The organism is Nitrospirota bacterium, from assembly GCA_040754395.1.
GTDB lineage: Bacteria > Nitrospirota > Thermodesulfovibrionia > Thermodesulfovibrionales > SM23-35 > JBFMCL01.
Window position 1 is genome coordinate 1 of sequence record JBFMCL010000022.1, and the last position, 57,535, is coordinate 57,535.

Here is a 57,535-nt window from a genome sequence, read left to right on the forward strand (position 1 = left end):
GAGAATATCGTGTATACTCTGTTCATGGTCTGTTCCTCCTTGCTGGTATAGGGTTTGGTCACCACTATTTTCCAACAAGTATAAAGAACAGACCGATATTTATAAATATTTACCGGACACTAATGACTGAATACCTCTTCAGAGGCTGGCTGTATGGTATTTTCCTCAGGTATAATAGGGAACTTTGTTTTTGGAGGAAGAACATGACGATAACGGAAAAGATTCTCGCCGCGCACTCCGGAAGGAAGAAAGTTTCACCCGGAGAACTGATCAATGCAAAGGTAGATCTTATCCTTGCCAATGATATAACTGCACCCATCTCAATCTCAGAATTCAGAAAAATAGGTGCTGAACAGGTATTCGACAAGGACAGGATTGCGCTCATTCCCGATCACTTTGCTCCGCAGAAGGATATCAAGGCAGCCGAGCAGTGCAGGATGCTCAGGGAGTTTTCAAAAGAACATAATCTCAGCCTCTACTTTGAAGTGGGAAGAATGGGAATCGAGCATGCCCTTCTTCCTGAGGAGGGACTTGTTGTACCCGGGGATCTCGTCATCGGAGCTGACAGCCATACATGCACATATGGCGCACTTGGCGCATTTTCAACCGGTGTGGGTTCAACCGATGTTGCCGCTGCAATGGCGACAGGGGAATGCTGGTTCAGGGTACCGGAATCCATGAAATTCATTTACTACGGAAACCCCGCCAGATGGGTTGGCGGCAAGGACCTGATTCTGCATACCATCGGAGAGATCGGAGTTGACGGATCCCTTTACATGTCGATGGAATTTGCAGGGGAGGCAATCCGAAATCTCCCGATGCACGGAAGGCTCACCATGTGCAACATGGCGATAGAAGCCGGCGGGAAAAACGGCATTATCGTACCCGACAGGATTACAAAGACATACGAAAAAAACAGGGCAAAAAGGACTCCCGTTTTCTATAAATCAGACAAAAATGCCGTGTATGCCGAAGTCCGTGAATATGACTGTGCAAAAATACCCCTCACAGTAGCATGCCCCCATCTTCCTTCGAACACCCGGCCCGCTGCCGAACTATTCGAGGTGTATATTGATCAGGTAGTAATCGGTTCCTGTACCAACGGAAGGCTTGAGGATCTGAGAGAAGCCGCCGCGATCCTTAAGGGAAGAAAGGTCAATCCGAATGTCAGGATGATCGTGATACCTGCAACGCAGAGGATATACAAGCAGGCGATGAAGGAGAAGCTGCTCGACGTATTTATCGATGCCGAGGCAGTCGTTTCTACCCCGACCTGCGGGCCGTGTCTTGGCGGACATATGGGGATACTCGCAAAGGGTGAAACAGCCTTAGCGACCACGAACAGGAATTTTGTCGGCAGGATGGGTCATCCGGAGAGTGAGGTCTATCTTTCCAACCCGGCCGTTGCAGCCGCATCAGCGGTGCTGGGAAGGATAGGAACGCCGGAGGAATTGGGATTATAAACTTCAGATCATCTGTTTTTGCGGTACCGAATGAGAGTCACACGAAAGGCGAACACCTATGTCACCTGAGGAAAAGCTGAGGGAATTGGGGATAGTGCTCCCCGAAACACCTGCACCGCTCGGTTCATATGTTCCGGTTGTACAAGCAGGGAGTCTTATATTTCTCAGCGGTATTCTTCCCTTAAGAAACGGAAGGCTCACGAGAACAGGGAGAGTGGGTGAATCTGTCTCAAAGGACGATGCAGGCGACGACGCAAAAACAGCAGTCGTGAATGCGCTTTCGGTCCTGAAGGCAAATCTTGGAACGCTCAGCAGAGTCAAGAGATGCGTGAAGCTCACCGGCTACGTTGCATCATCACCCGATTTCACCGAACAGCCGATGGTGCTGAATGCCGCGTCAGAACTCCTGTACGAAATCTTTGGTGAAGCCGGAAGGCATGCACGCGCAGCTGTAGGCGTGAATGTACTTCCTCTCAATTCTCCGGTAGAGATAGAATTTATCTTCGAAGTAGGCCAGGAATCTTCATAGCAGACTTATCGGGCTGCTGCCTGAAAGGACCTCAGCGTTCTCCTTCGACAATACACTCAGAAACGCTTCGACTACATCGGCGTCAAACTGCGTATTCATGCATCTCTTTAACTCGGATATCGCATATTCAGGTGTGCCACCGGCCCTGTACGGCCGGTCGGATACCATGGAGTCAAATGCATCGGCAACGCAGAGTATCCTCGCAAGTACAGGAATTTCATCTGCCTTCAGCCCGTCAGGATATCCCTCCCCGTCTACTCTTTCATGGTGATGCCGTATGACCGGCAGAAGATGCTGCAACTGCTTTATCGGCGCCAGTATCTCTTCACCCTTGATCGGATGGAGATTAATCAGTCTTGATTCTTCATCAGAGAGCACATTGGGGTTATCGAGGATAATATCATAGGTGCCTATTTTCCCTATGTCATGAAAAAGCCCGGCTACCCTGAGCATCTCAATGTCCTCCTTTTCGAGAGACATTTCTTCCGCAATGGCAACTGCATACTTCGTAACACGCTCGGAATGGCCTTTTGTCCAGGGACTTTTTGCGTCGATTGCATTCACGAATGAATGGATAAGACCTTCATAGAGCCCTTTCAGTTCACGGTAGGAAAAATCAACCTCCTTGAGCATATTGAAAAACGCATCACGGCTTTCGGTGAGTTTTTTCTGTTTATCTCTAATCTCCGAGATGTCCACAATTGCAAGTACAAATGACCTTGTCAGGCCTTCGTCGTCAGGAAGAGGAGTGAGGTAAAGAAGGAAATGCTTATTCAACCTCTCTTCGCAATATTCAAAGGCATCCAGTGTGAAGCTTTTCTCCTGCCGGATATTATCGAAGATGTCCTTTAACTGTTCGCTTTTTATTATTTCATAAGATTTGCCGCTTTTTATTTCTTCGGGCAGAATATTGAAGTGAAGGAAAAAGTATTTATTCGCCCTTCTGATACCGAACGCATCATCAAGCAACAGCACACCATAAGGCATGGAATCAAACGTTACCCTCCATTCATTCAGTGCCTGTTCGAGCATCTTTCTGTATTTTACACGGGCACTGATGTCCCGTATGATGCTTCTGCTTTGCATGAAATTCCCTTTCTTGTCACAGACAGCGGTCGCGCTTTGAAGCACAGGAATATACGACCCGTCTTTCTTCCTTAGATCCAGTTCCAGGTTTTCGATAGTGCCCTTCTCCAGAAATTCCGAATACCTGTCACTGAATCTTCTCCATCCCTCCTCACTGAGAATGTCGCGCAAATTCATCTTTTTTTCCACTTCAGACCTGCTGTAACCGAGCATGTTCAGCCAGGTGTCATTCACCTCAATAATCAGTCCGCCTGAATCGGTAAAATAATAGCCAGCAGGCGCTTTCTGATAGAAGTCGAGATATTTTCTCTCGCTGTCCTCAAGCTTCTGTTCAGCATCCTTTCTTTGGGTGACGTCTTGCAGATTGCAATGGATATAGACCGGTTTGCCATTGATGAATTTGCAGCGGGAACTGACCTCAACAACGATTTTCTTCGCACTTCTGGTTACAAGCTCGGTCTCGAACTTGGGAAGTTTTTTGCCGGACAGAAGCTGTCCGAAAATATCCCTGCAATGCACGAGACTGTCAGGATGAATGATATCACGCATCGAAAGGTGATTGATTTCTCTCCGCTGATACCCAAGCGCGTAAAGCCATGCTTTGTTCACATAGAGAAACCTGCCGTCAGGCGTCAGCACATGTATGAGGTCATTTGCATTTTCCACAAGGTCCCTGAACATTTCCCTGGTGCTTTTTTTGACGTTCTCCTTCTGGTTTCGCAATGATTCCCTCGTAGCAAATTCGGTGTTGCTGAGGCGCAGTTCCAGTATTTCCTGTATGAGCTGTTGTTTTGTCTTGCGTTCGTCCTTCACGAGTATCTCTGCATCGCATTCAGTATCAATCTGTAACTGATGCGAACGATTATAAGGTTTTTTATCATTTTATCAAATTAACTGTAAAAAATAACAGAAACGTTTTCTTCAATTACATTATTGCCTGTATTTTTCAAGCTCCTGCATCAGTTTTTCCATCTCCTTCTTCAGCTGTATCATCCGGGATTCCCTTCCGACCGCAATATTATAGAACTCCTCGAGCTCTTTCAGCCGCTTCTTCAGTTCCTGGTCGCTTTTTTTCAAAAGCTCCTCATAGTGTTTCCGATCTGTAATATCAAGCGCGGTAAAGGTAACACCGCGCGACAGATCTGCAGGATCAATCGGAGATGAACTGAGGAGTACATCAATAACTGTTCCGTCTTTCCGCTTCCACCGCGTTTCGACCGTTCCCGTACCTCGCTCCCTGATCTGTGCATATTTTGTCTTTCCCACATATTCGTAATCTTCTTCGGTCGGATAAAGAATTCGGGCATTCTGCCCTATAAGCTCGTCGCTCGAAAATCCCGTTATTTCACAGAGGCGGTCATTTACCTGCAGTAACCTGCGGTCAGCAGATACCAGGCCAATACCGATGGGTGCTGCCCTGAAAATGCTCCTCAGTCTTGCTTCGCTTTCCTGAAGGGACTCCTCTTTCTGCCTGCTTTCTGCACAGGCCTTTTCAAGTTCCCGCACTTTCTCTTCAAGCTTTGTCGCAACTATCCGCGCGTACTGCCTGAGAAATTCCTCATCCTTTTCTATCAGCTTCGCGGTAATGATCTTTGTCTGCCCGATCTCATCGATAATAATCCTCAGCTCTTCAATGAATTCCTTCGGCTCCTTCGGCTTGATAATAAATGCTTCTGCGCCGAGAGATGTGGCAAGCTCTGCCTCCCGGTAGCCGGTATACAGTGCTGAATAGAAGACAAATGGGATCCCTCGTAATTTCTCATCATGCTTTATACTTCTCAGGAACTGAAATCCGTCCATCCTGGGCATGTTTGCATCAGAAATAATCAGGTCCGGCTTCTGATGTGATGCCATTTTGAGCCCCTCGATTCCGTCAGATGCCTCTGCTGTCTCAAACCCGCTCTGCTCGAGAAGATATTTCAACAACAGTCTGTCAGTCGCATTATCATCAACAATCAATATTTTCATATATATCCCTCTTTTACATCCGTCTTTATCCTAGATTTTATCGGTATCCTTATGTTTTTTCCACAAATAATTGTCCTGCATCAGATATACTATCTGCTAAATCACTGAGAAGATATTTTATCATCATGAATCATGATTCTGTCATTCCAAGAGTCACCCACAGGGACCCGGACGGTTATGACTTCACAAGAAATGCTCTGAAAAATATTTTCCGGAATCAAATGCATCAATTTCAAAAGGTCATCGGTCTTGCACACCAAATCAGGAACGGCCTCGACGGCATAAGCCCTTTCATACAGCAGGCTACACAGGCCGTATGTCCCCGCTGCAGTGATGTCTGCTGTATCGCAAAACACGGTTATCACAACCACGAGGATCACGTATATCTCTATGCACTCGGCCTGAGTCCTCCACTTCATGAGTTTTGGAGGGATGACCTCGAACCGTGCCAATATCTTTCGGAAAACGGCTGTTCGATGGATCGTTCTGTCCGGCCTTCAGGGTGCAACTGGTATTTCTGTGAACCCCTCTTTGACTATATGGAACTTCAGCCTGATTACCGGAAATTCGATGATTCATTCCATGAAATAGCAGGTCTCTGGCTGGCGATGACAGAGGAATTTTCTCTTGTTGCTTCCCGAATGCCAGAATAATTTTCATTCCCGCCATATGCACTGCATTCGCCAGATTCGGCATCATCACGTTACTGACTCCTGTCCGGAAATTAGATTTGGGAGATTCAATAGTGTAAAATTACAATTATGGCAAAACCTGTAGTAGTGATAGTCGGCAGACCGAATGTCGGCAAATCGACCCTGTTCAACAGGATGACAGGGTCGCATTCCGCGATTGTCGAGGATATTTCCGGAGTCACCAGGGACAGGAACTGTCTGGATGCGGAATGGGAAGGGAAACGATTTGCAGTTGTGGATACCGGCGGATTTTACCCGGATACCGATGATGATATCTTCCTCCAGATCAGGGAACAGGCACTGTTCGCCATCGATGAAGGAGATGTGATTGTCCATCTCCTTGACGGCAAAGACGGGCTTACCCCGTCTGATATGGAACTTGCCCGCGTTCTCAGGTCATCGGGCAAGCAGGTTATCTGGGCAGTAAACAAGATTGACGGTCCTACCCGTGAAGACAGACTGTACGATTTTTACAGAATAGGCGCAGAAGATATATCCCCGGTTTCTGCCGAAACAGGGTTTGCTTTTGATGATTTCATGGACAAACTGGCAGGGTTTTTGCCTGTGCATACTGAGGAAAGGATTGATTATCCGAGAATTGCGGTAGTCGGCAGACCGAATGTCGGCAAGTCGACCTTCATAAATACCCTTCTGGGCAAGAGAAGGATGATTGTAAGCCCTGTTCCGGGTACTACCAGGGATTCGGTCGACAGCGTATGTACATATTACGGCAGGAAATATCTCCTGATAGATACCGCCGGGATGAAAAAAAGTGACAGGTCAGGATACTCGCTGGACAGGTTTGCCATGGTGAGGGCGATCAGAAGCATCGAGAGATGCGATGTGTCCCTAATCGTCATTGATGCAAGCAAAGGTATTGTGGAGCAGGACCAGAGAATAGCGGGGATCGTGGAAGAATACGGGAAAGGAGCGGTGTTTCTCCTGAATAAATGGGACATCATCGCTGACACTGATGCCACCTTCAAGAAACTGGGAAAGGAATTACACAGGCGGATGTGGTTCATGCAGTATGCACCTCTCCTGACGGTATCAGCCCTCGAGAAAAAGCGTGTGACAAAGGTCTTCCCGATCATTGACCGCATACTACGGGAAAGGAAAAAAAGGATACCAACTTCGGATATCAACAGGTCATTCAGGGATATCGCGTCAGGCATTCCTTTACCCACCTATAAGGGAAAGCAGGTTAAATTATTTTACATAACACAGGTGAAGACAGAGCCACCTTCTTTCACACTTTTTACCAATTATCCTTCTGCCATTAAAGAAACCTATGTGCGCCATATAGAAAAAATCCTGCGGAGAAGTTACTCCTTTGAGGGAACCCCAATCAGAATATATGTCAGGGGGCGCGAAAAAACCAGGGAAAGATGAACTATCTGAAAATCATCACAAGGAGTTTTTCGGATTTCTTCAGGGACGACGGAATAACTCTTGCTGCAGCGCTGTCGTATTTTTCGATCATGGCCTCAGTGCCGCTCTGCCTCTTTCTTATCGCAGTATTCGGCCACATCCTCGGTCAGTACCCGGAATTCTATCAATTTTTTTCCGCGCGGCTGATCAATTTTTTCCCTGCCATCACAGAGGGTATTACCAACGAACTGGGAAAGCTGATAACCTTCAGGGGAATCGGCACGCTCAGTATTTTACTCTACGGTTTCTTTTCCCTTCAGGTCTTCACTTCTATCGATAACGCCCTGAATATCATATTCAAGGTCAAGAAGAAGAGGGCCTTTTTTCTGTCAGTCCTGATGTCAGCGAGCATTGTTACATTTCTGATAATAATGCTCCTCGTTTCCTTTGCGGCGACTTCACTCATCCCGCTTCTGCAAACAATGAAGCATTTTTTCCCTGAATTGCGCATCGGACTGCTGACAGCCGTGCTGATACGGTACGTCATTCCTTTTTTTATGGTTTTTTTCTCGATCGCGGTCATGTATGTCCTTTTTCCGAAAACAAAGGTCAGGATGTCGCATGCATTCACCGGCGCTCTTTTTGCAACGGTGTTCCTTGAAATTGCAAAACATGTCTTCACCTGGTATGTCGGCACTGTTGCCGAGTTCGGAACCATTTACGGACCTCTGACCGCTTTCGTGGTCTTCCTGCTCTGGGCCTTTTATTCCGCATGCATTTTCCTGATCGGAGCCGAGATGGTGCACATACTGGGGCTGGAAAAGGAAAAGATATAGGCATTCCCTCTCCTCCCTCTCATATGACCCGCTTTTGCGCTGCTGCCTCTGTTTCCCATTGTTTCGGATAATACCCAAAACGTGTATAATATGACCTATGAAGCTCGGGGAAGCCTTAGTCAAGGAAGCGCTGATTACGAGACAGCAGCTTGATCAGGCACTGAAACGTCAGGTTCAATTCGGGGGGAGAATCGGTTCAAACCTTGTTGAACTGCGGTTCATCGAAGAAGACGAGCTTTCCGGATTCCTGAGCAGATTTTTCAAAATCCCCGCGGTCTCCCCTGAAATGCTTGCCTCAATTCCCGAAGAAGTCCAGAACTCGCTCGACAGGGAAACCATCGATAAGTACAAGATACTGCCGTTCAGGAAGGAACGGAACAGACTGCACACCGCCATGCTGAACCCGAAGGATATAAAAGAGATTGATGAACTCCGCTTTGTCACCGGCTTTGATATCATCCCGTATGTCATCACCGAACTCAGGCTCGTCTATGCACTCGAAAAATTCTACGGAATCAAGCGTGACGTCAGGTACATCAGCCTGAAGGACCGTTTCGACCCCGAAGCAAAAGTTGAGGACAGTTCCGTCAATAAGATAAAGGCGGCCTTTCTGGAGGTAAAGGAAACTGAAGACATTGCCGGGGTGCTCATCAACGAGACTTACAAGATAGCAACGAGAGTGGCACTTTTTACGGTGAAGGGAGGGAATATCTCTGGCTGGAAAGCACGCGGACTTTCAGTAGAGGGGTTTGAAATATCCGTGAAAGACTCGCCCCTCTTTTCAGAAGTGCTCAGAAGCAAAAGCAACTACCGCGGGCCTGTGCTGAATATAAAGGGAAATGAATCATTCACAAAAATGCTTTTGGGAACTCCCCAGGATGTACTGATCTTGCCTATCACTATCAGAGAAAGGACTGTTGCCCTCCTGTATGCCGACAACGGCAATGCATCCGTATTGAATGCAAATGTCGGGTTCCTCTCGATGCTCGCCTCAATGGCCGCGATCGCATTTGAGATCCTTATCCTGAAAAAGAGGATTCTGGACCTGAATTTCCCGATATGAACGTGTATCATGCGGAAACGCAGATCACAGTGCGCTCTCTCCTCTTTCTTCAGTCCTGATCCTTACCACATCAACAAGATCATAGATGAAGATTTTCCCGTCACCGATCTCTCCGGTATGGGCTGCTTTCTGTATGATGGCAACTATCTCTTCCAGCCTTTCATCAGCAACGGCAACCTCGACCTTCAGCTTCGGGATAAACCTGACCTCATAACTGGTCCCCCGGTAAATCTCCACATGTCCTTTTTGCCTGCCAAAGCCCTTCACTTCGGTTATCGTCATACCCTGAATCCCGGCATGTGACAGGGCGTCCTTCACGTGATCAAGCTTAAAATGCTTGATTACGGCTGCGACCATTTTCATTGTCCAACCTCCGAAATATCCTCTGTGTCTTCGGTCAATAACATTCGCTCATGCTGTTAAGGCATGCAATGCACGCTGCCTGTAGACTGCGGCTGAAGCGGATGTCCCGAATGCAGCACTCTTTCTTCTGCTGATTGTTACGTTATAATATCAGATTATCCGATGAATATATACAGCCTGATTAAAGATGCATCCCTTGCGACTCCTGATCCGGAGAGATCGGAAAAGAATCTTTTCAGGATCCTTCGGGAATTTCCGGAACTGATCGCAGCGCATGAAGCAGAAATCGGCCGCATTGCGGTATTGTGTGCCTACAGCCAGTTTCTTGCCGATTACTGCGTAAAAAACCCGGCATCGCTCTCACATGCGCTGACATATTCCGGAGGGCCGAGAAAAAAGGAGGAAATCCTGGAGGAAGCCCGCAGTCAATATGCGTCGTTTGCACATGAAGAAAACCCTGCGCTCTATAAACAGCGCGCAATCGCGCTCCTCCGTAATGTGAAAAAGGAAAACCTCCTCCTTATCACATTGCGGGATGTATCGGGCATTACACACCTGAATGAATATATGGCAGGACTTACCAGCCTTGCTGATGCGATTATTGAGCTTGCGCTTGATATTGCATTCACAATGATGAGGAGAAGATCCGGCCTGCTTCGGGACAATGCCTTTTCCCTTATCGGTATGGGGAAACTCGGCGCCGGTGAACTGAATTACAGTTCTGATATCGATATCATTACCGTTTTCCGTTCAGACAGCGGCAGTTCCACCGGGACGCTGAATCCTTTCGGAATACGGCAAAACACTATCTCTTCTCATGAATACTATTGTACGCTCATCGAAATACTCACAACCCTTCTTCAGCTGCCGACCGAAGACGGTATAGCCTACCGGGTGGACCTCAGGCTGAGGCCGAACGGCCAGAAAGGTTCTTTATCCCTTTCGCTGAATACATACCGTGCCTATTATGAAGCATGGGGCAAGACATGGGAGAGAATGGCCCTTATCCGCGCCAGACACGTAGCAGGAGATCATTCATTGAGCGGGGAATTCCTGTCTGCAATCGAGCCGTTTGTCTGGAAAAAATCGACTGATTACAGTGATATCGAAGAGGTGAAGGAACTCAAGAAAAGGATTGATGCCGCATATGGCATGAGCGATATAAAACGGGGCTACGGTGGCATAAGGGAAATAGAATTCTTTGTCCAGACATTCCAGCTCCTGTACGGAGGAGAAAAGCGCAGTTTACGGGCAAGGCTGCTGACAGATGCGCTTGAGGTACTGAAGACCGAGGAGTTTCTGACCGCAGGCGAGACAGCATTTCTTTCTGATAGCTATTATTTCCTGCGGAGGATAGAACATATCCTCCAGATGAGAGATGATATGCAGACATATTCGCTTCCCTCGGATTCCGGAGAACTCGCAATACTTGCAAGAAAGATGCATTTTGAGGGGGAATCCGAATTTTCAGCAGCTCTTCGCCTGAAAAGACTGAAGATAAGGGATATGTACAACTCTCTCCTTGGCGGTCCGGGAACCGCGCAGGATGACATGGTAACACTCACCGAACAGCTGCCCGAGGATTCAATGCTCGACTATATTGCCTTCAAAGGTTTCAGGAAACCTGATGCTGCCCTGAAGAATCTCAGAAATCTTCTCGAACAGATATCCATCGGCAAGACCCTCAGAGAAAGAAACCTCCTGAGAAAAACACTGCCTCCTTTTCTCGAACTGACAGTAAAATCCGTACACAAAGACAGGGCTCTGGGTATGCTCGTCTCCTTCATTCAGAAGATCGGCAACCATGAATCCTATATCGACCTCCTGCTGCAGCGAGCCGATACAAGAGAGATACTGATCACCACATTCTCGGCCAGCACATTGCTGACACGAATGCTGTTAAGCCTTGATAACCTTGAAGGTATCTTTGAATATCCGGATTTCCGCGCTGACCATTCTGCACTTCTTGACCGTCTCACAGGCGCTCTCGAACGGAGCGATAACCCCTTGGGTGTGATAAGACAATTCAAATACATGGAAGAATTGAAAACGTGCATGCTGTTCCTTAAGGGCTCTCTTGACGCACACGGACTTTCACATTTGCTGACCGCTCTCGCGGATACGATAATAAAATCGTTGACCCGCCATCTGGACATCCATGAAGGTTTCGCGGTCATAGGCCTTGGAGCGTTGGGCGCTCATGAACTGAACGTCGGCTCTGATCTCGATCTCATGTTCATTCATGCCAGGGAAGGAACAGTATCCTCTGAAAAGAACCCAGCGGCAGACATAATAAGGTTTCTTTCTGAATACACATCCGGAGGCTTTGCCTACAAAGTCGACATGCGCCTGAGACCTGATGGCGCAAAGGGAATACTCGTCAATGATCTTGAAGGTTATGAAAGCTATTATGCCAGAAATGCGCAGCCATGGGAGATCCAGTCACTGTTAAGGGCACGTCCTCTGGCAGGCGATACGAGACTGTCAGAAGCGTTCGACCATATGAAAAAACGGATAATATCCAGCAGGGGACCAGCGATCAAGGGCTCCGATATGCGTAGCATGAGGACGAGAATCATAAATCAGATATCAAAGGAGTCTGCCGGCGCAGATCTGAAAAACGGTCCCGGCGGCATCAAGGAAATTGAATTCCTCATCCAGTATCTCCAGATCAAGCATGCTGCGGAGTGCCCCTCCCTCATCACGCAGAACACCTCCGCTGCGGCCGAGCAGCTGAAAATCAACGGATTTCTTGACGAGAAGACAGCAGGCATGCTGTTATCAGCCCATGGCCTTCTGAAAACCCTGGACACGATACTTCGCCTCAATGAAGAGAACGTCCTCAAGAATAATTCTGAGATTGTTGATATAATACTCTCGTTCCTCGGTCTCCCTTCAGGAGATGTGCTTTTTCAACAGGTCAAAGATACCCGTGAGAAGGTGCTCAGGATATCAAAAAAAATTTATGCATGACGGAAATAAACTAAAATGGCGGTACTGATACTCAAAAACATCCCCACGGAAGGCCCGGGGTCAATAGAGGATTATCTCCTGCAGGCACATACCGCTTACAGTATCGTCGAACTCGGCGCTGGAGAAACTCCTCCGTCGCTCGAAAAATTCACTTCACTGGTAATCCTCGGCGGTCCCATGAGTGTGTATGAGATGGAGAACTATCCCCATCTTCTTACCGGATCGCGTATTATCAGGGAAGCGCTGAACAGGGAAATGAGTATCCTTGGCATATGCCTCGGAGCGCAGATGATCGCTCATTGCCTTGGAGCAGACGTGTATGCCGGGTCAGAAAAAGAAATCGGCTGGCATCATATCGAACTGACAGGGGAAGGCCTGAAAGATCCCCTTATGAGAAAGCTTGCCATCCACCCGCAGGTCGGAGATTTCTGGAGAAAATTCAAGGTATTCCACTGGCATGGTGACACATTCGACCTTCCTCCCGGGGCAATGCTCCTTGCAAGCTCAAAACTGTTCAGGCATCAGGCATTCAGGTTCGGTTCCAGGGCTTATGCGTTCCAGTTCCATATTGAAGTGACCGCTGAGATGATACATGAGTGGTTTCAGGAATCGCCGGAACTGGGCCGAATGACACAGGAAACTGAAAGGATATACAGTGAATATGCCGGAAGGGCAAGAAATTTCTATAAAAATTTTTTCCGTAAAGGGTAAAAACCGCAACAGGAGGGAATAACATGCCGACAGCAAAGATCAAGAAGATTGGTCCGAAACCGAGAGATAAAAAGGATGTCATGGAGCTGGCAAAAAAACATAATGTGAAATTTATCAGGCTCTGGTTTACAGATATCCACGGTCAGCTGAAGAGTTTCGCCGTACCTATAGATGAGCTCGAATTCGCCTTCAATGAAGGAATGGGATTTGACGGTTCGTCTATAAAGGGATTTGCCAGGATCGATGAGAGCGACATGATTGCGAGGCCTGATCCGTCGACATTCGTTATCCTTCCATGGAGGCCGAAGGAAAAAGCTGTCGCAAGGGTTTTCTGTGATATTTATGAACCCGACGGTTCACCATATAAGGGGGATCCAAGATATATCCTGAAGATAAATCTCGAAAAGGCAAAAAAGAAAGGGTTTACCATGTATGTGGGACCGGAACTCGAGTATTTTTATTTCAAAAACGATAAAGGGACAGAGACACTCGATGAAGGCGGGTATTTCGACTATCCCCTTGATGCGGCCGAAGATCTCAGGCGCGACACCATACTCGCCCTCGAGACAATGGGGATTAAAGTCGAGTATTCCCATCACGAGGTTGCGCATTCTCAGCATGAGATTGATCTCAGATATGAAGATGCCCTCACCATGGCCGATATCGTGATCACTCACAGGATCATCGTAAAGGAGATCGCCAAGCAATACAATGTCTATGCCACATTCATGCCAAAACCGATCTACGGACAGAATGGCAGCGGCATGCACACACATCAGTCCCTTTTCAGGGGAAACCAGAATGCGTTTTTTGATCCTAAGGATCAATACTTCCTGTCGGATATCGCAAAGAAATATATTGCCGGACTCCTGATGCATGTAAAAGAAATTACTCTCGTGCTGAACCAGTGGGTGAATTCCTATAAAAGACTCGTTCCCGGCTTTGAGGCGCCTGTCTATATCTGCTGGGCCAGAAGGAACAGATCAACGCTTGTGAGGGTTCCGCTCTATAAACCGGGCAAAGAGAAGGCTACCCGTATCGAACTCCGTTCGCCCGATCCTGCCTGCAATCCCTATCTTGCCTTTTCCTGTATGCTGAACGCGGGTCTTAAAGGTATCGAGAAAGGCTACAAGCTTCCCGAGCCAATGGAAATGGATGTGTACCACCTGACAGAAGAAGAGCGGCGGAAATACAATATCGATACCCTTCCCGGCAGCCTTAACAGGGCTCTTGAGGTCGCGGCAGAGAGCGATCTCCTGAGAGAAGCGCTCGGAGACCATATTTTCGAACAGCTGATCATGAGCAAATCAGTCGAATGGGATGAGTACAGGATCAGGATTCACCCATATGAACTGCAGCGATATCTCCCGATTCTGTAGCGCGTTCCCTGTGCTTTACTGAGAGGAACTCAGACGGGGCAACTCTCGTGAGTCGTGATGGTGCTCTATGTCCGGGTGCGGGAATTTATTCAACACAGAATCCAATTCCTTTTTGTAGCGTTTAAATAAAAATTTCTCTCAGATTCCGTTCTTCAATACATGCAAATGCAGTAATAAAACAACATACTATATCCTGTTTACAAATGCCTGAATGTTTTCTTTCTCGCTGATTTCAACAGATAACTTTTCAGCCGGTTCTCTTTCCATGAATTCACCTATGAGCACAATATGCAGCATTTTATCCTTACCTGTTTCCGAGAGTTTTATATATGCGTTGTATCCTCTGTCTTCAAGCTGCTTTCTGAGCGCCTGTGCCTCGGCCATGTGTCTGAAGCAGCCTGCCTGCACCACGAACTTCTCCTTCGGAGGATTTAATGCGACGAATACCTCAAGACCGGTTTTCTGTTGAATCTCTCCGGACATGTTCTCCGCATGCTTTCTGTCGGTAAATCTCCCGACAAGTACCCGGTGAACGGGTATATTGCCACGGTTTTCTGAAATGCGTATATACGCCGGGTATCCCTTTTCTTCGATCTTTTGTCTGAGTGCCTGTGCATATGCAAATTGCTGGAAGGCTCCTGCCTGTACGACAAAAACGCCTTCAGATAATTTCCGGCATTCCGGAACGTCACCCTTTGCCTGTTCACTTCCTTTCGGTCCACTCAAGACCGTCTCTGTATGTTTATCTTTCTGCGCAATCTGATAGGATGCGCAGGACACGGTGAACAGCAGAAGCAGCACTGAACAGCAATTCAGCAATAAAAGGATTCTGCTTTTTCCTTCATTATGGAAAAAACCGTCATCAGGCATAATTTCATCCTCCTTCAGTGTTTCAGTGTATCGGGTTCTACATGCACCACAATATCCAGCACAGAGGGAAATTCTGTTTTTATCCGTTCTTCTATCACGTCTGCAACTTTGTGGGCTTTTTCCGTTGACATTTTCCCATCGACAGAGACATGGAGGTCAAGATACACGGCATTTGCAGACCCCCTTGTCCTTATGTCATGACATCCCCTTACCCCTTCGATGCTGTTGACCACATACTCAATCGCAGAAGTGTTCATGCAGACGGTGTCCACGAGCACGTCCGATGCTCTCTTAAGTATATCGTATCCGATCTTTGCGATAAAAACTGCGATGATCAGCCCGACAATGCTGTCCACATGGGGATACCCCTTTTTTGTAAAAAACAGGCTTACGATGACGGTAAAGGATACGAGGATATCGCTCTTGGTATGCATGGCGTCTGCTACAAGGAATTCGCTGCCGAGCTGCCTGCCTTTTTTCTTCTCATAGAGCATGACAAAGACATTCATTCCCATGGTAACAAGCATAATCAGGAAACTGGTCTCTGTAACAACCGTCTTATGATCTTCAGAAAATGATGTGTAGACCTTTTGGAGTATCTGGAAACAGGTAACAAAGAGCATGACCGCAATAATAATGGTAAAAAGCGTTTCATATTTCTTGTGCCCGTAGGGATGCTCTTCATCCGGGGGATGAGAGGCAATCCAGATGCCGACGAGACCGATAATATTTGATGTGCCGTCAAAAATGGAGTGAAACCCGTCGGACATCATGGCGATTGAATTGGTGATATATCCGTAAATGACTTTTGCGAAGGCAACTGCCGAGTTGAGGATCAGGGTAAAGATAAGGACTTTCCTTACCTCTGACGAATAGTTCTCTATGTGTAAATGTCTTTCCACCGTGCCCTGAATTCGCTGAACTTTCCCTCTATGATAGATTTTCTCATATCCCTGAAGAAATTCAAATAGAAATACAGGTTGTGGATCGTATTCAGCCTCATGGAAAGTATTTCCCTTGACAGGAAAATATGACGCAGATACCCGAGGGAATAATTCCTGCAGGTCGTGCATCCGCAGTCAGGATCGAGAGGTCCCCTGTCTGCCTTGAACTCTTCCCTCTTGATACTTATCTTTCCCCTGCTGGTAAAGAGCGTCCCGTTCCTTGCGTTTCTGGTGGGCATAACACAGTCGAACATGTCGAACCCGGCCTCTACCGCTTTTATCGCGTCCCCGAGTTCACCAATTCCCATAAGATATCGGGGCTTTTCGGCAGGGAGCAACGGTGCGACAAAGTATATCATCCGGTGCATGTCTTCCTTCGGCTCACCCACACTCAGACCTCCCGCCGCATATCCGTCGAACCCGATATCAACGAGTTCCTCGATGCTCTTCTTCCGCAGATCCTCAAAAAGACTTCCCTGCACGATGCCGAACAGCGCCTGCCCTTCCTTCTGCATTTCCCTGCATCTTTCCGCCCATTTGATCGTCCTGAAGAGTGAGCTCATTGCATATGCATGCGTCGAAGGATAAGGCGTACAGTCGTCGAGCACCATGGCGATATCAGATGCGAGGGAGGACTGTATCTCCATCGCCTCTTTCGGCCCGATGAAGTGCATCGAACCGTCCAGATGGGATTTGAAATGCACGCCGTCCTCTTCTATCTTCCTGAGTGCAGAGAGACTGAATACCTGGAATCCGCCGCTGTCAGTGAGGACCGGCCGTTCCCAGTTCATGAATTCATGCACCCCGCCGAGCATTTCAACAATCTTGTGGCCCGGACGAAGATAGAGATGATAGGTATTGCACAGTATTATCTCCGCGCCGATCTCTTTCAGTTCCTCAGGTGACATCGCCTTTACAGTCCCCACTGTCCCTACAGGCATGAACGCAGGTGTATGGATCGTTCCCCTCTCTGTCTTAAGGATGCCGGCACGCGCATTCCCGTCAGTATGCATCACGGAGAATTTCATTTTATTCTCTTTCCTCAACGTTATGAATGAATCTGAAAGTATACCATGGGGAAGACAGCCTCAGGGAAATCACGGAACAGGCGGTTTGATAGAGTTTTATTCCATCTGCGACATAAAACATTTTCCATGGTTTTGCGGGAGGTAAGGGGAAAAAGGCATTCCGTTACCTCCCGCTCCCGTACATGGAAAATTCAGAATCTCATCCTCACCCTGTAGGAAACCTTCACCTCTTTGTCTTTTGGCACCGGCACGTTGAACTCGGCAGTAAACGCCTCCGTCTTTTCATGCTTGTGTGATGCGCTGAGCATCGTCCAGTCACCGGGGATCGGCTCGACCACCCTTACCGTCACATCTTCCTTCTTGTGGTTTCTGAGTGAAATCTCAAAGCCCGCTTCGTACGTATCTGAGGCAATCTTTTTCCAGTCTGTCTGTTTGCGGCTCCCAACGACATCGAACGCATCCCCGAGTTTCACCCTGACCTTCTCGTCTTTCGGCGTATGGTCTATCGAATCCTCGCCGACAAACTGCAGGCTTTTTTCACTGTCATACTTGTATACACGCACCGTGCCCTTTGGCAGCGGAATACCAAGATTATGCGTTTTCTTGTTTTCAATTTCGATAAATACGCCGACCTTCTGGTGCGATATGACCTCTCCGTACTGGCTGTAATAATAATATGTGGCTCCGCGGTAGAGCAGTTCCTTCCTGACCGGAATGTCGCTGCTGTGAACAAGGCTTATCTGCTTTATCTGATTTTCCTTGACTGTAGCGGGTCTCTCAAGGGTATAGATATGGTATTCGAAAAATTCCTCCTCCTTGAACTGCGGCGCTGCAGGTTTTGCCGCAACTTCAGCCATCCGCAGCATCTTGTCCCGGTATTCATTTTCATCCCTGACCCTGTTCACGTCTCCCGCCACAAGTTTCAGCTTTGCGTTCCTGTATGCGGTTCCGCTTTTGTTGTCGATCGTGACCCAGCCGGAAAGGTCTGCCTTGTCATCTCTTTCATTCAGGGTGACGACGTAATCCGATCGCCAGTTGATGCCGTTTGTGAGATATGATGCCTCAATCCTCTGTGCCGAGGACAGCTGGTTCTCGACAAGCCATACTAGGGTGGGTTTTGAGATAAGGTTCTCGGGAACACCGGGGAAAATGATCCTGCCGGGATGTCCGAATGTAATCTCGTCGCCGATTTTGAAGATCGGTCCCCCGTTATTCGACAGCAGGGTCGCCGTTACAATCTCCTCTCTTTCAGAATAGGGATTTTTGTAATAGAGCTTCACTTCTCTCCCCACATACTTGTCGAGGAGTTTCTGCGGATTGAGAAGGTCATACTCATAGTTCTGTTCGAGAATCTGCAGGCTGCCCGGATCAGCCAGTGATTTGATATGCACGCTCGTCGGGATGATCTGTGAAGCGACATCCATAAACCTCAATTCCCCAGTTCCCCGAAAAAGCGGTATCTCCCGCTGGTCTTTCACCAGACCGAGGTTGACATTATATATGGTTACCGCCACTCCCGTCTGTTCATCCAGTCCTGTCGAATGGGCATCCGAAGTTTCTCCTGACTTCCCGGCACCCGCAACCGCCCCATAGCCAAAGCTGAGCGCGATCAGCAGAACCATCACAAAAAGCGCCTTCTTTCTCGTCATCACAATCCTCCTGTAAAAATGTAGTTACTGTGATATTAGACAGCCCATTTCCTGAAAAAGTTCCCTTTCATGAAAATCAGCATTTCAGTCCGTATGGTATACTTATCTTTCAGTTTAGAATGTATTACAGTACCCTGAATGAAAGGATATTCACAAGATGAGTAATGAGCCGAACAAGGTTATCTATTCCATGATAGGGGTAAGCAAATACTACGACAAGAAGCCAGTTCTGAAAGACATCTACCTCTCATATTTCTATGGTGCAAAGATCGGTGTCCTCGGGCTGAACGGTTCAGGAAAAAGCTCCCTCCTCCGTATTCTCGCCGGAAAAGACAGGGATTTCATCGGCGAGACAGTCCTCTCGCCGGGATATACCGTCGGGCTGCTTGAGCAGGAGCCGGAACTGGACAACAGCAGGACCGTGAAAGAGATCGTGGAAGAGGGGGTTCAGGAGATCGTACAGACCCTCAACGAGTACAACCGCATCAATGAAAAATTTGCGGAACCGATGTCAGATGAGGAAATGAACAGGCTTATTGAACGGCAGGGAAAGGTGCAGGAGAAACTGGATGCCATGGACGCATGGGATCTTGATGCGCGGCTGGATATGGCGATGGACGCGCTGCGCTGTCCCACCGGCGATACCCCGGTCAATATCCTCTCCGGGGGGGAAAGACGCCGCGCGGCCCTCTGCAGGCTTCTCCTCCGGAAACCTGATATCCTTCTTCTGGACGAACCGACAAACCACCTCGATGCCGAGACCGTAGCCTGGCTGGAACACCATCTCCAGCGGTATGCAGGCACTGTCATCGCGGTAACGCACGACCGTTATTTCCTCGATAACGTCGCCGGCTGGATTCTCGAACTCGACAGGGGGCACGGAATACCCTGGAAGGGGAATTATTCCTCATGGCTGGAGCAGAAAAAGATTCGCCTGAGTCAGGAGGAAAAGTCCGAGAGTGAACGACAGAAGACCCTCCAGCGCGAGCTCGAGTGGATACGGATGTCCCCGAAGGGACGACATGCAAAATCAAAGGCCCGCATCAATTCCTACGAGGCGTTGCTAAGTCAGGATATTGAGCAGAAATCCGGAGACCTTGAGATATTTATTCCCCCCGGACCACGGCTTGGTGATGTTGTGATAGAAGCGGAGAACGTGACCAAGGCTTACGGAAACAATATTCTGATGGAGGGTATGACCTTTTCACTGCCACCGGGCGGCATAATTGGCGTAATCGGTCCGAACGGTGCAGGAAAGACCACCCTTTTTCGTATGATCACCCGCAAGGAAAACCCCGTTTCCGGGAATTTCAGATTAGGGGAAACAGTAAAACTTGCCTATGTGGACCAGAGCAGGGATGTCCTTGAACCCGATAAAACCGTCTGGGAGGTCATCTCAGGGGGTGAGGACGTAATCAGGCTGGGGAAGAGAGAAATCAACTCGCGGTCGTATGTTGCGCGTTTCAACTTCTCCGGTGCCGACCAGCAGAAAAAAGTCTCCATGCTGTCCGGAGGAGAGCGGAATCGCGTCCATCTGGCGCGCATGCTGAAGGAGGGAGGTAATGTCCTGCTGCTTGATGAGCCGACGAACGACCTTGACGTGAATACCATGCGGGCGCTTGAAGAGGCGCTGGAGAATTTCGCGGGATGTGTAGTGGTCATCAGCCATGACAGGTGGTTCCTCGACCGTATTGTTACCCATATCCTCGCCTTTGAAGGTGACAGCACTGTGGTCTGGTTTGACGGCAATTATTCAGAATACGAGGCCGACAGGAAGGCGCGCCTCGGTGCTGCCGCAGACCATCCCCATCGCATCAAATACCGTCACCTTACCAGGCAATAAGACTCCGCAGCAGCTTTCGCATACTTCTGAACTTATCCCTGCTGCGTGCTGCTTTCGTATATTGCCGGTCAGACGATCCTGATTATGAATACTGCTGCCCCTGTATCTCCTGCCTGTATTCAGCATTCTGAATCCTCATGCGTATTACGGAGAAAAAATGTTCTCATCCATATTATTCATAAAATTGGTTATAGAAAATTGGTTATAGCGGCTGAGGATAGCGTATTTGCGCGGATTCTTTTGCTGATAGTCAAATGCAATATATAAAAACAAAGAGGCAAAAGTCTCGCAGGGAGGAACGACTGAGAATAAGCAAAAATACTCTGTCCTCAGGATAAGCAGAAAAATGTATGAATAATATGTTCTAAAATAGTATGAATGAGCATCATATTCTGCATTCATTAAGGAGAACCCATGGCAAAGTATACCGCACCTCTTGACGAAGCTACACGCCAGAGGATTCTTGCATTGCCGAAGGGAGTGAAGTTTTCCGCTTTCATGAAAAAGGCAATCTGCATATTTGTGGAAGAGCTCGAGAAAAACCCTGATCTTACTCCGGAAAATTTCGTCATTACGGTTTCTGCAAGAAAAGATCACACAGACAGGAAAAAACCATAGGTCAATGGAGAAAAACAGGATTCTGATCACCTGTGCGAAGGGAATAACACCATACTTAAAGAGTGAGGTCATTCAGCTTGGCTTTCCGGTGCTCTCTGAAACCGTCGCAGGGATAGCGACCGAGGGAACCATGGAAGATACCTATCATCTGAATCTGCGTCTCCGTACCGGACACCGGGTCCTTTTCCTTGTCAGGGAGTTTCCTGCACGCGATGCCGATGCGCTCTATGACTCCCTATCCAAAATTCCATGGGAGGAATACATCGCCGCAGACGGATACCTCTGTGTTACATCCAGCGTAGATAATCCGTTCATCCGGGATACCCGATACGCGAATGTCAAATGCAAAGATGCCATTGTCGACAGGATAAGAAACAAGCGCGGCCAGCGGCCTGATTCGGGTTCTGATCAAAACAGGACTGTGGTAAACCTCTACTGGAAGGACGATGCCTGTTCGGTATATTTTGATACATCCGGTGAACCCCTCTGCAGACGCGGCTACAGAAAAATCCCGATGTCGGCACCCATGCAGGAGACCCTCGCGGCTGCCGTAATTCAGGCGACAGGATGGTCCGGAAAAGGTCAATTCATCAATCCCATGTGCGGCAGCGGAACCCTTGCAATTGAGGCTGCCTTAATCGCCCTCAACAGGGCGCCGGGACTCCTGAGGGATAATTTCGGGTTCATGCACCTCAGGGGGTTCAACAACGCCCTCTGGAATGACATTCGCGCACAGGCAAAAAAAGAGGTTAGAAAAACCACCTCCTTCAGGATTATTGCCACTGACATTAACCGCAGGGCGACTGACTCGGCAAAAAAAAACGCAGAAGTTGCCGGGGTAGGACACGTCATCGAATTCGGCACATGTGCGTATTCCTCGACAGCCGTTCCCGGGGACGGCGGCATAATAATCCTGAATCCCGAATATGGAGAGAGAATGGGGAAACTCAGAGAGCTTGAGTCAGTCTACCGGGGGATTGGGGATTTCTTCAAGCAGAAATGCAGCGGGTACAAAGGATATCTCTTTACGGGAAACCCTGACCTCGCAAAAAAGGTGGGGCTGAGGACTAAGCGCAGACTTTTGTTTTATAACAGCGGGATAGAATGCAGGCTCCTTGAGTATGAACTCTACGAAGGGAGCAGGAAGGGGAAACACAGGAATGTGTGAATTCTGCACAAAACACGGGGACGGAAAGATATGGTACAAGAATGCGGCAAATTATGCTCATGATCTGTTATCGGACCTCAATCGGCGCACATATATCCGGGATTTTCTGTCTTCTGCCTTCAGCGAAGGGTTTAACACTCTCGGAAGGCTTGAAGTCATCTTCAGGAAAAAAGGCCGTCTCCCGCGCGCGGTGAAAGCCGCCATGGTGCAGAAGGCAAAGGAAGAGCATTTCGGACAGGTGCTGCCGATTGAAGAGATCACTGAGCTGGTGAGACATGCAAACACAGTGGTGCGAATGCCCTGTGCATGTCGCTGGAAAACAGACAAACAGGAAGTGCGGTGCTGTTATGCCATCAGTTATGGACCGGAGGCATGGTACAAAGACATCGATATGAGTTACTTCGGCACCGCGGCGGATGAAGGTCTCGAATCAGTCTCCCCTCACATCGCCATCAGGCAGATCGAAAAGCTTGATGAAAAGGGCATGGTGCATACCATATGGACCATGATGACACCGTTCATCGGGGCTATCTGCAACTGCTCCCTGAACGAGTGCCTTGCGATGAGAACTCTTTCCCGGATCGAAGTCGAAACCATGGCAAGGGCTGAACATGTGGCAAAAGTCGATGAGACATTATGCATTGGGTGCGGACTCTGTGACGTGCAGTGCCTCTTCAGGGCTGTCAGCAGCATCACCGCACACGGTACTTCGATCGCCCGCATCGACCCCCAGAAATGCTTCGGCTGCGGACTCTGCAGAAGGGTATGCAGCACGGAGGCCATTTCATTGGTTTTGCGATAGAAAAACTGTCTCTGCCTGTGCACAGCCACGGCAGTTGTCGTATAATATCTGCGTGTGGCGTGTTATTGTTTTGCAAACTGCCGGCTGAACTCAGTCATGGGAAAAAAAGAGCGCAAAAAGATCACAAATGAATTCAGGGAATGTCAAAACCGTCAGTTCCTTGCCATAGGAGTGACATTGCTGCTTCTTGTCTTTCTTGTCCTGGTTTACAAACGCCCGGCATTTTTCGGCGAGTTCTCAAAAAATACCATTTTCCTTCTTCAGAGCCTGCTTATCGCAGGATTTATCAGCTTCAGCGCATACAACTGGAGATGTCCCTCCTGCAAAAAGTATCTTGGCCACAATATCTATAAAACCTTCTGCAGCAAATGCGGAACCAGGTTCCGGTAGGGAGAACGACACGTGGGCAAAAGACCGCGAAAGATCAGAAAACCTCCTCCAAGAATGTCCTCAGAAAACAAAAGCGCTGAGGAAATAGTCAGGGAATTGAAAGAGAGGGGTTCCGACGCCCCCTCATACAGGGAAAACTCCCTGAGAATCCACGGGCTGTTCTGTGTGAAATGCGGGAGGGAATTCGATTTCAAAACCCAACATCTCCTGACTGTGCATCACAAAGACGGCAATCCCCGCAATAATCCTGCGGACGGCTCCAACTGGGAGAATCTCTGCATCTATTGTCATGACGATGAACACAGCAGGGGGATTCTTGGAGATTATCTTAAGGGCAAAGACAGGTAGGATGGTTCACTTCATACCCGTAATTCCACTCAGAATCTTTCATCTATTCGGCAATTGACACACTTTTGCGCGGTTGATATAGTAAACCATAATCCTGTGCAGTGCCTGTACGCTCGCGCATGCAGGGAAGGAGAAATCCGTGAGAGAAGAGAAGGACAAACACATTGAACACCTTGTCAGCGCCCTCGTTCTTTTCATTATCATAATAGGGTGTTTCTTTGTCCTCCGGCCCTTCATATCAGCTCTTCTGTGGGCTATTATCCTCTCCTTCTCGACATGGCCTGTATACAAATGGTGGGAACAGCTGTTCAAAGGAAGAAAGACGCTTGCAGCGTCGTTCATGACAATACTGCTTATCGGTGCATTTGTTCTTCCTATTGTCGTGATCAGTGTGAGCTTTGCTGATGAAGCTGCAGCACTTGTCGAAAAAATACGCGAGATTTCCGCAAAAGGACCCCCTAAGCTTCCGGCATGGATCAGTAACATTCCCCTCATAGGGGCTGAGATCCAGAGATACTGGCTGGAATGGACTCTTGACCATGATAAGCTGGCTGACTTTCTGACGCCTTATATAAAACCGCTCAGGGGACAGATTCTCGCAAAGGGTGCGTTGATGGGACAGGCAATTTTCCAGGTATTACTGAGCATTACCGTATGCTTCTTCTTTTATCGTGACGGAGAGGAGACAGCACAAAGCCTGGCTAATTTTCTGAGAAAAATCGCGGGTTCGCGTGCAGACAGGCTTATAAAGGTAGCCGCTGATACCACAAAGGGGGTCGTATACGGCATACTGGGAACCGCCGCTGTTCAGGGTACAGCCGCAGGAATCGGTTTTGTTATCGCAGGGGTTCCCGGAGCGCTCCTTCTGGGATTCATTACGTTCTTTCTTGCACTCATTCCCATGGGGCCGCCATTCCTTTGGGTACCTGTGACCATATGGCTCTTTTATTATAAAAGCGCGGTATCTGGGATATTCATGGCACTATGGGGCACGTTTGTGATCAGCGGCATCGACAATGTGGTCAAACCCCTGCTAATCAGCCGTGGAGTAAATCTGCCGTTTATCCTTATCCTTCTTGGGGTGCTTGGGGGCGTTATCGCCTTTGGGTTTATCGGGATCTTTCTTGGCCCTGCGCTTCTCGCACTCGGTTATTCACTTATCTCGGAATGGACATCAGGGAAAGATTCCGCTGAACCTGATACGGACTGAAAAGTGCCGGTACACCGCAGATGCCTCATAAAGGCAGCTTCTGAATAATGATGGCTTTCAGCGACAGAAATACAATTATCCCTCACAACAAACCGGGAGTTCCTCCGCTCTCATCCGAAGAACGGGAGAAAATTCTTGCACACGCGCTCAGGAGAATGATTATGATCGGGGGAAAGGTATTCGGGATCGAAGACGATGCCGAGCCGGAGGTGCGTGTGGATTGTGCCGCCAGAACTCCGTCATGCAAGGCAAACTGCTGCACCTATGTGTTTGCCCTTACCCTGGAAGAGGTAAAAAAAGGCATTTACCGGTACAATACGGAAAATCCCTTCTATATGGCGAGGGATGCAGATGGATACTGCCCTTACCTTGACCGCGCTGCGTTCACATGCAGTATTTACGAGGGAAGACCGATAAGATGCAGAAAATTTGCCTGTCCTTTCTGATTCCCCGTCTCTTTCTCCTCACCGATCTTGATCATTCTCCTGCGTGCAGGGGTTCCATCACGGTTTTTTCGACGAGTGCACATATCTCGGAAGAAGTCTTCTCCCGGTAATCGTTAAAAGTGACGGGATTATGGACGATCACCTTCACAGATATCCCCTTCCTGGAACATACCCTGACCGCATGCTCCCTGAGAGTCTGCGGTGTATGCCAGGCAATTTCTGCGTCATCCTGATAATGGAGCGTTACCGGGACTAACGTGAGTTCGGGATTGAGCTGGATCACCTTGAAGATACCCCTGCTGAAAGGCAAACGTTCGGTGATACGACCGGTGGTCCCCTGCGGAAATACGGCAAGAATGCGTGAGGAGCATGTGTGTGCAATCATCTTGAGTACCCTTATCCTTTCTCTGGAAGATTCCCTGTCCAGAAAAATCACACCCATCAGCCATGCGATCTGGCCGATGATCGGATACAGTTTCAGTTCGGCCTTACTCACGAATACCGTTCCGAATAAGGCGGAGAGCACAAAAATATCCAGGAAGCTGGTATGGTTGGAGATTATGAGAATGCCCTTCCCCACTTTGTGTATGCGACTGTGTTTTTCCACGTGGTCAATCTTCACACGAAAAATGACAAGGCACATTTTTGAATAGAACTGGACAAGTCTTGGTCCGACAGTCGTTCGCCAGCGGTAAAAGAGCAGCAGCAGGAAAAAATAGAATGGTGACAGCAGTAAGGTAACCGCACAAAAAGCACCTGTTTTCAGACAACACCTTATGCAACTTATTGGGGTCAGCCCTTGAAGATTGACATTATCGCGATTGATTCTTTTTCCCATTCCTTCTGTAATCTTCTGTCTTCCTCAAGCCGTTTCACTGTTCTCTTATACTGATGGGTCACGCCCGATGGGCTCATTCCCCCTAGCATCTCCGCGATCTCTCTGTTGAACGCAGAAGCCTCTTTCTTTGACAGGTATATGAACATCAGCTTGGCGTGGCGTTCTTCCGGTATGCTTATATTGGCAAGTTCCCTTACCTTGTAATATCCGCATATGGCATCCCGTATCTCTTCAAGGTCTGTCCCGGTCTTATATCTCCTCTTTGCCGTTATCTCTTCTGACCGCTTATTGTTGTTCTGTATCCCCTTTATGACCTTCTTGATGAACCCCTTACTCCCCAAGATTGCCTGCCCGGTGATATCTTCTTTCGGATATCCTGAGGGCTGCTCTCCCCCGGCCTCGACAAATCCCCTATATTGCTTCCAGGCTGCTTTTCTGTCCTTGCCATATTCTACAAAAAACCAGTCCGTATTCAACCACTCAGGGGGCTTTTGCTTCCCTATATAGTATCCATAGCTGCTCCACGTGTATCCCTCAGGCTTTTCTTCAAGCCCTGCCCTTACAGGATTCAGATGGATGTATCTGCTCAGTTCAAGCAGATATCCCTCTTTCTCCACACACAATGATTTATATCTGCCTGCAAAAATATGCCCTATCCATCCCTTTTGCCGTCTGAGAAAACTCCCGTAGGCTGACCCTATGTAGTGCATTGCCTTTGTGAGTGCTCCATATGGCGTTGTCAGAAGCAGATGGTAATGGTTTCCCATGATGCAGTAGGCATAGAGGTCTATCCTGTATTTCTTGACTGCGTTTTGCAGTGTTTCGAGGAAGTATTCCTTGTCCTGATCCTCTGCAAAGATATGTTCACCCCTGTTGCCCCGCGATATGATGTGATATGCCGCGCCTTCATACTCTATCCTCAGGGGTCTTGCCATGAGGTCAATTATATGAACCCATGGCTATATTTGTCAATCTTCAAGGGCTGACCCCAGAGGTTTTATTTTAGCGCCGAGCTCGGTATCCGGGAGAAAAAGGTGCATATCCATGTTCATCCCAGAGCCTGTTGCGGTCTTCCTGACCACAGTTGAGAATCCCTTTCCTGCAGAGAACATGCCGCCATTCATATTTGACGAATATTTTTTCTGCAGGCGTCAGTTCAGGTTCAAACGCAACCCTCACAGTCGGTGAATATCTGCGGTCGCCGAATCCTGTTCCCGCAGAATCTTCCTGATATTTTCCTGCGCGTGCTGATGATTCCCCTGATGACGGTGCAGGTGCCTTTTCCCTTAATGTGCGATCATGAAAGATCATCGGCCTCTCCTTTTCCCGGAATACCGCAACGGTAATGACCCCCATGGCAGATGTATCGCCAAATGTCCTGACGGAATAGGAATCCTGAATATCCGTGAAATAGAACTTATGAACGGTATCCTGATCTGTCCTCCATCCTTCGAGCTTTACCTCTTCATAAGGGCCCACAATATACATTGCTTCGTTATTCCCGAGGTATGACTTTTTTCCCGATATGATGTTCCGTCCGTCCACGGCAACAACAATCCCGATCCTTTCCGCAATTGTGTTCCTGATGAGAATACTGTAGTGCTCTCCTTTCCTTGCCTCAAGATACTTCTTGATAATGTGTGTTGTTCCTGAATAATACTTCTTGAATGGAACTGTCGTAAACAACTCCCCCTTATCGGGGACAATCTCAACCTCCACCTGCGCACCTCTGTGATGTGCGCACGCCGGTACTGCAAAAAGTACAACCACAGCCATAACAAGAAAAACCTTCACGCCGCGCATCCCTTTTCTCCTTTCCTTATCTTTTTAAGTAATTAGACAAGGGGATTGCGTGATTTGTTCCGGGAAACGCCCTTTTTCTTTTCCCGGCACTCTTTGCATATCTTTTCCACTGCCCTTGCTTAGCGTGTATCCGGTGTTCCTGCCTGTTTGCTGCCATACTTGGCAGCGACTATACCTTCAGCCTGCTGTTTTTGTATAAAATAGTAAGTGAAAAACCCCCTGCGAAGGTATAATGTATAATGCCGTCAGGCATGCAGGGAAAGCTATGGTACACCAGACAAGATATCCAACGCCGGGTATGACAGCCGGATTTGGAGATTAACGCATGGAAAAAAGAAAAAAAATAGCCCCTCAGTCTTCAGGGAAGAAATCTGAGACCGTCCGGACTGCGCTGAACGTGAAAGCGATCAGGCAATCGATGATTGATAATCTCTACTTTCATCTTGCAAAAGTCCCGAATAACGCAACCAGAAATGACTGGTACATATCACTCGCGTATACAGTCCGGGACAGGATGATCCAGCAATGGACAAGTACTCTTCAGAATTTCACTGATGATATTACGGTCGTTGCATATCTGTCTTCTGAATTTCTGACGGGACCGCAGCTCGGGAATCACCTGGTGAATCTCGGGATTCGCGATGCAGTGTCGCAGGCAGTCAAGGGTCTGGGTCTCGATCTCGACGACCTTATTGAACAGGAGGCGGAACCCGGTCTCGGCAGCAGTGGACTTGGCAGGCTCGCGGCCTGCTACCTGGATTCCCTTGCAACCTCCGGAATTCCTGCGATAGGATACGGGATTCGCTATGAATTCGGCCCCTTTGCACAGGATATCCGGGATGGATGGCAGACCGAAAGCACCGACAAGTGGCTTCATTATGGCAATCCATGGCAGATCCCGCGTCCCGAGATCACCTATTCCGTAAATCTGGGCGGCCGCACCGAGTCATATTATGATGAGCAGGACTGTTTCCGTGTGCGCTGGATTCCCAATTTCTCGATCAAAGGTACTGCGTATGATACTCCGGTATCCGGATACAAAGCCGCTCCGGTAAACCTGTTGCGTCTCTGGAAAGCAGAGGCAGCAGAATCTTTTGATCTTGAAACCTTTAATACCGGGGATTATTTCGGCGCACTCAATGAAAAGATCGCCACGGAATCAATCAGTAAGATCCTTTACCCGGATGACGAACCGTACGCCGGGAAACAGCTGCGTCTGGCCCAGGACTATTTCTTTGTGTCGTGCGCACTGAAAGACATGATACGCCTGCATCTCCTCAGATGGAAAAATATCAGCAGCTTCTCGAACTCCTTCTCGGTGCACCTTAATGATACCCACCCTGCAATTGCCGTGGTGGAACTGATGAGACTGCTTGTCGACGAACATCTGGTGAACTGGGACAAGGCCTGGTACATTACACAAAACACCTTCTCCTATTCAAATCACACTATGCTCCCCGAAGCACTCCAGAAATGGGCTCTCCCCCTGTTCGGAGGCATTCTCCCGAGACACCTTGAAATCATCTATGAGATCAACCGGCGTTTTCTTGACGAAATATGGCTGCAGTATCCCTCTCAGGACGATAAGGTCAACCGCCTCTCTGTGGTAGATGAGAGCGATCAGAGGTATGTACGGATGGCACAGCTTGCATGCCTTGGAAGCCATGCAGTCAGTGCAGTTTCAGAAAACCATTCAGATCAGCTCAGAAAAACCGTATTCCCTGACTTGTATGAACTGTATCCCGAAAGGTTTCACAAGATAACAAACGGGGTATCACCAAGGAGATGGATGGTACTCAGCAATCCGAAACTTGCCGATCTTCTCTCGGATACCATAGGCGACAAATGGATCACTCAGTTTGAAGACATAACACAGCTCGAATCCTTTGCCGATGATCCGGAGTTCATGAAAAAATGGCAGAAGGTGAAGCGCACAAACAAACAGAATCTCGCAGGGATCATCAGCAAACGGACCGGGATATCGGTCGATCCCGACTCGCTTTTTGACATCCAGTTGAAGCGCATTCACGAATACAACCGGCCACACCTCAATGTGCTGCATATTATTACCCTCTACAACAGAATCAGAAAGAATCCTCAGGCGGATATCATGCCACGAACTTTCATCTTTGGAGGCAAGACGTCTCCGGGCTATTTCATCGCGAAGCTCATCATAAAGCTGATCAATGCAGTTGCGGAAACAGTAAACAGCGATCCTGATGTATCCGGCCGTCTTAAGGTGGTATTTTTCCCTGACTTTAATGTGAAAAACGGCCAGAAGATCTATCCGGCGGCTGACCTTTCTGAACAGATCACCATCGCCGGGAAGGAGGCAACCGGAACGGGAAACATGAAGTTTTCCATGAATGGTGCACTGACTATCGGGACTTCAGGAGGAACAAATACCGAAATCCTTGAAGATGTGGGTGCTGATAACTTTTTCCTTTTCGGGCTGACTGCCGACGAAATCTGCCGCCTGAAGTCAGAGGGGTATAATCCAACAGGACACTATGAGGGCAATCAGGAGCTAAAAGACGCGATACATCTGATCAGTTCCGGGTTCTTTTCAAAAAAGGACGCAAACCTCTTTAAACCCCTGGTTGATTCCCTGCTGTGCCGGGATGAACATATGGTTTTTGCCGATTATCAGTCTTACATAGAATGTCAGGGACGGGTCGGTGCAATGTTCAGAGACAGGGAACAGTGGACAAAGAGGTCAATTCTGACTGTTGCGAGGATGGGGAATTTCTCATCCGATCGTTCCATACGCGAATACAATGAAACAATATGGCATGCTTCTCCGCTGAAAACCGATCGCGAGAGTGCATAAAAGGAGTGCGCTATGAATACCAAAGGATTGTCGGAAGCAATCAAGTCTTCTTCCCTTCTCAGCCAGGTTGTTGGCGCTGAAAAGCTCTTCCTCTCCGGCCGCCGGAAACGGGGAGAAGACCTTGAGAGTGCGGTAAGGTTTTTTCTTGAGTTCCTGCATGGCTTCGAGAGTTTTGATTTTGACAGCCCATGCGTTACCGTGTTCGGGTCAGCACGGTTTCCTGAAAGGCACCGGTATTATGAGCTGGCGCGGGAACTCGGCCGCGCGCTTGCCAACGCAGGGTATGCGGTCATGACCGGCGGCGGCCCCGGCATCATGGAGGCTGCAAACCGTGGCGCAAAGGAAGGAGGAGGGTTAAGCCTCGGCTGCAATATCACGCTCCCCTTTGAACAGAAACCCAATCCGTATCTTGATAAATTCATAGAATTTGAGCACTTTTTTGTCAGAAAGGTCATGCTTGTGAAATACTCCACAGCCTTTGTCGTAATGCCGGGGGGGTTCGGCACTCTCGATGAGGCGTTTGAAGTGATTACCCTCGCACAGACAGGCAAACTCGAGCGTTTCCCGGTTATCGGGATGGTAAAGGACTTCTGGGACCACCTCCGCCGCTTCATGCATGACACAATGCTGGCCGAGGGCACCATAAGCACTGATGATATGGATCTGATACACGGGGCAAATACGGTTGAAGATGCAATCCGTATCATTAAGGGCCTTTCCCGCGGGAACTTCTGATATTTCAACAGACCTCAGGATACGACAGAAGAAGACAGTGTAACCAGCACCTCACGAATCGTTTCCTGTATGCCTGACGTTCACGACAATCTTGCATTAATCCGCCTCTGCTGATATCCTACAGATACGTATTTTTTCAATCATCTCATATGCCTTACATACGGATTTTGTCCGGGGAAAACCAATATCTGGAGGAAATCATCATGAACGCTGTTGAAATGGCAATAAAAATGGAACAGGAAGCAGTTGATTTTTATAAAAAATGCGCGGAAAAAACGCACAACTCCGTGGGCAAAAAGATGTTTCTGAGCATTGCTGAAGACGAGAGTTACCACATTGCCTGCGCAAATAAGGTAATCGAGGGCAAGGAATTTCATCCTGCCGAAGTTACCCCTCTGAAGGACATGAAGGCAATCTTCGAACAGAACAAGGATTCCATGCTGCAACGGGTAGCTTCAACTGCCGATGAACTGGAGGCCCTGAATATCGCGATGAAAATGGAGAAAGAGACGATAGACTTCTACAAAAACGCAGCTGCCCGGGCCACGAATCCTGCTGAGAAGGCTTTTTTTGAATGCCTCATTAAGGATGAAGAAGAGCATTTTGCGATCTTCCAGAACACACATTCTTTTTTGTCTGATACCGGTAACTGGTTCATGTGGGAAGAACACAGTATCGTGGAAGGATAACCCATGATGTATCCCGAAAATTTCCGGCTTCGTTATCCGGAAGGTCGTCTTCTGCTGAACTGATTATGTTTTTTTGAAGGAATACGGGCATACCATTGCAGGATACTACTGAACTTCATGGAACAATAGAGAAACCTTTTCGTATTTGGGGGATGCTGTGCCATCTGACTGCACTGCTGGGTGTGATCGGGATACCACTGGGTAATATCGCCGGACCTCTGATCGTTTGGCTCCTGAAAAAGGATTCCCATCCATTTGTGCACGAGCAGGGGAGAGAATCCCTGAATTTTCAGCTGTCGATGACACTGTATGCGCTGGTAGCTGCACTCTTAATCTATCTCAGAATAGGATTCTTTCTCCTTCTGCTTATCGCCGGGATAAATTTTATTCTCGTGGTCATCGCATCGGTAAGAGCATTCAGCGGAGAAACTTTCATTTATCCCCTGAAGATGAAAATAATCAGGAAATAGTATGTACCATGTTTTTGTATACCACAGCCAGAGTCATTGCCTTACGAATACCGTTGACTCATCACCCTTAATGAAGGATGGAAGGCAAAGTGCACAACATGCATACTGTTTCGCGCATGTGAACATGTCGTATTGATTTTTGCACGGAAATGGTGATATTCTTTTCACGCATTTTCGCGCAGGATGAGAGGGTATCGTATGCGGAAAAAGAAAGACATAACTCCTGAATTCATACTTCAGAAGTTTCATAAACGTCTCAAAAAGAAGACCGACGAAGTGGAGTATCTTGTCTGCATGAACAGGCAGTTCGAAAAATGGCTTGAAAACGAACTCGTCTTGTCAATGAGCGATGTTGCACTTCCTGTTGCTTATAACAGTCAGTATAATGAATTCCGGTATCAGCATGAAGACGGCACATGGGAACAGATCAGCGATATTACCGCTAGGCGTTCCGTACAGGAACCGCCCGGTGTGATGAGGCCGGATATCTGTATTGCGGAAAGGCCTTTCATATCGCACTATGCAGATAAGAAAACGTGGATTATCCGAAGCGAAGAAGACCGGGTCCAATGTGAGAGGGAATACAGCAGGACAGGATTTCACTACGTTGAACTGAACCAGTTGAAATGGACAGGAGTGAATGACACTGAGATTGTATCAATTGTTATGTCTGGTGACATGAAAAAATATTCTGCTCATGACCTGAGAAGTCGCAAATCAGTCTGCAGACCCGCAAGCATCATTTCCTTATGTTTTGTCCCGTTCTGGAATACCGCGAAACCTCTCAAAAAATGCTCTATCCTGGCATCAAAAAAGGCGGTAAAAAGAATCCGGACACAGATAACCGCAGAATGCGATCAGCACTTCGGGATGGAGGGCCGATTCGTCAGCAAATCGATCACGAGAGAACTCTGTCTTTTGATGCTGTATTACAGCCTTTAACTGATCCTGTGCACACACACCTCATGCACATAACCGGGCGCAGTGCCTTTACAGTTATACGTATTGCCCGGCAATAATATCCCGTCCGTCCCGCAAGTCTTCCCGGTTTTTGGTAAATATGCAGATGGCATATGACGGATAATCCCTCTGTCAGCCGCGGAGTTATTCTATCTTTATCCTGTAGTCTGAAAAATCAGGTATGGAAAGAATTTTTTCCATGAGTCCTGTCCTCACAAACTTTCCATATGCCAGAGAATCGTCATACAGCCGAAGGCGATTCCGGACCCTGTCCATCTCGAATTTACCTCCTCCCGAGATTGCCCAGTGGTGGTCAATGATATCGAATATTTTATCCCTGCTGTTATAGACACCGGGTATCTTTCGGTCAATGCAGAACCTCTCGACAATATCGGCATGGTAACGGGTAAATTCCCTGGGGGAGAAAATAAGATACTCGACCGGACCGTTCTGCATTTGCACAAACTTTCCTGCATAGTGTTCAGGAACTTCTGTTTTTGCGATGTCCGGATAATATGTTGCGGCAAAGTTGATATAAATTATCTGCATGGCATGAAAATATTCGCGATTCTGAAAATCCTATTAGCCTGCCCCTTTCCGGCAGGAACCCTGATTACGATTCCCGCTCTCCGGAATTCTTCTCTGCATGCGTTTCCCCGTCATCTTCAGCATGATATGTCTTAAAAGAGAATTCCCTCATTATCTGGGTTCGCCTTTTTTTGTCATGTGAAAGTTCTCTGTTGGCAAGAAGACCAATACAGATAATGAGAACAAGAATAATAAGCAGGTATTCCATAATATTTGCCTCCCGTCCTGTACCGTGCCCCTGTACAGAGACAAATCAGGCAGAGACTCGCTGAAGAAAACCTTTCACAATTTTCATGAAAATCCCGGGCTCATCCAGATAACAGGCATGACCTGCACCTTCTATGATGCGCACCTCGGCATTCTTCACATGTTCCCGGATGAGTTCTGCGTGCGACGGCGGAGATATGGTGTCCTGATCTCCCCAGATGCCAAGCAAAGGTGTCGTGATCCTTCCGAGCTGCCCGGCGAGAGCATTCATGCCTGCCGGTCCGATCACTATAGCTGCCTGCGCGCTGTGACCGCCGATCAGATACCGCAATGTAACCTCCCCGCTTATGGATGCGCCGATGAGAGATGGTGTATGGATAACAAGTGTCTTCAGCAGATCATGCACAAATTCTGCATAGTGTTCCCTGTTTTCTGTGTCCAGCTTGTCTGAACGGCTCTTTATTCCGTATGGCATGTCAAAAGAATACACACAATAGTCTCGTGCCAATGCATTGAACAGCCCTGTTTCAACCCATGTATCAGCAGAAAAGCTGTACCCGTGGAAAAGCACAACGGGTGCTCCCGTCCCTTTTTGCAGATAACGGATCTTCAAATCTTTTACAGATACTGAATGTTCCATGGCAATCCTGTTTTTATTTTACATTATAAAAAAAGAAATAATGTAACCGCAGGGAAAATATCTCCCATAAGGTACAGCACATTGTACCGAAAGGTTGTAAAATATATCCATGGATAAGAAAATACTGAAAAAGAACCCCTGCCCTGACTGCACCTTCTGCCAGCACTGCTCCATTCCCCGCTGCAACCTCTGCCAATCTCCGACTTCCAGTAAATGCCGGAGAGAAAAAAAGCCGAAAATCCATGTGCCGCTTTTTCTTAAATATTGACCTTGGACGTGTACGGCCGCATAGCGTGTGTACAGGAACTTCATATATTGTCTTTTGCGCGCATCGCTGGAAGAACCCGGAAGGCTCCGCACAATACTGAGCTGAAGATGCAGGAACAATGAAAAAACGTCTCGTACTTGCCGGCGGAGGACACGCACATCTGACAACTCTTCTGAAGCTCAAGGATTACGTGCGGAAAGGTCATCGGGTAACCCTTATAAGTCCCTCGGAATATCATTATTACTCAGGCATGGGTCCGGGGATGCTGTCCGGCATCTACAAACCTCATGAACTCCGTTTTCATATCAGAAAAACCGCTGAAGACCGTGGTGCAGATTTCCTCTGTGATCTGGTAGTCAGCATTGATCCTTACAGGCGCATTCTCCATCTGAAGTCAGGGATGAACATTCCATACGATATTGTATCCTTTAACACGGGCAGTTCGATCAATCAGGATTTCATTGATATCGGAGGGGACAGCATTTTCCCCGTAAAGCCTATAGAGAATCTTCTGGCAGCAAGAGAACGTATTCTGGGTGAATTCCCCGATATGCCCGGCAACATTCTTGTTGCAGGCGGAGGTCCTGCCGGTGTCGAGATTTCGGCCAATGTCTGGAGACTGCTCCGTGACAATAATCTGCAGGCTGAGATATATCTGATCAGCGCCGGAACCCTTATGGAAAATTTTCCCAGAAGAGTCCGGAACCTTGTCGTCAACTCTTTTCGGAAACGAAGAATCATAATCCTTGAGCAGAATGCGGTACAATCTCTGAAAAACGGCAATGCCATGCTCAGCGATGGCAGCACCATGCCATTTGCAGTCGCCTTTCTTGCTTCCGGTGTAAGACCATCGAATATCTTCAGGAAATCCGGACTGGAAACAGGTGAAGACGGCGGTCTGCTTGTCAATTCCAGTCTTCAGAGCATCACATATCCTGAAATATTCGGCGGCGGAGACTGTATCAGCTTCCGGGAACAGCCGCTGCCAAAGATAGGAGTGCATGCAGTAAGGCAAAATACAATTCTCTACCATAATCTCCTCGCTGCCCTTGAAGGTAGACGCCTCTTGTCTTACAGCCCGCAGACCCAATATCTGCTTATTTTCAACATGGGGGACGGAAAGGCTATTTTCTGGAGAAACCGGCTGGTGTTTCATGGGAGACTGCCGTTTCTGCTGAAAAATCATATTGACAGAAAATTCATGCGGCAGTTTCAGGTATCCGGGGAACTTAACGAACCCTATCACTGTGAAAGGAAGGATAAATGAGCATAGTTGACTATTTCAAGCCTGTCGATTCAATGACTGCCGATGAGGTACGGGACTTTCTCCGTGAGAAGAATCCCGGGGAGTATAATCTCGTTGACGTACGTCAGCCCTCGGAATATGAAAAAGGACACCTCCCCGGCGCCGTTCTGATCCCTCTGGGGGAGTTGAGGGAGCGCGCCGGTGAACTTAACAGCAGGAAACCCACAATACTCTATTGAACTGCAGGAGTACGCAGCCGTGCTGCAGCTGCGTCACTGAAAGATCTTGCGTTCGAAAAGGTATTCAACATGGCTGGCGGTATACGTGCATGGAATGGACTTGTTGCAGAGGGTGAACCTGAAGCAGGGATTGTATACTTTCCTGAATCATCAGAACCCCGTGAACTCATTGCATTCGCATGGCTTCTTGAGGAGGGTTCGAGGAAATTTTATTCTGCTCTGCCTTCAATCTTCCCTGATGAAAAGGACATCAGGATATTCCATGATCTTTCTACAGCCGAAGAGCACCACAAAGAATCTCTTCTTTCACTTTACAAGACCGTATCTGGCCAGGAGCCGGATGTACACTTTCCGCATTCTGTTCTCGGAGAAAAAATACATGACGATATTATGGAAGGGGGAGTGCACGTTCAGGAGGCACTCCGCTGGGTGACCGGAAAAAACCTCCACCGGGTCCTTGAAATCTCCATGTCCCTCGAAACAAACGCGTACGACCTCTATCTGAAAATGCATCAGCGCATGGGTGAAGACAGGGCCAGAAAAGTATTTCTGATGCTCGCAAAAGAAGAAAAACAGCATCTTGCGAGGCTTGCAGCACTGCTGGAGAAAATGACATAATATGTTTTTGGAGCAATATGGTACGCTATGAAGGGTTCCGGGAATATCCCGCCGAGTTCTGCTGAAGCACCCTTTATCGCTTCCCGGCTTCTATCAGTGCCTGTACAGGTTTCAATCCATAAGGGCTTCCCTGTTCGATGGCGGTCAGCACAGTCCCCCCGCCGGTAAAGAAGTAATAATTTGCATTGTCCATAACCGACAGGTAGAGCCCCGGACAAAGGTCCTTGAACTCCTGAAGCGTATCGCCACCGCCGTACATCTTCATGGCGGTATTATTTTTATCAATTGTGTGATCAAGCGCCTGAGATCCTGCAGTAAAATGCGGTGTGAACCCCATAACCGCATTTACGAAAATTGTTTTGGCGCCGGCAATGGCGTCGGATACCGCGTGGTCCTCAAAGGAAGAAGGATCGATATCGAGGACATACCCGTAGGATTTTCCCGGCACAAAATCCTTCACAGATATCGTCCGGTACTGTCCTTCCTTTCTCCCCTCGAGGATATCTGACTCTACGATATGGGGGAGTTCAATGATCTTTTTCTGCTCCATGTCCCTCTCTACCAGTTCTTTTGCCAGCCTGATATCCTCATCATGCACCCCCTGCAGCCGGATATCATATTTTGCACAGAGATAGGTGTTGTAAATAACACCGCCGAGAATCAGACGGTCAACTTTTTCATAAATTGCGTAGAGCGGTCTTATCTTTGTATCATATTTCGCACCCGCAACAACAGCGAGAAACGGCCTCTCCGGGTTCAGAACCCTGTCCAGATTCATTATTTCCTGCTGCATCAGAAACCCGGCACAGGAAGGAAGATAACGGGTGATATTATAGGTCGAAGCGTGGGGTTGCCATGACCCGAAGGCGTCGTTGACATAGATGTCTGCAAGCCCTGCAAGCTGCAGTGCAAAGCTGTCGCCCGGCTCCGTCTTCGACTCTTCGCCGTAAAACCACCTGCTGTTCGGAAGATAGATAGCGCCGATCTTTCTATCCCTCAGTTCCCTGATGGCAAGATTCACAGAGGTATCAATGCCGGTGATACCTTTTTCAGTGTCAGCAGGAAAACGGGGAATATGAATCTTTGTATGAAGCTTCTGCTCAAGGTATTGCACTATGGGTTCCACTGATTCCTCATGTCTGCAGAGTATGTGTCCGGTTTTCTTGTCCCGCGGTCTGCCAACATGGGTCATCATGATCGGCCTCCCTCCCCTCTCAACAATATGAAACAGGGTCCCTATTGTCCTGTCGATCCGGAAAGGGTCGCGTATTTCCCCTTTCTTGACCACATTATGGTCGAATCGGACAAGGACGACCTTGCCGTTCAGGTCTGCATTCTGTATCAACGGAAGCCCGTGTTCTTTGAGGGTATTTTTCAATCTTCACCTCCTGTGTTATCTGCTGAAAAACCTTGTCCGGATCCCCTGACAATATTGTATCAGAATCCGGATAACAATCCATAAGAAATGAAAGGTCTGGAAGGGATGCAGTGTCAGATGCTGCGAGAATCTCTATGAGTGGCACCTGGCCTGCAATTCCGCGGTTAAATGGAGCATATCGTTTCTCGTCACTGCCCGAAAAGCACTTTCTCTGAGCCTTTTTGCAACCATCCCCCGGGTGTACCACGCAAACAGTTTTCTGAACTGCACAACACCCAGCGATTCCCCATAGAACCCAATAAGATGGGAGAGATGGTCATTCATGGTCCCAACTATCTCATCCATTCCGGGCCTTCCGGGCACCTTCCCGAAAGTGAGATAGTGTGCTGTCTCACGGAATATCCAGGGATTGCCAAGCGCGCCCCGTGCAATTGCGACACCATCACACCCTGTCTCATCGAACAGGTTTTTTATGAGAACCGGGGTCAGTGCATCACCGCTTGCGATTACGGGCACATGCAGCGATTTCTTCACTTTTCTGATGATGTGGTAATCGACAGTTCCGCTGTATCCCTGCATTCTGGTTCTTCCGTGAATACATACTCCCTTTACCCCTGCATCCTGTGCCCGGATCGCCAGTTCCACTGCATTGACTGATGAATCGTCCCATCCTGACCGCAGCTTGACAGTAACAGGCACACAGGCGTTCCTGACAATTACCCCGATCAGCCTTTGCAGTCGCTCCGGTTCTTTGAGGAGACCCGCCCCTTCCCTTCTTGATACCACTTTGGTAACCGGGCATGCCGCATTGAAATCTATGGTATCAAAGGCATATCCTGACAGGATATCGAGAGATCGTCTGATGATCTCGGGATCGCCCCCGAGAATCTGAACCCCCAATGGCCTGTCATCTCGTGTCACAGAAAGCTTTTTCAGTGTAACACGGTTGTGTCTGGCAAGCGAGTGGGCGCTGATCATTTCCGTATATGCGAGTCCGCATCCGAAAGGTCTTGTGACCTTGCGAAATGGCAGATCGCTTATCCCTGCCATCGGAGCAAGGACAAGCCGGGAATGTATCTGTAACTGTCCGATCGAGAGCATACTTGATTTTATCATTCCAACAATCTGCAGCAGTTTCCGTCATAATGCCGGCAATGTATCATGACCGACAGAGTAAGCAGAAAGTGTCACCTGAATACAGAACGAGATGTGTATCATATTCATTCGGATGAATATTGCTGCGGATATGCCGAAATCTTTCGTATACCTGCAGCCCGCCCCGGTCAGGAATAGTCTCAACGATTCCGTTAGTACCATCAGGCTCATGCCGTACATATAAATGACCCGGATCAAAAAAAAAGCCCCTCATCGTTTTGGGGCTGTTCTGCCAATACCCGAAAGGTTTTCTCTCTTCAACCAGGACGGCTTAACGTATATACCCGGCAAATGTCTTCTATTCCCGATTCATCCTTCCGGAACATACGAGTTCCCAGAAGGGAACTCATTGTATCATTTATTTCTTCTTGCCGCCTTTGCCGCAATTACATTTCTTGCACATGTTCATAACCTCCTCTTGTTTTCCTTCTATTTTACAGACACACTGGAATGATTTCAATAGCAATTTCCTGAAATTATACCTGCCTGTTCATGCGACCAATAAAAGTTTTCCTCAGGGAGCCTTGCGCCGGAAAGGACATATGGTGCAATCAACCGCTGTGAAAGTTCCTTGAATGGTTTCAGGAAAGGGGGTAATCCGTCATGCGCTCTCTATCCTGTTCCCGCCTTTTGCCTTTGCTTCATACATAGCAAGGTCAGCAGCATGGATGAATTTGACTGCAGTGTCTATGGCAGGGTCAGGGATAGAGGAAATACCGATACTGACAGTTATTTGCCCTGGGAACACCGAAAACCTACTGCCTGCAATTGCGGACAGTATTCTTGATGCAGGGGGGAAGGCGTTCTCTTTGTTTGTATTGGGAAGCAGTACGATAAACTCTTCACCTCCCCATCGTGCGGGGGTATCTATCTTGCGAACGTTGTTTCTGATGATGTCCGCAACCTCCTTCAGACACACATCACCGGTATGATGACCATATTCATCATTGATACTCTTGAAATCATCAATATCCACCATGAGGCAGGATGCGGGGTAGCCATATCGTAATACCCTGCTGAATTCCTTCTCGATTATATTATCGAAATGTCTTCTGTTATAGAGTTCCGTAAGTGGATCGATTGTCGCGAGCACCTCCACCCTCGACAGAACTTCCACCAGCTGCTGGTTCATTTTTTTCAATTCCTCATGCAGCGCCTTGGTTCTCAAATTTGCATATATCCTTGCAATGAGTTCATTTTCACTGAATGGCTTCGAAAGATAGTCGTCTGCGCCTGAATCGAGCCCTGTCACCTTTTCTTCTGTAGATCCTTTTATGGTAAGCGCGATAATGGGGATAGCTCTTGTATTCTCCACATGCTTGAGGAAACGGCAGACCTCATTTCCGTCAAGGTCAGGCAGGATAAAATCCAGGAGAATTACGTCAACAGGTTCAGTCTTTGCTATTTTGATAGCGGCTTTGCCGCCGGACGCCAATATGACATCGAATCCCTTGGATTCCAGCGTATTCCTGGTAATTTCCGCCTGAAGCGGATCGTCTTCTACAAGAAGGATTTTTGCCATTTTCGTTCTCAGCAGGTCCTGAGCTGCTTCATATATGTGCTGAATACCTGATATTGCTATGGCAATTATACCACAGCCCAAGAAAAAGACAATATCTAACCTGCTTTTTCACAGCCATGACGGAAACGCGTTCATTTCATCTCATGACTTCCCGGAAATTTCTATTCGCATTTCAATGGAGCCTTCGCATTTCTCCGGAACAGGCCGTTGTTCGTTAATCTGCCCGTACAGTTTAGTCTTTTCAATGAATTCATGCAAATTTACACAGTCTATCTCTGCATAGATCATATCACGACCGGCGGCAGTCTGTCTTCCCAGTATCTTTCCGCGGAATTGTCTGACAGCATTCATGATCTCTTCTCCTGCTCTGCCGGTGTCTTCCGCATAAACAGTCAAAAGGACAGAAGCATTCTCCTGTTCCGGGAGGGCTTTCATTTGCAGAGATGACGACTCCCCTCGTTTCGGCAGGCCCTCTCCTGCACTCCCCCCAGAGGGTTCCTGACCTTCGCGGTATTCTGCGACCCCGGATGCGCTGTCTGCTTCTGCACTATGCTCTGTATACAAATCTCCTGCCCGGGGTTCCGGCTTCCCGGTATCTGCTTCATCCCGTACCGTTTCTACCGGGGCACCTGCTCTGTATTGATGCGGTAAAGGCGGTGAAAATCGCCCCTGTTCCTTCGCGACAGTATCAACCGTAATATGCTTTTGAATGCTCTCCTTGTCTTTTTGTGTCGCTCGTTCATGAGGCTGAATTTTCAGCGTATCTGCTACCTCTGCCGGAGGTACCGGTGCAAACTGCGTTTCCGGCTGCATTGTTTTGAAAATATATACAGAAGTTATTGCGATGATGACAACTGCCGCTGCCTCAATCGGCACTTTGATATGCAGCGGATAAAATATCGTTTTCCAGAATCCTTTTTTTGGCTTTGCCTCGGCTTTTACCCTGCCCATAATCTGTTGTGTCAGCCAGTCAGGCGGTTCGATATCTTCAAGGTTATTGACAAGCTGAATCGTCTTTCTCATGCTGGCAAGCGATTCATTGCAAATCCTGCATGATTTGAGGTGATTGTCAATACGCAGTTTTTCCTCGTACGGAATATCTCCCTCGATATACAGGGATAACTGTTCCTGAACAGAATGGCAATCCATTCTATACGTCTCCCAAAACCTTTTTCAGGCAGTCCCTGAGAGCAGCCCGTGCCCGGGAAAGTCCTGATTTCACCGTGCCTTCCGGTATTGTAAGCATATCACTTATCTCACGATAGGAAAAGCCCTGAACGTCCCTCAGGATTATCAGTTCCCTGTAATCGCCATCCATGGATTGAATGCATCCCTGCACCTTCTGCTGGACTTCCCTTTTTTCGAGTGTATCAAGCACTGAAGGATTATCAGAGGCAATATCTCTATTGCAAGTGCCCTGAACTGAAGGCAAAGGGTCGTTCAGAGAATAGGCTTCTCTGGTCCTTCCGGAGGCAATCTGTTTCAGACGGTTTCTGGACAGATTGAGGACAATCGTACAGAGCCATGTGGAAAAACCCGCTCTTTCCTGAAAACCTTTTATATTCCTGTAGACAGCGACAAATGCGTCCTGCACGATCTCACTTGCATCCTCGTTGTTACCGGTCATCCTGAATGCAATATTGAACATTCTCTTCTGATATTTTGCCACCAGTGCCTCAAATGCATCCACATCACCTTTTCTGCATAAAGCTACCAGTTCAAGATCTTCGTCTGAGGGGTCAGGTTTTTCTTTCATAGCATTAGACAGTTTTCTGAAACAAATTGTTCCCTGTGAACAACATTATCAGACCTGCGTGCTGGCCAGTACTTGTATATACAGCAGCCCGAAGCATGTGGCAGGAGTTATATGCGGATTTTGTATTCTTTGATCTTTGCCCGTAAGGTGTTCCTGTTAATGCCGAGCGTCTTTGCGGTCCTGAGCTGGTTGCCCCCTGTCTCCCTGAGGACAATCGCAATCAGTGACTGTTCAACTTCGGAAAGCACGGTATCGAAGAGGTTACAGTTGTCGAGCTTCGTCATTTCTTTCAGATAACGCCTCAGCTTCTCCTCAAGAAACTCCTTTATCGAACATGAACCTATATCCTCAATCATAAGGTCTTTCCTTCTGATAACCGCGCCGGTTGATAGGATTGCTGCCCTTTTCATGGTATTCTCGAGCTCTCGCATATTGCACGGCCAGTCGTATTTCAAAAGATAGTCTCTTGCATCTTTCGAAAGGTCTTTCGGTCCTGTCTCGAATTTCTCAACCGCCTGCTTCAGGAAATAGTGTGCAAGAGGGAGAATGTCCTCCCTTAGTTCTCTCAGAGGAGGTATCTTGACCTGCGCGGTATTGAAACATTCATAAAAATCCTTGTGCATCTGTCCTTTTTTTACGACATCCCTTATATCCCTGCTTGTTGCACCGATTATTCTCACATCAGACCCCGTCGTACTTCCGCTGCCCGGGTCTTTGTCCTTCATGAATCTGAGAAATTTCTCCTGCAGATTCATACCCATTTCTGCTATCTCCTCGATGAAAAGCGTGCCTCCGTCTGCCTCTTTGACCTTCCCGTGTTTTTTCACCCTGGCATTTGGAAAAGAATCTTTTTCATATCCGAACATCTCTGCTTCGATGAGTTCGGAAGGGGTAGAAGACAGATTTATCGCAACAAAAGGACCTGCCTTGCGCGGGCTGCTGTAATGAATAGCTTTTGCGGCAAGCTCCTTGTATGTACCGCTCTCGCCGGATATCAGTACAGCGATATCTTTTGATGCTATTTTTTTAATTTCCTTGAAGATTTTCAGGATCTTGGTGCTTTTTCCCAATATCTGGGGAGGCCGGACTAAGATATCTCTGTCAACAGGGAACTCCATCTTCATCTTTCCGCTTAACTATTTGATTAACAAGGGGAATTTAATATTTAAACCGCACAAAACAACAGCACAACCTCTTATTAGGAACTGTGTGTAAATTTACCATAATAAATCAAATTTTGCAAGAAGTTACATTGACATGAGTTTTGTGAAATTGTTAAAATTTATTCTCGATTTTGTACCAGGGAGGGGGGGGTATATGGATGCCCTACGTGAGGGTTCGGGAGAGCGATTCCTTTGAAAATGCGCTGAAAAGATTCAAAAAACAGTGTGAAAAAGAAGGAATACTCTCCGAAATAAAAAAGAGAGAGCATTACGAAAAGCCAAGCGTCAAAAGGAAAAAAAAGGCCCTTGCTGCGCGTAAAAAAGCCCTCAAGAAATTCAGACTGGCGGTCAGGTAATGCCCCTCCAGAAAAAAATTGACGATGATTTGAAGGCTGCAATGAAATCATCGGACAGTCTGAAAGTCTCTGTATTGAGAATGGCGAAAGCCGCGCTCAAAAACAGGCAGATCGACAAAGGCGGACCATTATCGGAAGAGGACTTTTTTTCTGTTATCTCCACCCTCTCTAAGCAGAGGAAAGAGTCGATTGAACAGTTTTCGAAAGGGGGGAGAGAAGACCTTGCAGAAAAAGAAAGGCAGGAACTGAGTATTCTGCAGTCATATCTTCCGAGGCAACTGTCGGCAGAAGAGATTGACAGGATTATTCTTGATGCAATACAGGAGTCTTCGGCGAAGGGCCTGAAAGACATCGGAAAGGTTATGCGAATCGTCATGCCCAGGGTACAGGGCACTGCCGATGGCAAGGTCGTCCATCAGCGTGTGAAAGATCTTCTGGAAACAGCATGAAACTGGGAGACTTTTTCTGGAAAGCGATACAGGCAGGCATAAACAATGATCCCCGCGGCAAACAAACAGTCCTCAATGAATTGAAGCAAAGAAAGAAAGAATTCGGGAAACTGAAGCAGGCAGAAAAAGAAGCTTTCGATATAGACTCGCTGAGAAATCCCTATTCAGATTCGAAGATTCTTCACGGTGCAGACGACAGAAAAATCAGGAGCATTCTCGTCGGGGTAGACATTGATGTCGGTGAAATTCTTCTTGCAGACAATTTGAAGTCGAAGGGCCGTGAGATAGACATCCTGCTCTCACATCATCCATCCGGAAAAGCTCTGGCCGACCTTTATGCCGTTATGCAAATGCAGTCAGACATATTAAATGTCTTCGGTGTCCCGATAAATGTTGCCGAGAGCCTGATGGAGGGAAGAATCAAAGAAATAGAAAGAAAACTCATGCCGGCAAATCACACCAGGGCTGTTGATGCTGCGAGGCTTCTGGATATACCCTTTGTCTGCCTTCACACCCCGGCAGACAACATGGTTGCCGTTTATCTGCAAAGGCTTTTCGGCAGGAAAAAACCCCGCCTTCTCTCAGATGTGCTTGACATCCTGAAAAGCATTCCCGAATATCAAAAAGCAGGTAACGATGGAGTTGCACCGAAAATCGTGCTCGGTTCAGAAAAAAGAAAGGCTGGAAAAATCTTTGTCGATATGACCGGAGGAACAGAGGGAGCAAAGGACATCTTTCAAAGCCTCACAAACAGCGGGATAAATACCGTTGTCGGAATGCATATCAGCGAAGAGCACCGCAAGGAAGCAGAAAAGAGTCATCTTAACGTCATTGTTGCAGGTCACATATCGAGCGACAACCTCGGTCTGAACCTCCTGCTCGATGAAGTCTCTCGTGATAATTCATTAGATATCCTCGAGTGTTCCGGGTTCAGGAGAATCAGGAGGCCGGGACCATCTCTTTCACAGGCTTCATGAAACCCGAAAATCTTCTCGAAGAGATAAAATCCCGAACAGATATTGTCGATTTTATCTCTGATTATGTTCCCTTGAAAAAGGCCGGCCAGAACTACAAGGGTCTCTGTCCGTTTCATTCAGAAAAAACTCCCTCCTTCATGGTCAGCCAGTCAAAACAGATATTCCACTGCTTCGGGTGCGGGATCGGCGGTGACGTCGTCACTTTCCTGATGAAACAGGAGAATCTCTCTTTCAGTGAAGCCATACGGTATCTCGCAAAAAAAACCGGTATCAGAATAGCTGTCTCTAAACGCGAAAGCGAGCGGTCCGTAAAACGTGAACAGATACTCAGGGTCAATGAAGAGGCGATGAATTTTTATAAAAAGACCCTGCATGATTCAAAGACAGCCATGGACTACCTGAAAAACAGGGGGATCAGTAATGAATCGATAAAATCGTTTGCCCTGGGATATGCAGGCGGAAACCGTGACGACCTTTACGCCCACCTGAAAAAAAACGGATATTCGGATCTTCAGCTCACAGGAGCCGGAATCGCAGTTGCTGAGGGGAAAGGGTACAGGGACTGGTTCAGAAACAGGATCATTTTCCCGATCATGAACATGAAAAACGATGTCATCGCTTTTGGCGGGAGGGTCATGGACAGTTCCCTGCCGAAATATATCAATACGCCCGAGACGGATGTATTCAAAAAAAGCGATGCCCTCTTCGCAATCAACCTCTCGAGGGATGAGATAAGGAAAAAAGATTATGCAATAATCGTAGAGGGATATCTTGATACGATTGTATGCCACCAGCACGGTTTCAGAAATACCGTTGCACCGCTGGGCACGGCGCTGACCTCCCGGCATCTGCAGAAACTCAAGGTTCTGTCCCGGAGGGCCGTGCTCGTCTTTGACAGTGATCAGGCCGGCATAGCCGCAGCCCGCAGGTCCCTTCTCGTCCTCTGTGAGAACGATTTCAGGGCAAAGGTGCTGCTACTTCCCGAGAATGAAGACCCTGACAGCTTTCTGCGGGAAAACGGGAGCCAACCTTTCAAAAAGATGCTTTCTGAGGCAGCCTCCATGGTCGTTTTCCTGATGAATACATCGAAAGATAAAAGGAGCGATACGGTCCGGGAAGCGCTCAGAATAATTTCTGCGGTAAAGGACCTTATTCTGGCAGATGAGATGCTGTCGGAACTTTCGGACTGTGCAGGTATTCATGAAACCGTCCTCAGAGAAGAACTTGAAAAGATCAGAAAACGCCCCGGTATCAAGGCTGCAGAAAAGGAAAGCCCGGGTCACACGGTTTCCCACAGGGAAGAATACATTCTCCTGAGTACCGTTATCGCCTTCCCTGAAAAAGCTGAATATATTCTTTCGAAACTCGATACAGAGACGCTCAAGGAAGAATCAGTGCGGGCTGTTTTCGGCAAGATAAGATCTCTTGCAGAGAATCTCACTGTTGATCGTCTTCTCGCAACAGCCGATGAAACTGAAAGATCACTGATTACCGAACTGTCACTGAATCCGGGGTTTGATCAGGAGCATGTTGACAGAAATATTGACGACTGTCTCCAAACAATTCAGCAACGGAGACTGGAGGCAAAGAGAAGATCTGCGGAGAAATCAGGTGACGTCGCACTCCTTGATTCATTATTAAAGGAAAAACAAAAATTTCTTAAGAGGGCACATCCATGAAACACGATTTTGATTATTTCGAGTACCTCGGCAATTACGATGAAGAGCGGGAAGACATGTATTTAGACACTGATTCTGCGGAGAAGACCATTGATGAGGAAGAGGAAGGCAAGCAGCCTGATTTTATTGAGGGCGAAAAGGACCCCGTACGCATATACCTGAAGGAAATGAGCAGCGTGCCTCTGCTTACGAGGGAGGGAGAAGTTGAGATTGCAAAAAAGATCGAGGAGGGAAGAGAGATTATCTACAGGGTCATTTTTTCCCTTCCCTTCTCACTGAAAAAGATCATAGAACTCGGAGAAATCATAAAGAAGGAAGAGGTCCCGCTGGGAGACATCGTGCAGATCGGCGAAGAAGATACGGATCAGGACCTCCAGATGGAGCGAAAAAGATTCTTTGATATCACAACAGAAATAGACGACCTGAACAAAAAACGGAAAGGATATCTCAGGAAACTGAAGGATACCTCAGACCGGACACCTTTACGAAAATCTTCAAAGAAAGCATCTCTTCACACATCGTCAAGGAATGCGAAATCCGTCATCAGAATGCTGGAAGAAAACAGGCACAGGATTCTGGAAAAAGTCCGCGATCTGAAATTGAAAGACGACGTCATTCTGGCTTTTTCAGCTGAACTGAAAAAATCTGTCAACGAAATAGAGACGCTGCAGAAGAAGATCTCGTTCCTGAACAAGAAGGCAAAATACTCGCAGCACTCGCTCGAAAAAGACCGACAGTTGCTCAAAAATAAGATCCAGAAAAAAGAAATCCTCTTCGGCATGAAATCTGTTGAGATGAAAAAAGCCCTTAAGGTTCTTATGCAGGGTGAGTTGGAAGTATCAGAAGCCAGACGGGCTTTGATAGAAGCAAATCTGAGGCTGGTCATCAGTATCGCAAAACGCTACCTTGGGAGAGGGCTGAGCTTCTCCGATCTCATTCAGGAAGGGAACAGCGGTCTCATGCGGGCAGTCGACAAGTTCGAATACAAACGCGGATATAAATTCAGCACATATGCAACATGGTGGATAAGGCAGGCGATCACAAGGGCACTTGCGGATCAGTCGAGAACAATCAGGATCCCTGTACATATGGTCGAAACCATCAATAAGATCACGAAAGTATCAAGAGAGCTTGTACAGGATCTCGGCCGGGAGCCGACATCCCGTGAAATAGCAGATAAACTGAAACTTCCTGTCGAAAAGGTTGACGGTATACTGAGGATATCAAAAGAGCCGATTTCTCTCGAAACACCCGTCGGAGAGGAAGACAGCCATCTGATGGACTTCATAGAGGATAAGGCAATGCTCTCGCCTCTTGATTTTGCCATCAAGGACGATATGAAAAACAAGATAAACAAGATATTATGCTCCCTGCCACCCAAAGAGGAGAAGATCATCAGGAAGAGATTCGGCATCGGTGTGGATGTGCCTCTCACGCTTGAGGAAGTGGGCAATGAGTTTGAAGTGACACGCGAAAGAATACGACAGATAGAAGTAAAAGCAATAAGAAAGCTGAAACACCCTTCAAGAAGCAAATGGCTGAGAGAATTTATCGAAAAACCTTGACCTACAATTTACTCAAGGTATATAATATAAAGTTATAAGTTGTCAGGGGGAAAAAGCCGGCGCCTGTATATAATGTGCGGTTTTCTCTGAGGGCCCATAGCTCAGTTGGTAGAGCTACCGGCTCATAACCGGTTGGTCCCAGGTTCGAGTCCTGGTGGGCCCACCATACTATCTCGGACAGAAGACCGGGAGTTTAACGATCCACAATGAATGAACAACTGGAACGACTGATCATACTTCAGGATATTGATTCGAAAATCATCGCAATAACCCGCCTCTTAGAGGAGTTTCCCTCAAAACTGGCGGAAACTGAATTACCTCTTAGTGCTTCCAAGACCTCTCTCGGCGCGGTCATGAACAAACTCGTTTCCCTTGAAAAGAAGAAACGTGACAGAGAGCAGTCGCTTGACGACGTAGGCGAAAAGATCAAAAAAATGAAGACCCGAACGACAGAGATAAAGACAAATAAGGAATACCAGGCGCTTCTCAAGGAAATCGAGGCAGTTGAACATGAGCGGTCCTCTGCAGAGGATGACCTTCTTGTTATCATGGAGGAAATAGAGAACATCTCAAAACTATCAAAGACAGAAGAAGTGAAATACAATGCAGACAAACAAAGGATCGAAGCACTCAAGAAGAAGTTGGAAGAAGAGAAATCTGTAATCGAAGATGAACTGTCATCAGTGAAGCACTCAAGAAAATCCGTCGCGGGCAGCATTGAAAGCGAATTATACGATCTTTATATCAACCTTCTCAATGCATGCGGCGGAACTGCGGTCACAGCGGCGAAAGGAGAAATCTGTTTGGGATGCAATATGAATATCCCCCCCCAGCTTTTTGTCGAAATAAAGAAGAATGAGGAAATCATTCACTGTCCCCAGTGCCGCAGAATACTTTTCTTCAGGAACAATGAATAGCCTCCTCTTTTTTCTCTGCCACGGCAATCTTTCCATCACTACTCCGATATTTTATCCAGAAATACCTCTTAAAAATATCATTTGAAATTTTTAGTCTTTATTATATAATAATAAAATAAAATTATAAGTCAGAGCAGGTTATGCAGTCGCCCTGCCCGTCTGCATCGGAGAATCTGCATTACCGCAAAAGACAGGAAGCATATCACGCTTTCATCTTTTGCATATGCATCTTTCCGTAATGCTTGAAACGGTCAGGGAGGAAAGTCCGAGCTCAGCAGGGCAAGGCGGTCGCTAGCAGCGACTGGGGGAAACCCTAAGGAAAGTGCCACAGAAAGGGAAACCGCCCCGACGTGAGTCCGGGCAAGGGTGAAAAGGTGAGGCAAGAGCTCACCAGTTGGGATGGCGACATCCCAAGCTTGGAAAACCCCGCCTTGAGCAAGGTTGAATAGGTTCCGCCTTGAGAGGTGCCCCTTCGAATCCCCGAAACCCGGGGAGGCGGAACGGGTAGAAACCGCATGAGTCCGGTAGCAATACCGGGCCTCAGATGAATGACTGCAGCAACAGAACTCGGCTTACGGCCTGCTCTGACTTATTTGATTCTCAGTACAGGACTCTGACGTCATATGCAAAGTTTGTCTTTGGAGGGTACATATGGAAGATCACAAAATGAGAGTCTTCTGCACGGTGGCCGAAACAAAAAGTTTTTCAAAAACATCTGAAATTATTCATCTCACTCAACCCGCTGTCAGCCTTCAGATTCAGGCCCTGGAGGAAAAATACGAAACCAAGCTGTTCGACAGATCGTCAAGCACCGTTACGCTTACCCCTGCAGGTGAAATCCTTTATAAGTATGCAAAAGATATTCTTGGACTTTATGCATCAGCGGAAAAAGCTATCGGAAAACAGACCGGCCTCGTGAAGGGGAGCCTGACAGTCGGTGCAGGTTCAAATATCGGGAATTACATCATGCCAAGTGTTATTACGGACTTCAGGAACACTCATCCCAAGATCAAGATATATCTCCTGGTCGGAAATACAAAAAGGGTCATTGAACTGCTGAATTCAGGAAATATCGATATCGGGCTCGTGGAGGGAGATGTCTCCCGTCAAAGAATGACTGTCAAGAAGCTTCTCTCGGATGAGCTTCTCGTTATCGTTTCTCCCGAACATCACTGGGCAAAGAAAAAGGAAGTCTCCATATCAGATATTGCGAAGGAGCCCTTCATATTCAGAGAACCCGGCTCAGGAACCAGACAGATGATAGAAAAGTTTCTTGCAAGACATGGAATTACGATTCACGACATGAAAGTCTCCATTATCCTCGGCAGCACAGAAGCCATAAAAGACGCTGTTGAAAACGGTCTTGGGATCTCGATCATTTCGCGGTGGGCAGCCCGCAAAGAATACAAATATGGTACTCTTCGCCTTCTCAGCATTAAGGAAGAAAAAATGGTGCGAGATTTCTCCCTGATCATCAACAAAAACTCGGTGTCATCCAACTCCCTTGAAGAATTTCTCTCATTCCTTAAATCCTATCCTTATGACAAGCTGCTGCTATAGCTTCAAAACCGCAGATTAGTCTCTTCTGAATACCCTGTAGTCAATATCCCTGAATATGCAGTTTCTGGCTTCCACCTCTTTCAGCCATTGATACGGGATATTCTCGGAAACAAGCGCCTGATACAGACGGCTGAATCCTGCGATATGTTCTGCAAACCTTTTGCCGGCATACGCCGAGGCAGTATTGTTTTGCATGATAAAGGTCCAGTCACTGTGCTGTGCCAGCAGCACCTCTCTTGCTGCCTGATTAAGTGCTCTGAGCGGAATCCCTTCAGATTCTGTAAACTTTTCTGCAAGACGGGTCATTCTTTCCGCTGCCTTGTGGAGGTGGCGGTATATGTAATCATTTGCACTGTTCAGCCAGACTTCATTAAACCCCCGGTTTCCCCAGCTTGACATGGAAGGCTCGCATTCCTGCATTCCGTTCCGGATGCCGCGGAGGTCAAGGAAATCCGAAGGACTGACCGTACCAAAATTCCTTCGTCTTTTGCCTATCCCCCCGAGCAGAAAGTACAGCCATTCAGGCCCCTCATTCCACCAGTGACCAAAGAGCTCCGCATCATACATTGCAGTGACCACCGGCCTGATCTTCATGGTATCTGAAAGACACCCTATCTGGTACTCCCGTTTCATTATGAAGTTATCCGCATGCTCACGGGCTTTAACCATGGCGTGATCCAGAATATAGGGTTCTTTGAGATCTGTTTTTCCGGTTATGCGGTAATATTTGATTCCCGTAAATGTTCTTGTGCCAAAAGGGCGGAGAAAAGACTCGATATGTTCCAGATCGAGATCAAAGCCCGCATCCCGGTAAAAGTCCCTGTAATGCGCATCGCCCGGATATCCCTGTACAGATGACCAGACCTGTTGTGATGTTTCCGGATCTCTGCCGAATATTGCCAGGCCCGAAGCACACGCAACAGGAGCATACACGCCATGACTCGGTACGGGTTGCCCGTGCATCACGCCGTGCGTATCGAGAAAAAAATACCTTATCCCCTCATCCCTGAGAAATGTATCAATTCCGGGGAAATAGCCGCATTCGGGCAGCCAGAAACCCAAGGGTTGCCTCCCGAAAATTTTCCTGTAGTACCGCGTGCCTATCTTTATCTGCGCTTTCACTGCGCCGGGATACTGTGCCAGATTGGGAAGGAACGCATGTGTCGCCGCAGATGGTATGATCTCAATAACTCCTTCATTCTGCAACGCGCCAAAAGCCGATACAATATCCCGGTTATACACATCTTCAAACAAATTGCTGATGCGCCGAAACCGTTCGTGATACATTCTGGCGACCGGACCGAAATGTACGTCATTCCTGGTTCTCCGGACTTCTTGCTCAGACAATACAACGAGATTCTCGATGTGTCTTTTGTATCTTTCGTTCAGTAGGCTATCCCTCAGCATTTCTGCCAAAGTCGGACTGAGGGAAAGGGTTACTTTGAAGCCAATCCCATCATTTACAAGCCTTGAAAAAGTATCAAGAAGCGGGATATATGTTTCTGTTATTGCCTCATAGAGCCAGTTTTCCTCGAGAAAATATTCGTGCTCAGGATGCCTGACATAGGGCAAATGCGCATGAAGAACCAAACAGAGATAACCCTTATATGCCTTCATTTGACGGTATTCAACGCAACCTTTTCATTCAGGGATTTTTCTGAAAAGATACACTGCAAGTATTCCGGACAACACGGGGATGCTCCAGGTGGCAAGTACCGGTGGAATTACCCGTGCATATCCCATCGAGAGCGTCAATGTATAAAGAAGCCAGTAGACAAAGCTTATGGCTATGCCAAAACCTGCTGCCATAAGACCTCCTCCCACACCGCTCAGCACTGAAAGTGACATCCCGAGGAGCATCATGAAAAAAATTGCTAGGGGATAGGATATCTTGGAGTTCATATCCACAGAAAGCTTCACATCCCTGATACCGGCGGCTTCCAGTTTTTTTGTATACCGGTAGAGCTCTTCCAGCCCCATCTCCTCAGGGCTTTTAATCCATTTGCCAAAAAATTCCGGGGACTCGAGGTGCGGATATATCATCTGAGGGGTCTTTGTTATCCTTCCTTCTGCAAAATCATAGGTAACAACATCATTCAGCGTCCAGACCCCCTTTTCCGGGACCCATACCGCTTCTCCTGCCTCTGTCCGGCCCCTGAGGGATCCGTTTCCGGTCGTAAAGATACTTACTCCTTTGGCAATTCCTTTTTCCGGCTCATACAGTCCAATCCTCACAAGTCTCCCCCCGGTATCCCTGAGCCACAGCGTGCCTTCCTTAAAAGATACCTTATCGTCTTTTTTCATATATGTCATTCTGAACTCAAGCGACCGTTCCGAAAAATACGGGATAATGACCTCTCCTATCAGAAAACCGCACAGGCTCATCAGTAACCCGATGACAATGAACGGGGTAAAAAGTATCTTCAGCCTCCCTCCGGTTGCTTTCACTGCCACCAGCTCTTTATTGCGGGAAGCCTGGCTGAATATGAACAGACTGCAAATAAGCATTGACATGGGAAGAAGATAGTACAGAAATTTAGGCAGGTTCAGAATGGCATATTCAGCAATTCTGATAACGGAAAGGTTGCCTTCTGCAAAATTATCAATCTTGTTGACAAGATCAAGAAGGCTGAAAACCATAGCAATGCCAAAGGCAACTACTCCCAGCATTCCAAGAAATTCCCTGATATAGTAACGAGTGATAATATTCATCTCTGACTTGCTCTTCTGAATATCAGGAAAGCAATCACCCCGAGCACCACGGTCGAAAGCCATGAACCCAAATAATGGTGCAACTTCCCCGCTCTCACAAGATTTTCTCCGTATACAAGCAGCATATAGTATGAGGTAAATACCCCGAGCCCCAGCGCAAGACCGCCGAGTCTTCCTGATTTCCCGGCCATCATCGCCAGCGGCGGTCCGAAAAAAACAAGGATGATGCATAAAAGAGGAAGGGAGAACCTGCGGTGAAATTCGAGATAGATAAATGAAGCGTAATGACTGTCAGTCTGCCTTATCCTCTCCAGCAGTCCCAAGGGAGTGAGTTCTGCCTGTTTTCTTCCCGGAGCATCCGATTTGAGACTCAACATCATGTTATATCTCTTGAAAAACATTTCCGTTGTCGTATCTCCCCGTACTGCGTTCATATACCCATTACTGAGAAGAAAGTTGATAGTGAAATCCTCCTGCACATTTATTGTAGCCTCTTCTGCCATCACCACCACCGGTTCATTCTGATTCCTGCTGTCGTAAATGAAGATTTCGCGCACCGTGTTGTCAGAAGGCTTCTCCTTCACATAAATCAGAACGTCTTTAAATGCGGTATTGAACCTGCCTTCTTCGATCGCAAGCGGAGTGCGCACCTTAATGATATTGGTGATCTTATTCCTTAGTTGCATGCTGCTCAGAGGTCCAAGATAGAAACTGACAGCAACATTCAGCGCAAAACATGCCAACCCGAGCAAAAAAACCGGGATACACAATGACCAGAATCTCATACCGCTTATTCTCATGATGACAAGTTCATTGTCCATATTGAGCCTTCCGTAGACAAATAACGTAGAGAGCAGGAGAGACATCGGTATGGTGAGCAGGAAAAGCTGAGGCTGGAGATACAGGATAATTGCGAGCATGTCCATGACCGAAGTGCCGACACCGGAGAGAAACCTGCTCAGCCTGAGCACCTTCTCCATCATAAGAATGAAATTCAGAGAAGCAAGGCTGAGTATGAAGGCAAGGACTAATTCCTTTCCTATTGAACGGTGTATGATCTTCATGTATCGAATTCAGTATTTTAGCATAAGAATGTTCCCGCAATTCACCAATATCCTGGTTATTTCATGGTATCATTACAGAATACCAGGGATATCAGGAAAGATTTCCATGCGCAGAAGACTGAAAAAAATGTCGGCAAAGGTTGGCCTTCCGCCCGGAACCCTTGTACATGTCGGGGAAGAAAAAACCGGAAAAGTCGGGGTTTCAATCATTGAATACAGTGATGAAAGAACCGGTATTCGCGAACGGGATAGTCTTGACGATTTTCATCCGTCAGAGAACAAGTCGCTCATTACCTGGATAAACGTTGATGGAGTGCACAGTACAGATATAATCGAAAAGATCGGAAACCTTTTCAACCTGCATCCCCTGACTCTTGAAGATATCGCGCATACCGGCCAGACACCCAAAATAGAAGATTATGACGATTATCTTTTCATTGTCCTGAAGATGCTGCATTACAATGAGATGTTGGAGCAAATAGACACCGAGCAGGTGAGCCTGTGTCTTGGCTCTAATTTCCTCATCTCATTTCAGGAGGAAAAAACCGGGAATATCTTCGCCCCTGTCATCGACAGAATAAAAAACGGGAAAGGCCGCATACGGAAGATGGGAGCCGATTACCTCGCATACACCCTGATTGACACTATTGTCGACAGATATTTTCTTATCCTCGAAAAAATCGGCGAAAAAATAGAAGTGCTCGAAGAAAATATCGTTAATCATCCTACACAGGAAGTGCTTCATGCACTGAATACCCTGAAGAGGGAGATGATATTCCTCCGAAGATCCGTCTGGCCACTCAGGGAGGTGCTGAGCATCATGGGACGTGGCGAGTCATCATTCATCAGCGAGTCACTGCTCGTTTACCTCAGGGATGTATATGACCATACCATAAGGATTATCGAGACTATCGAGGCGTACCGTGACATTCTCTCAGGAATACTGGATATCTACCTGTCAAGCATCAGTAACAGGATCAATGAGGTAATGAAGGTTCTGACCATTATCGCAACGATCTTTATGCCGCTTACCTTTATCGCAGGGATTTACGGAATGAACTTCAAATATATGCCTGAACTGGAATGGGCATGGGGATATCCCGCGATTCTTGCTTTTATGGCAGCCATGGGCATCTGCATGCTTATTTACTTCCGCATAAGGAAATGGATTTAAACGCCTTTACGGTATCCTGTTGTACAACATTTGTATGCAGAAGTCCTGTTGCCTCGAAGAGAAATCAGCATGAAACAATATTATTTTTTGATTCTTCGTATCATTAGTGTCCGGTAAATATTTATAAATATCGGTCTGTTCTTTATACTTGTTGGAAAATAGTGGTGACCAAACCCTATACCAGCAAGGAGGAACAGACCATGAACAGAGTATACACGATATTCTCG

The 57,535-nt window shown here is 47.5% G+C and carries 55 protein-coding genes, 1 tRNA gene and 1 other RNA gene; 35 read left to right on the top strand and 22 right to left on the bottom strand.

Annotated elements, in window-relative coordinates; translation table 11 throughout:
- Positions 1–203 precede the first annotated feature (203 nt).
- Positions 204–1,463, top strand: coding sequence for a 3-isopropylmalate dehydratase large subunit (leuC, locus tag AB1552_11060; GenBank protein ID MEW6054307.1), 1,260 nt, complete (start codon positions 204–206; stop codon positions 1,461–1,463).
- 58 nt (positions 1,464–1,521) lie between these two features.
- Positions 1,522–1,992, top strand: a complete 471-nt coding sequence (locus AB1552_11065) for a RidA family protein (protein MEW6054308.1) — start codon at positions 1,522–1,524, stop codon at positions 1,990–1,992.
- Here the strand turns inward: AB1552_11065 and AB1552_11070 are convergent.
- Together AB1552_11070 and AB1552_11075 are read right to left on the bottom strand one after the other, a co-directional pair.
- Positions 1,987–3,891, bottom strand: a complete 1,905-nt coding sequence (locus AB1552_11070) for a PAS domain S-box protein (protein ID MEW6054309.1) — start codon at positions 3,889–3,891, stop codon at positions 1,987–1,989. The genes AB1552_11065 and AB1552_11070 overlap by 6 nt on opposite strands.
- 117 nt (positions 3,892–4,008) lie before the next feature.
- On the bottom strand, positions 4,009–5,046 hold the full coding sequence (locus AB1552_11075) for a PAS domain S-box protein (GenBank protein MEW6054310.1): 1,038 nt from the start codon (positions 5,044–5,046) through the stop codon (positions 4,009–4,011).
- A 221-nt stretch (positions 5,047–5,267) separates the two neighbouring features.
- Between AB1552_11075 and AB1552_11080 the strand changes: the two genes are divergently transcribed.
- From AB1552_11080 to AB1552_11095, 4 genes are all read left to right on the top strand, one after another.
- Positions 5,268–5,699, top strand: coding sequence for a hypothetical protein (locus tag AB1552_11080; protein MEW6054311.1), 432 nt, complete (start codon positions 5,268–5,270; stop codon positions 5,697–5,699).
- Between the two features lie 108 nt (positions 5,700–5,807).
- On the top strand, positions 5,808–7,130 hold the full coding sequence (gene der, locus AB1552_11085; GenBank protein ID MEW6054312.1) for a ribosome biogenesis GTPase Der: 1,323 nt from the start codon (positions 5,808–5,810) through the stop codon (positions 7,128–7,130).
- Entirely contained in the window at positions 7,127–7,945 is an 819-nt protein-coding gene (locus AB1552_11090; GenBank protein MEW6054313.1) for a YihY/virulence factor BrkB family protein, read from the top strand. The genes der and AB1552_11090 overlap by 4 nt, the downstream gene beginning before the upstream one ends.
- 97 nt (positions 7,946–8,042) lie before the next feature.
- A complete protein-coding gene (locus AB1552_11095) occupies positions 8,043–9,008 on the top strand; it encodes a hypothetical protein (protein ID MEW6054314.1) in 966 nt (321 codons plus the stop codon).
- Between the two features lie 24 nt (positions 9,009–9,032).
- On the opposite strand, the gene AB1552_11100 is transcribed toward AB1552_11095, so the two are convergent.
- Positions 9,033–9,371: a P-II family nitrogen regulator gene (locus AB1552_11100; GenBank protein ID MEW6054315.1), complete on the bottom strand. Its 339-nt coding sequence runs from the start codon at positions 9,369–9,371 to the stop codon at positions 9,033–9,035.
- Between the two features lie 162 nt (positions 9,372–9,533).
- On the opposite strand from AB1552_11100, the gene glnE reads away from it, so the two are divergent.
- Genes glnE through glnA form a run of 3 tightly spaced genes read left to right on the top strand, consistent with a single transcriptional unit; the run spans position 9,534 to position 14,434 of the window.
- Positions 9,534–12,344 (top strand): bifunctional [glutamate--ammonia ligase]-adenylyl-L-tyrosine phosphorylase/[glutamate--ammonia-ligase] adenylyltransferase, encoded by a 2,811-nt coding sequence (gene glnE / locus AB1552_11105; GenBank protein MEW6054316.1) that lies wholly within the window; start codon positions 9,534–9,536, stop codon positions 12,342–12,344.
- 15 nt (positions 12,345–12,359) lie between these two features.
- On the top strand, positions 12,360–13,055 hold the full coding sequence (locus AB1552_11110) for a type 1 glutamine amidotransferase (GenBank protein ID MEW6054317.1): 696 nt from the start codon (positions 12,360–12,362) through the stop codon (positions 13,053–13,055).
- 23 nt (positions 13,056–13,078) lie between these two features.
- Positions 13,079–14,434: a type I glutamate--ammonia ligase gene (gene glnA / locus AB1552_11115; GenBank protein MEW6054318.1), complete on the top strand. Its 1,356-nt coding sequence runs from the start codon at positions 13,079–13,081 to the stop codon at positions 14,432–14,434.
- Positions 14,435–14,620: 186 nt separating this feature from the next.
- Here the strand turns inward: glnA and AB1552_11120 are convergent, their stop codons facing one another.
- The 4 genes from AB1552_11120 to AB1552_11135 all read right to left on the bottom strand — a co-directional run bounded on the left by AB1552_11120 (position 14,621) and on the right by AB1552_11135 (position 18,925).
- Entirely contained in the window at positions 14,621–15,304 is a 684-nt protein-coding gene (locus AB1552_11120; protein MEW6054319.1) for an SPOR domain-containing protein, read from the bottom strand.
- A gap of 14 nt (positions 15,305–15,318) precedes the next feature.
- Complete coding sequence (locus AB1552_11125; protein ID MEW6054320.1) at positions 15,319–16,206, bottom strand: cation diffusion facilitator family transporter; 888 nt, start codon at positions 16,204–16,206, stop codon at positions 15,319–15,321.
- Entirely contained in the window at positions 16,185–17,276 is a 1,092-nt protein-coding gene (gene tgt, locus AB1552_11130) for a tRNA guanosine(34) transglycosylase Tgt (protein MEW6054321.1), read from the bottom strand. The genes AB1552_11125 and tgt overlap by 22 nt, the downstream gene beginning before the upstream one ends.
- Positions 17,277–17,467: 191 nt before the next feature.
- A complete protein-coding gene (locus AB1552_11135) occupies positions 17,468–18,925 on the bottom strand; it encodes a DUF4139 domain-containing protein (protein ID MEW6054322.1) in 1,458 nt (485 codons plus the stop codon).
- 157 nt (positions 18,926–19,082) lie between these two features.
- On the opposite strand from AB1552_11135, the gene ettA reads away from it, so the two are divergent.
- The 8 genes from ettA (at position 19,083) to AB1552_11175 (ending at position 25,750) form a co-directional block, all read left to right on the top strand.
- Positions 19,083–20,768: an energy-dependent translational throttle protein EttA gene (ettA, locus tag AB1552_11140; GenBank protein ID MEW6054323.1), complete on the top strand. Its 1,686-nt coding sequence runs from the start codon at positions 19,083–19,085 to the stop codon at positions 20,766–20,768.
- Between the two features lie 414 nt (positions 20,769–21,182).
- Entirely contained in the window at positions 21,183–21,386 is a 204-nt protein-coding gene (locus tag AB1552_11145) for a hypothetical protein (GenBank protein ID MEW6054324.1), read from the top strand.
- Positions 21,387–21,390: 4 nt separating this feature from the next.
- Positions 21,391–22,554 carry a class I SAM-dependent RNA methyltransferase gene (locus AB1552_11150; protein MEW6054325.1) on the top strand — a complete coding sequence of 388 codons (1,164 nt, stop codon included), beginning with the start codon at positions 21,391–21,393 and terminating at the stop codon, positions 22,552–22,554.
- On the top strand, positions 22,547–23,356 hold the full coding sequence (locus AB1552_11155) for a 4Fe-4S dicluster-binding protein (protein ID MEW6054326.1): 810 nt from the start codon (positions 22,547–22,549) through the stop codon (positions 23,354–23,356). The genes AB1552_11150 and AB1552_11155 overlap by 8 nt, the downstream gene beginning before the upstream one ends.
- A gap of 96 nt (positions 23,357–23,452) precedes the next feature.
- On the top strand, positions 23,453–23,746 hold the full coding sequence (locus AB1552_11160) for a hypothetical protein (GenBank protein ID MEW6054327.1): 294 nt from the start codon (positions 23,453–23,455) through the stop codon (positions 23,744–23,746).
- Positions 23,747–23,758: 12 nt separating this feature from the next.
- Positions 23,759–24,094, top strand: coding sequence for a YajD family HNH nuclease (locus AB1552_11165; protein ID MEW6054328.1), 336 nt, complete (start codon positions 23,759–23,761; stop codon positions 24,092–24,094).
- A 139-nt stretch (positions 24,095–24,233) separates the two neighbouring features.
- Entirely contained in the window at positions 24,234–25,304 is a 1,071-nt protein-coding gene (locus AB1552_11170) for an AI-2E family transporter (GenBank protein MEW6054329.1), read from the top strand.
- Between the two features lie 47 nt (positions 25,305–25,351).
- Positions 25,352–25,750: a YkgJ family cysteine cluster protein gene (locus AB1552_11175; protein MEW6054330.1), complete on the top strand. Its 399-nt coding sequence runs from the start codon at positions 25,352–25,354 to the stop codon at positions 25,748–25,750.
- 31 nt (positions 25,751–25,781) lie between these two features.
- Here AB1552_11175 and AB1552_11180 read toward each other — a convergent pair whose 3' ends face one another.
- From AB1552_11180 to AB1552_11190, 3 genes are all read right to left on the bottom strand, one after another.
- On the bottom strand, positions 25,782–26,588 hold the full coding sequence (locus AB1552_11180; protein MEW6054331.1) for a lysophospholipid acyltransferase family protein: 807 nt from the start codon (positions 26,586–26,588) through the stop codon (positions 25,782–25,784).
- Positions 26,543–27,523: a transposase gene (locus AB1552_11185; GenBank protein MEW6054332.1), complete on the bottom strand. Its 981-nt coding sequence runs from the start codon at positions 27,521–27,523 to the stop codon at positions 26,543–26,545. Before AB1552_11185 ends, AB1552_11180 begins: the two co-directional genes overlap by 46 nt.
- A gap of 67 nt (positions 27,524–27,590) precedes the next feature.
- Complete coding sequence (locus AB1552_11190; GenBank protein MEW6054333.1) at positions 27,591–28,391, bottom strand: hypothetical protein; 801 nt, start codon at positions 28,389–28,391, stop codon at positions 27,591–27,593.
- A gap of 325 nt (positions 28,392–28,716) precedes the next feature.
- Here AB1552_11190 and AB1552_11195 point away from each other — a divergent pair, with 325 nt between their 5' ends.
- From AB1552_11195 to AB1552_11215, 5 genes are all read left to right on the top strand, one after another.
- On the top strand, positions 28,717–31,221 hold the full coding sequence (locus AB1552_11195; protein ID MEW6054334.1) for a glycogen/starch/alpha-glucan phosphorylase: 2,505 nt from the start codon (positions 28,717–28,719) through the stop codon (positions 31,219–31,221).
- A 12-nt stretch (positions 31,222–31,233) separates the two neighbouring features.
- Positions 31,234–31,956, top strand: a complete 723-nt coding sequence (locus AB1552_11200) for a TIGR00730 family Rossman fold protein (GenBank protein ID MEW6054335.1) — start codon at positions 31,234–31,236, stop codon at positions 31,954–31,956.
- Positions 31,957–32,159: 203 nt separating this feature from the next.
- Positions 32,160–32,645 (top strand): ferritin family protein, encoded by a 486-nt coding sequence (locus AB1552_11205; GenBank protein ID MEW6054336.1) that lies wholly within the window; start codon positions 32,160–32,162, stop codon positions 32,643–32,645.
- Positions 32,646–32,740: 95 nt separating this feature from the next.
- On the top strand, positions 32,741–33,115 hold the full coding sequence (locus AB1552_11210; GenBank protein ID MEW6054337.1) for a DUF4870 domain-containing protein: 375 nt from the start codon (positions 32,741–32,743) through the stop codon (positions 33,113–33,115).
- Positions 33,116–33,313: 198 nt separating this feature from the next.
- Positions 33,314–34,057 carry a hypothetical protein gene (locus tag AB1552_11215; GenBank protein ID MEW6054338.1) on the top strand — a complete coding sequence of 248 codons (744 nt, stop codon included), beginning with the start codon at positions 33,314–33,316 and terminating at the stop codon, positions 34,055–34,057.
- A 162-nt stretch (positions 34,058–34,219) separates the two neighbouring features.
- Here the strand turns inward: AB1552_11215 and AB1552_11220 are convergent, their stop codons facing one another.
- The 3 genes from AB1552_11220 to AB1552_11230 form a co-directional block, all read right to left on the bottom strand.
- Positions 34,220–34,624 carry a hypothetical protein gene (locus tag AB1552_11220; protein ID MEW6054339.1) on the bottom strand — a complete coding sequence of 135 codons (405 nt, stop codon included), beginning with the start codon at positions 34,622–34,624 and terminating at the stop codon, positions 34,220–34,222.
- Positions 34,625–34,688: 64 nt separating this feature from the next.
- Positions 34,689–34,871 (bottom strand): hypothetical protein, encoded by a 183-nt coding sequence (locus AB1552_11225; GenBank protein ID MEW6054340.1) that lies wholly within the window; start codon positions 34,869–34,871, stop codon positions 34,689–34,691.
- A gap of 45 nt (positions 34,872–34,916) precedes the next feature.
- Positions 34,917–35,510 (bottom strand): alpha/beta hydrolase, encoded by a 594-nt coding sequence (locus tag AB1552_11230; GenBank protein MEW6054341.1) that lies wholly within the window; start codon positions 35,508–35,510, stop codon positions 34,917–34,919.
- 386 nt (positions 35,511–35,896) lie between these two features.
- On the opposite strand from AB1552_11230, the gene AB1552_11235 reads away from it, so the two are divergent.
- From AB1552_11235 to AB1552_11245, 3 genes are all read left to right on the top strand, one after another.
- Positions 35,897–37,045, top strand: a complete 1,149-nt coding sequence (locus AB1552_11235) for an FAD-dependent oxidoreductase (GenBank protein MEW6054342.1) — start codon at positions 35,897–35,899, stop codon at positions 37,043–37,045.
- Positions 37,042–37,263: a rhodanese-like domain-containing protein gene (locus AB1552_11240; protein MEW6054343.1), complete on the top strand. Its 222-nt coding sequence runs from the start codon at positions 37,042–37,044 to the stop codon at positions 37,261–37,263. The genes AB1552_11235 and AB1552_11240 overlap by 4 nt, the downstream gene beginning before the upstream one ends.
- Before the next feature lie 69 nt (positions 37,264–37,332).
- On the top strand, positions 37,333–37,881 hold the full coding sequence (locus AB1552_11245; GenBank protein ID MEW6054344.1) for a ferritin family protein: 549 nt from the start codon (positions 37,333–37,335) through the stop codon (positions 37,879–37,881).
- A 73-nt stretch (positions 37,882–37,954) separates the two neighbouring features.
- Here AB1552_11245 and AB1552_11250 read toward each other — a convergent pair whose 3' ends face one another.
- The 6 genes from AB1552_11250 to AB1552_11275 form a co-directional block, all read right to left on the bottom strand.
- The gene (locus tag AB1552_11250) at positions 37,955–39,259 is read right to left on the bottom strand and encodes a phosphoglycerate kinase (GenBank protein MEW6054345.1); all 1,305 of its coding nucleotides are present in this window, start codon (positions 39,257–39,259) and stop codon (positions 37,955–37,957) included.
- A gap of 132 nt (positions 39,260–39,391) precedes the next feature.
- A complete protein-coding gene (gene dusB / locus AB1552_11255) occupies positions 39,392–40,375 on the bottom strand; it encodes a tRNA dihydrouridine synthase DusB (GenBank protein ID MEW6054346.1) in 984 nt (327 codons plus the stop codon).
- A gap of 640 nt (positions 40,376–41,015) precedes the next feature.
- Positions 41,016–41,936, bottom strand: a complete 921-nt coding sequence (locus AB1552_11260; GenBank protein MEW6054347.1) for a diguanylate cyclase — start codon at positions 41,934–41,936, stop codon at positions 41,016–41,018.
- 141 nt (positions 41,937–42,077) lie between these two features.
- Positions 42,078–43,085, bottom strand: coding sequence for a DUF2275 domain-containing protein (locus AB1552_11265; protein MEW6054348.1), 1,008 nt, complete (start codon positions 43,083–43,085; stop codon positions 42,078–42,080).
- Position 43,086: 1 nt separating this feature from the next.
- Entirely contained in the window at positions 43,087–43,692 is a 606-nt protein-coding gene (locus AB1552_11270; GenBank protein MEW6054349.1) for a sigma-70 family RNA polymerase sigma factor, read from the bottom strand.
- A gap of 107 nt (positions 43,693–43,799) precedes the next feature.
- The gene (locus AB1552_11275; protein ID MEW6054350.1) at positions 43,800–44,810 is read right to left on the bottom strand and encodes a sigma-54 dependent transcriptional regulator; all 1,011 of its coding nucleotides are present in this window, start codon (positions 44,808–44,810) and stop codon (positions 43,800–43,802) included.
- A 203-nt stretch (positions 44,811–45,013) separates the two neighbouring features.
- Between AB1552_11275 and rpsU the strand changes: the two genes are divergently transcribed.
- From rpsU to AB1552_11320, 9 genes are all read left to right on the top strand, one after another.
- Complete coding sequence (gene rpsU / locus AB1552_11280; protein ID MEW6054351.1) at positions 45,014–45,211, top strand: 30S ribosomal protein S21; 198 nt, start codon at positions 45,014–45,016, stop codon at positions 45,209–45,211.
- A complete protein-coding gene (locus tag AB1552_11285) occupies positions 45,211–45,660 on the top strand; it encodes a GatB/YqeY domain-containing protein (GenBank protein ID MEW6054352.1) in 450 nt (149 codons plus the stop codon). Before rpsU ends, AB1552_11285 begins: the two co-directional genes overlap by 1 nt.
- Positions 45,657–46,637 carry an NGG1p interacting factor NIF3 gene (locus tag AB1552_11290; protein MEW6054353.1) on the top strand — a complete coding sequence of 327 codons (981 nt, stop codon included), beginning with the start codon at positions 45,657–45,659 and terminating at the stop codon, positions 46,635–46,637. The genes AB1552_11285 and AB1552_11290 overlap by 4 nt, the downstream gene beginning before the upstream one ends.
- Positions 46,634–48,316, top strand: a complete 1,683-nt coding sequence (gene dnaG, locus AB1552_11295) for a DNA primase (GenBank protein MEW6054354.1) — start codon at positions 46,634–46,636, stop codon at positions 48,314–48,316. The genes AB1552_11290 and dnaG overlap by 4 nt, the downstream gene beginning before the upstream one ends.
- On the top strand, positions 48,313–49,881 hold the full coding sequence (gene rpoD / locus AB1552_11300; GenBank protein ID MEW6054355.1) for an RNA polymerase sigma factor RpoD: 1,569 nt from the start codon (positions 48,313–48,315) through the stop codon (positions 49,879–49,881). Before dnaG ends, rpoD begins: the two co-directional genes overlap by 4 nt.
- Before the next feature lie 90 nt (positions 49,882–49,971).
- A tRNA-Ile gene (locus AB1552_11305) sits at positions 49,972–50,047 on the top strand.
- Between the two features lie 40 nt (positions 50,048–50,087).
- On the top strand, positions 50,088–50,798 hold the full coding sequence (locus AB1552_11310; protein MEW6054356.1) for a C4-type zinc ribbon domain-containing protein: 711 nt from the start codon (positions 50,088–50,090) through the stop codon (positions 50,796–50,798).
- Between the two features lie 130 nt (positions 50,799–50,928).
- Positions 50,929–51,388: RNase P RNA component class A (gene rnpB / locus AB1552_11315), an RNA gene on the top strand.
- A 61-nt stretch (positions 51,389–51,449) separates the two neighbouring features.
- Positions 51,450–52,358, top strand: coding sequence for a selenium metabolism-associated LysR family transcriptional regulator (locus tag AB1552_11320; protein MEW6054357.1), 909 nt, complete (start codon positions 51,450–51,452; stop codon positions 52,356–52,358).
- Between the two features lie 15 nt (positions 52,359–52,373).
- On the opposite strand, the gene AB1552_11325 is transcribed toward AB1552_11320, so the two are convergent.
- Genes AB1552_11325 through AB1552_11335 form a run of 3 tightly spaced genes read right to left on the bottom strand, consistent with a single transcriptional unit; the run spans position 52,374 to position 56,134 of the window.
- Positions 52,374–53,975, bottom strand: coding sequence for a 1,4-alpha-glucan branching protein domain-containing protein (locus AB1552_11325; GenBank protein ID MEW6054358.1), 1,602 nt, complete (start codon positions 53,973–53,975; stop codon positions 52,374–52,376).
- Between the two features lie 24 nt (positions 53,976–53,999).
- A complete protein-coding gene (gene lptG, locus AB1552_11330; protein MEW6054359.1) occupies positions 54,000–55,070 on the bottom strand; it encodes an LPS export ABC transporter permease LptG in 1,071 nt (356 codons plus the stop codon).
- Positions 55,067–56,134 (bottom strand): LptF/LptG family permease, encoded by a 1,068-nt coding sequence (locus AB1552_11335; protein ID MEW6054360.1) that lies wholly within the window; start codon positions 56,132–56,134, stop codon positions 55,067–55,069. The genes lptG and AB1552_11335 overlap by 4 nt, the downstream gene beginning before the upstream one ends.
- Positions 56,135–56,240: 106 nt before the next feature.
- On the opposite strand from AB1552_11335, the gene corA reads away from it, so the two are divergent.
- A complete protein-coding gene (gene corA, locus AB1552_11340; GenBank protein MEW6054361.1) occupies positions 56,241–57,308 on the top strand; it encodes a magnesium/cobalt transporter CorA in 1,068 nt (355 codons plus the stop codon).
- Positions 57,309–57,535: the final 227 nt, after the last annotated feature.

Excerpts from the sequence above, each read along its gene's own strand:
- AB1552_11160 (MEW6054327.1), top strand. The coding sequence starts at position 23,453 with ATGGGAAAAAAAGAGCGCAAAAAGATCACAAATGAATTCAGGGAATGT.
- dusB (MEW6054346.1), bottom strand. The coding sequence starts at position 40,375 with ATGATAAAATCAAGTATGCTCTCGATCGGACAGTTACAGATACATTCC.
- AB1552_11260 (MEW6054347.1), bottom strand. The coding sequence starts at position 41,936 with ATGGCAAAAATCCTTCTTGTAGAAGACGATCCGCTTCAGGCGGAAATT.
- AB1552_11205 (MEW6054336.1), top strand. The coding sequence starts at position 32,160 with ATGAACGCTGTTGAAATGGCAATAAAAATGGAACAGGAAGCAGTTGAT.
- AB1552_11065 (MEW6054308.1), top strand. The coding sequence starts at position 1,522 with ATGTCACCTGAGGAAAAGCTGAGGGAATTGGGGATAGTGCTCCCCGAA.
- AB1552_11090 (MEW6054313.1), top strand. The coding sequence starts at position 7,127 with ATGAACTATCTGAAAATCATCACAAGGAGTTTTTCGGATTTCTTCAGG.
- leuC (MEW6054307.1), top strand. The coding sequence starts at position 204 with ATGACGATAACGGAAAAGATTCTCGCCGCGCACTCCGGAAGGAAGAAA.
- rpoD (MEW6054355.1), top strand. The coding sequence starts at position 48,313 with ATGAAACACGATTTTGATTATTTCGAGTACCTCGGCAATTACGATGAA.
- rpsU (MEW6054351.1), top strand. The coding sequence starts at position 45,014 with ATGCCCTACGTGAGGGTTCGGGAGAGCGATTCCTTTGAAAATGCGCTG.
- AB1552_11285 (MEW6054352.1), top strand. The coding sequence starts at position 45,211 with ATGCCCCTCCAGAAAAAAATTGACGATGATTTGAAGGCTGCAATGAAA.
- lptG (MEW6054359.1), bottom strand. The coding sequence starts at position 55,070 with ATGAATATTATCACTCGTTACTATATCAGGGAATTTCTTGGAATGCTG.
- AB1552_11135 (MEW6054322.1), bottom strand. The coding sequence starts at position 18,925 with ATGACGAGAAAGAAGGCGCTTTTTGTGATGGTTCTGCTGATCGCGCTC.
- AB1552_11275 (MEW6054350.1), bottom strand. The coding sequence starts at position 44,810 with ATGGAGTTCCCTGTTGACAGAGATATCTTAGTCCGGCCTCCCCAGATA.
- AB1552_11180 (MEW6054331.1), bottom strand. The coding sequence starts at position 26,588 with ATGGGAAAAAGAATCAATCGCGATAATGTCAATCTTCAAGGGCTGACC.
- AB1552_11200 (MEW6054335.1), top strand. The coding sequence starts at position 31,234 with ATGAATACCAAAGGATTGTCGGAAGCAATCAAGTCTTCTTCCCTTCTC.
- corA (MEW6054361.1), top strand. The coding sequence starts at position 56,241 with ATGCGCAGAAGACTGAAAAAAATGTCGGCAAAGGTTGGCCTTCCGCCC.
- AB1552_11230 (MEW6054341.1), bottom strand. The coding sequence starts at position 35,510 with ATGGAACATTCAGTATCTGTAAAAGATTTGAAGATCCGTTATCTGCAA.
- AB1552_11225 (MEW6054340.1), bottom strand. The coding sequence starts at position 34,871 with ATGGAATACCTGCTTATTATTCTTGTTCTCATTATCTGTATTGGTCTT.
- AB1552_11215 (MEW6054338.1), top strand. The coding sequence starts at position 33,314 with ATGCGGAAAAAGAAAGACATAACTCCTGAATTCATACTTCAGAAGTTT.
- AB1552_11220 (MEW6054339.1), bottom strand. The coding sequence starts at position 34,624 with ATGCAGATAATTTATATCAACTTTGCCGCAACATATTATCCGGACATC.
- der (MEW6054312.1), top strand. The coding sequence starts at position 5,808 with ATGGCAAAACCTGTAGTAGTGATAGTCGGCAGACCGAATGTCGGCAAA.
- AB1552_11150 (MEW6054325.1), top strand. The coding sequence starts at position 21,391 with ATGGAGAAAAACAGGATTCTGATCACCTGTGCGAAGGGAATAACACCA.
- AB1552_11290 (MEW6054353.1), top strand. The coding sequence starts at position 45,657 with ATGAAACTGGGAGACTTTTTCTGGAAAGCGATACAGGCAGGCATAAAC.
- AB1552_11095 (MEW6054314.1), top strand. The coding sequence starts at position 8,043 with ATGAAGCTCGGGGAAGCCTTAGTCAAGGAAGCGCTGATTACGAGACAG.
- AB1552_11265 (MEW6054348.1), bottom strand. The coding sequence starts at position 43,085 with ATGGATTGCCATTCTGTTCAGGAACAGTTATCCCTGTATATCGAGGGA.
- glnA (MEW6054318.1), top strand. The coding sequence starts at position 13,079 with ATGCCGACAGCAAAGATCAAGAAGATTGGTCCGAAACCGAGAGATAAA.
- ettA (MEW6054323.1), top strand. The coding sequence starts at position 19,083 with ATGAGTAATGAGCCGAACAAGGTTATCTATTCCATGATAGGGGTAAGC.
- AB1552_11270 (MEW6054349.1), bottom strand. The coding sequence starts at position 43,692 with ATGAAAGAAAAACCTGACCCCTCAGACGAAGATCTTGAACTGGTAGCT.
- AB1552_11145 (MEW6054324.1), top strand. The coding sequence starts at position 21,183 with ATGGCAAAGTATACCGCACCTCTTGACGAAGCTACACGCCAGAGGATT.
- AB1552_11240 (MEW6054343.1), top strand. The coding sequence starts at position 37,042 with ATGAGCATAGTTGACTATTTCAAGCCTGTCGATTCAATGACTGCCGAT.
- AB1552_11080 (MEW6054311.1), top strand. The coding sequence starts at position 5,268 with ATGCATCAATTTCAAAAGGTCATCGGTCTTGCACACCAAATCAGGAAC.
- AB1552_11235 (MEW6054342.1), top strand. The coding sequence starts at position 35,897 with ATGAAAAAACGTCTCGTACTTGCCGGCGGAGGACACGCACATCTGACA.
- glnE (MEW6054316.1), top strand. The coding sequence starts at position 9,534 with ATGAATATATACAGCCTGATTAAAGATGCATCCCTTGCGACTCCTGAT.
- AB1552_11185 (MEW6054332.1), bottom strand. The coding sequence starts at position 27,523 with ATGGCAAGACCCCTGAGGATAGAGTATGAAGGCGCGGCATATCACATC.
- AB1552_11110 (MEW6054317.1), top strand. The coding sequence starts at position 12,360 with ATGGCGGTACTGATACTCAAAAACATCCCCACGGAAGGCCCGGGGTCA.
- AB1552_11195 (MEW6054334.1), top strand. The coding sequence starts at position 28,717 with ATGGAAAAAAGAAAAAAAATAGCCCCTCAGTCTTCAGGGAAGAAATCT.
- AB1552_11155 (MEW6054326.1), top strand. The coding sequence starts at position 22,547 with ATGTGTGAATTCTGCACAAAACACGGGGACGGAAAGATATGGTACAAG.
- AB1552_11100 (MEW6054315.1), bottom strand. The coding sequence starts at position 9,371 with ATGAAAATGGTCGCAGCCGTAATCAAGCATTTTAAGCTTGATCACGTG.
- AB1552_11335 (MEW6054360.1), bottom strand. The coding sequence starts at position 56,134 with ATGAAGATCATACACCGTTCAATAGGAAAGGAATTAGTCCTTGCCTTC.
- AB1552_11320 (MEW6054357.1), top strand. The coding sequence starts at position 51,450 with ATGGAAGATCACAAAATGAGAGTCTTCTGCACGGTGGCCGAAACAAAA.
- AB1552_11120 (MEW6054319.1), bottom strand. The coding sequence starts at position 15,304 with ATGCCTGATGACGGTTTTTTCCATAATGAAGGAAAAAGCAGAATCCTT.
- tgt (MEW6054321.1), bottom strand. The coding sequence starts at position 17,276 with ATGAAATTCTCCGTGATGCATACTGACGGGAATGCGCGTGCCGGCATC.
- AB1552_11075 (MEW6054310.1), bottom strand. The coding sequence starts at position 5,046 with ATGAAAATATTGATTGTTGATGATAATGCGACTGACAGACTGTTGTTG.
- AB1552_11175 (MEW6054330.1), top strand. The coding sequence starts at position 25,352 with ATGATGGCTTTCAGCGACAGAAATACAATTATCCCTCACAACAAACCG.
- AB1552_11190 (MEW6054333.1), bottom strand. The coding sequence starts at position 28,391 with ATGCGCGGCGTGAAGGTTTTTCTTGTTATGGCTGTGGTTGTACTTTTT.
- AB1552_11325 (MEW6054358.1), bottom strand. The coding sequence starts at position 53,975 with ATGAAGGCATATAAGGGTTATCTCTGTTTGGTTCTTCATGCGCATTTG.
- AB1552_11245 (MEW6054344.1), top strand. The coding sequence starts at position 37,333 with ATGGCTGGCGGTATACGTGCATGGAATGGACTTGTTGCAGAGGGTGAA.
- AB1552_11310 (MEW6054356.1), top strand. The coding sequence starts at position 50,088 with ATGAATGAACAACTGGAACGACTGATCATACTTCAGGATATTGATTCG.
- dnaG (MEW6054354.1), top strand. The coding sequence starts at position 46,634 with ATGAAACCCGAAAATCTTCTCGAAGAGATAAAATCCCGAACAGATATT.